General features: G+C 70.0%; 52 protein-coding genes (1 of these 52 only partly in view). 39 read left to right on the top strand and 13 right to left on the bottom strand.

The features are described 5' to 3' along the window. The 4 genes from ACH4TL_RS43290 to ACH4TL_RS43275 form a co-directional block, all read left to right on the top strand. Positions 1 to 196 (top strand): hypothetical protein (locus tag ACH4TL_RS43290; protein WP_398425474.1); only part of this gene is annotated, 196 nt, incomplete at its 5' end. Between the two features lie 19 nt (positions 197 to 215). Then, positions 216 to 734, top strand: a complete 519-nt coding sequence (locus tag ACH4TL_RS43285) for a hypothetical protein (RefSeq protein ID WP_398329868.1) — start codon at positions 216 to 218, stop codon at positions 732 to 734. 43 nt (positions 735 to 777) lie between these two features. Beyond that, positions 778 to 1,425 (top strand): restriction endonuclease, encoded by a 648-nt coding sequence (locus ACH4TL_RS43280; RefSeq protein WP_398329871.1) that lies wholly within the window; start codon positions 778 to 780, stop codon positions 1,423 to 1,425. 46 nt (positions 1,426 to 1,471) lie between these two features. Then, positions 1,472 to 1,819, top strand: coding sequence for a hypothetical protein (locus ACH4TL_RS43275; protein ID WP_398329874.1), 348 nt, complete (start codon positions 1,472 to 1,474; stop codon positions 1,817 to 1,819). Positions 1,820 to 2,195: 376 nt separating this feature from the next. Here the strand turns inward: ACH4TL_RS43275 and ACH4TL_RS43270 are convergent, their stop codons facing one another. Next, positions 2,196 to 2,627, bottom strand: coding sequence for a hypothetical protein (locus ACH4TL_RS43270; protein ID WP_398329877.1), 432 nt, complete (start codon positions 2,625 to 2,627; stop codon positions 2,196 to 2,198). 114 nt (positions 2,628 to 2,741) lie between these two features. Here ACH4TL_RS43270 and ACH4TL_RS43265 point away from each other — a divergent pair, with 114 nt between their 5' ends. The 29 genes from ACH4TL_RS43265 (at position 2,742) to ACH4TL_RS43125 (ending at position 32,396) form a co-directional block, all read left to right on the top strand. Next, positions 2,742 to 3,233 (top strand): hypothetical protein, encoded by a 492-nt coding sequence (locus tag ACH4TL_RS43265; RefSeq protein WP_398329880.1) that lies wholly within the window; start codon positions 2,742 to 2,744, stop codon positions 3,231 to 3,233. After that, the gene (locus ACH4TL_RS43260) at positions 3,214 to 4,779 is read left to right on the top strand and encodes a terminase large subunit domain-containing protein (RefSeq protein WP_398329882.1); all 1,566 of its coding nucleotides are present in this window, start codon (positions 3,214 to 3,216) and stop codon (positions 4,777 to 4,779) included. The genes ACH4TL_RS43265 and ACH4TL_RS43260 overlap by 20 nt, the downstream gene beginning before the upstream one ends. 328 nt (positions 4,780 to 5,107) lie before the next feature. Then, complete coding sequence (locus ACH4TL_RS43255; RefSeq protein WP_398329888.1) at positions 5,108 to 5,458, top strand: hypothetical protein; 351 nt, start codon at positions 5,108 to 5,110, stop codon at positions 5,456 to 5,458. A gap of 459 nt (positions 5,459 to 5,917) precedes the next feature. After that, positions 5,918 to 7,837 carry a hypothetical protein gene (locus ACH4TL_RS43250; RefSeq protein WP_398329891.1) on the top strand — a complete coding sequence of 640 codons (1,920 nt, stop codon included), beginning with the start codon at positions 5,918 to 5,920 and terminating at the stop codon, positions 7,835 to 7,837. A 65-nt stretch (positions 7,838 to 7,902) separates the two neighbouring features. After that, entirely contained in the window at positions 7,903 to 8,661 is a 759-nt protein-coding gene (locus ACH4TL_RS43245) for a hypothetical protein (protein ID WP_398329894.1), read from the top strand. 107 nt (positions 8,662 to 8,768) lie between these two features. Next, positions 8,769 to 9,506, top strand: coding sequence for a hypothetical protein (locus tag ACH4TL_RS43240; RefSeq protein ID WP_398329897.1), 738 nt, complete (start codon positions 8,769 to 8,771; stop codon positions 9,504 to 9,506). Between the two features lie 15 nt (positions 9,507 to 9,521). Further along, the gene (locus tag ACH4TL_RS43235) at positions 9,522 to 10,571 is read left to right on the top strand and encodes a major capsid protein (protein ID WP_398329900.1); all 1,050 of its coding nucleotides are present in this window, start codon (positions 9,522 to 9,524) and stop codon (positions 10,569 to 10,571) included. Beyond that, a complete protein-coding gene (locus tag ACH4TL_RS43230) occupies positions 10,571 to 10,870 on the top strand; it encodes a hypothetical protein (protein ID WP_398329903.1) in 300 nt (99 codons plus the stop codon). The genes ACH4TL_RS43235 and ACH4TL_RS43230 overlap by 1 nt, the downstream gene beginning before the upstream one ends. Before the next feature lie 89 nt (positions 10,871 to 10,959). Continuing rightward, positions 10,960 to 11,295: a hypothetical protein gene (locus tag ACH4TL_RS43225; RefSeq protein WP_398329906.1), complete on the top strand. Its 336-nt coding sequence runs from the start codon at positions 10,960 to 10,962 to the stop codon at positions 11,293 to 11,295. Then, the gene (locus tag ACH4TL_RS43220) at positions 11,292 to 12,134 is read left to right on the top strand and encodes a hypothetical protein (protein WP_398329909.1); all 843 of its coding nucleotides are present in this window, start codon (positions 11,292 to 11,294) and stop codon (positions 12,132 to 12,134) included. Before ACH4TL_RS43225 ends, ACH4TL_RS43220 begins: the two co-directional genes overlap by 4 nt. Before the next feature lie 15 nt (positions 12,135 to 12,149). After that, positions 12,150 to 12,428 (top strand): DUF6582 domain-containing protein, encoded by a 279-nt coding sequence (locus ACH4TL_RS43215; protein ID WP_398329912.1) that lies wholly within the window; start codon positions 12,150 to 12,152, stop codon positions 12,426 to 12,428. Continuing rightward, on the top strand, positions 12,425 to 12,808 hold the full coding sequence (locus tag ACH4TL_RS43210; protein ID WP_398329915.1) for a hypothetical protein: 384 nt from the start codon (positions 12,425 to 12,427) through the stop codon (positions 12,806 to 12,808). Before ACH4TL_RS43215 ends, ACH4TL_RS43210 begins: the two co-directional genes overlap by 4 nt. Next, positions 12,808 to 13,257, top strand: a complete 450-nt coding sequence (locus ACH4TL_RS43205) for a DUF6093 family protein (RefSeq protein WP_398329917.1) — start codon at positions 12,808 to 12,810, stop codon at positions 13,255 to 13,257. The genes ACH4TL_RS43210 and ACH4TL_RS43205 overlap by 1 nt, the downstream gene beginning before the upstream one ends. Then, positions 13,254 to 13,640 carry a hypothetical protein gene (locus tag ACH4TL_RS43200; protein WP_398329919.1) on the top strand — a complete coding sequence of 129 codons (387 nt, stop codon included), beginning with the start codon at positions 13,254 to 13,256 and terminating at the stop codon, positions 13,638 to 13,640. Before ACH4TL_RS43205 ends, ACH4TL_RS43200 begins: the two co-directional genes overlap by 4 nt. Then, on the top strand, positions 13,637 to 14,098 hold the full coding sequence (locus tag ACH4TL_RS43195) for a hypothetical protein (RefSeq protein ID WP_398329922.1): 462 nt from the start codon (positions 13,637 to 13,639) through the stop codon (positions 14,096 to 14,098). The genes ACH4TL_RS43200 and ACH4TL_RS43195 overlap by 4 nt, the downstream gene beginning before the upstream one ends. A gap of 105 nt (positions 14,099 to 14,203) precedes the next feature. Further along, the gene (locus ACH4TL_RS43190) at positions 14,204 to 14,677 is read left to right on the top strand and encodes a hypothetical protein (RefSeq protein WP_398329925.1); all 474 of its coding nucleotides are present in this window, start codon (positions 14,204 to 14,206) and stop codon (positions 14,675 to 14,677) included. 111 nt (positions 14,678 to 14,788) lie between these two features. After that, on the top strand, positions 14,789 to 15,334 hold the full coding sequence (locus ACH4TL_RS43185; protein WP_398329928.1) for a hypothetical protein: 546 nt from the start codon (positions 14,789 to 14,791) through the stop codon (positions 15,332 to 15,334). 420 nt (positions 15,335 to 15,754) lie between these two features. Further along, the gene (locus ACH4TL_RS43180) at positions 15,755 to 20,992 is read left to right on the top strand and encodes a phage tail tape measure protein (RefSeq protein WP_398329931.1); all 5,238 of its coding nucleotides are present in this window, start codon (positions 15,755 to 15,757) and stop codon (positions 20,990 to 20,992) included. Further along, positions 20,985 to 21,887 carry a phage distal tail protein gene (locus ACH4TL_RS43175; protein WP_398329934.1) on the top strand — a complete coding sequence of 301 codons (903 nt, stop codon included), beginning with the start codon at positions 20,985 to 20,987 and terminating at the stop codon, positions 21,885 to 21,887. The genes ACH4TL_RS43180 and ACH4TL_RS43175 overlap by 8 nt, the downstream gene beginning before the upstream one ends. A gap of 9 nt (positions 21,888 to 21,896) precedes the next feature. Continuing rightward, on the top strand, positions 21,897 to 22,835 hold the full coding sequence (locus tag ACH4TL_RS43170) for a hypothetical protein (protein ID WP_398329937.1): 939 nt from the start codon (positions 21,897 to 21,899) through the stop codon (positions 22,833 to 22,835). Beyond that, positions 22,835 to 23,932, top strand: a complete 1,098-nt coding sequence (locus tag ACH4TL_RS43165; RefSeq protein WP_398329940.1) for a hypothetical protein — start codon at positions 22,835 to 22,837, stop codon at positions 23,930 to 23,932. Before ACH4TL_RS43170 ends, ACH4TL_RS43165 begins: the two co-directional genes overlap by 1 nt. After that, positions 23,932 to 25,965, top strand: coding sequence for a hypothetical protein (locus tag ACH4TL_RS43160; protein ID WP_398329943.1), 2,034 nt, complete (start codon positions 23,932 to 23,934; stop codon positions 25,963 to 25,965). The genes ACH4TL_RS43165 and ACH4TL_RS43160 overlap by 1 nt, the downstream gene beginning before the upstream one ends. Next, a complete protein-coding gene (locus tag ACH4TL_RS43155) occupies positions 25,962 to 26,279 on the top strand; it encodes a hypothetical protein (protein ID WP_398329946.1) in 318 nt (105 codons plus the stop codon). The genes ACH4TL_RS43160 and ACH4TL_RS43155 overlap by 4 nt, the downstream gene beginning before the upstream one ends. A 145-nt stretch (positions 26,280 to 26,424) precedes the next feature. Then, complete coding sequence (locus tag ACH4TL_RS43150; protein ID WP_398329949.1) at positions 26,425 to 27,252, top strand: hypothetical protein; 828 nt, start codon at positions 26,425 to 26,427, stop codon at positions 27,250 to 27,252. Continuing rightward, positions 27,249 to 28,436 carry a peptidoglycan-binding protein gene (locus ACH4TL_RS43145; RefSeq protein ID WP_398329951.1) on the top strand — a complete coding sequence of 396 codons (1,188 nt, stop codon included), beginning with the start codon at positions 27,249 to 27,251 and terminating at the stop codon, positions 28,434 to 28,436. The genes ACH4TL_RS43150 and ACH4TL_RS43145 overlap by 4 nt, the downstream gene beginning before the upstream one ends. A gap of 951 nt (positions 28,437 to 29,387) precedes the next feature. Then, on the top strand, positions 29,388 to 29,759 hold the full coding sequence (locus ACH4TL_RS43140; RefSeq protein ID WP_398329954.1) for a hypothetical protein: 372 nt from the start codon (positions 29,388 to 29,390) through the stop codon (positions 29,757 to 29,759). 27 nt (positions 29,760 to 29,786) lie between these two features. Next, on the top strand, positions 29,787 to 30,101 hold the full coding sequence (locus ACH4TL_RS43135) for a hypothetical protein (protein ID WP_398329957.1): 315 nt from the start codon (positions 29,787 to 29,789) through the stop codon (positions 30,099 to 30,101). Beyond that, complete coding sequence (locus ACH4TL_RS43130) at positions 30,098 to 30,787, top strand: collagen-like protein (protein ID WP_398329960.1); 690 nt, start codon at positions 30,098 to 30,100, stop codon at positions 30,785 to 30,787. Before ACH4TL_RS43135 ends, ACH4TL_RS43130 begins: the two co-directional genes overlap by 4 nt. A gap of 10 nt (positions 30,788 to 30,797) precedes the next feature. Further along, entirely contained in the window at positions 30,798 to 32,396 is a 1,599-nt protein-coding gene (locus tag ACH4TL_RS43125; protein ID WP_398329963.1) for a hypothetical protein, read from the top strand. A 157-nt stretch (positions 32,397 to 32,553) separates the two neighbouring features. Here the strand turns inward: ACH4TL_RS43125 and ACH4TL_RS43120 are convergent, their stop codons facing one another. From ACH4TL_RS43120 to ACH4TL_RS43105, 4 genes are read right to left on the bottom strand one after another with little or no spacing between them, the layout of a single operon-like run. Then, a complete protein-coding gene (locus ACH4TL_RS43120; protein ID WP_398329966.1) occupies positions 32,554 to 33,051 on the bottom strand; it encodes a hypothetical protein in 498 nt (165 codons plus the stop codon). Positions 33,052 to 33,062: 11 nt separating this feature from the next. Next, positions 33,063 to 33,302, bottom strand: coding sequence for a hypothetical protein (locus ACH4TL_RS43115; RefSeq protein ID WP_398329969.1), 240 nt, complete (start codon positions 33,300 to 33,302; stop codon positions 33,063 to 33,065). A gap of 28 nt (positions 33,303 to 33,330) precedes the next feature. Next, a complete protein-coding gene (locus ACH4TL_RS43110) occupies positions 33,331 to 33,783 on the bottom strand; it encodes a type II toxin-antitoxin system prevent-host-death family antitoxin (RefSeq protein ID WP_398329972.1) in 453 nt (150 codons plus the stop codon). Then, a complete protein-coding gene (locus ACH4TL_RS43105; RefSeq protein WP_398329975.1) occupies positions 33,780 to 33,962 on the bottom strand; it encodes a type II toxin-antitoxin system Phd/YefM family antitoxin in 183 nt (60 codons plus the stop codon). Before ACH4TL_RS43105 ends, ACH4TL_RS43110 begins: the two co-directional genes overlap by 4 nt. Positions 33,963 to 34,244: 282 nt before the next feature. Between ACH4TL_RS43105 and ACH4TL_RS43100 the strand changes: the two genes are divergently transcribed. The 4 genes from ACH4TL_RS43100 (at position 34,245) to ACH4TL_RS43085 (ending at position 37,690) form a co-directional block, all read left to right on the top strand. Next, positions 34,245 to 34,730: a hypothetical protein gene (locus ACH4TL_RS43100; protein WP_398329978.1), complete on the top strand. Its 486-nt coding sequence runs from the start codon at positions 34,245 to 34,247 to the stop codon at positions 34,728 to 34,730. Positions 34,731 to 34,869: 139 nt separating this feature from the next. Further along, positions 34,870 to 35,232, top strand: coding sequence for an HIT family protein (locus ACH4TL_RS43095; RefSeq protein WP_398329981.1), 363 nt, complete (start codon positions 34,870 to 34,872; stop codon positions 35,230 to 35,232). Continuing rightward, positions 35,229 to 36,383: an integrase gene (locus ACH4TL_RS43090; RefSeq protein ID WP_398329984.1), complete on the top strand. Its 1,155-nt coding sequence runs from the start codon at positions 35,229 to 35,231 to the stop codon at positions 36,381 to 36,383. Before ACH4TL_RS43095 ends, ACH4TL_RS43090 begins: the two co-directional genes overlap by 4 nt. Further along, a complete protein-coding gene (locus ACH4TL_RS43085) occupies positions 36,380 to 37,690 on the top strand; it encodes a transposase (RefSeq protein WP_398329991.1) in 1,311 nt (436 codons plus the stop codon). The genes ACH4TL_RS43090 and ACH4TL_RS43085 overlap by 4 nt, the downstream gene beginning before the upstream one ends. A gap of 21 nt (positions 37,691 to 37,711) precedes the next feature. Here ACH4TL_RS43085 and ACH4TL_RS43080 read toward each other — a convergent pair whose 3' ends face one another. The 8 genes from ACH4TL_RS43080 to ACH4TL_RS43045 form a co-directional block, all read right to left on the bottom strand. Next, positions 37,712 to 37,996, bottom strand: a complete 285-nt coding sequence (locus ACH4TL_RS43080) for a hypothetical protein (protein ID WP_398329994.1) — start codon at positions 37,994 to 37,996, stop codon at positions 37,712 to 37,714. A gap of 9 nt (positions 37,997 to 38,005) precedes the next feature. Beyond that, a complete protein-coding gene (locus tag ACH4TL_RS43075; RefSeq protein ID WP_398425471.1) occupies positions 38,006 to 38,215 on the bottom strand; it encodes a DUF6011 domain-containing protein in 210 nt (69 codons plus the stop codon). Then, positions 38,212 to 38,484 carry a hypothetical protein gene (locus ACH4TL_RS43070; protein WP_398330000.1) on the bottom strand — a complete coding sequence of 91 codons (273 nt, stop codon included), beginning with the start codon at positions 38,482 to 38,484 and terminating at the stop codon, positions 38,212 to 38,214. The genes ACH4TL_RS43075 and ACH4TL_RS43070 overlap by 4 nt, the downstream gene beginning before the upstream one ends. A gap of 112 nt (positions 38,485 to 38,596) precedes the next feature. Then, entirely contained in the window at positions 38,597 to 39,052 is a 456-nt protein-coding gene (locus ACH4TL_RS43065; RefSeq protein WP_398330002.1) for a hypothetical protein, read from the bottom strand. A 12-nt stretch (positions 39,053 to 39,064) separates the two neighbouring features. Continuing rightward, entirely contained in the window at positions 39,065 to 39,367 is a 303-nt protein-coding gene (locus ACH4TL_RS43060) for a hypothetical protein (protein WP_398330005.1), read from the bottom strand. A 37-nt stretch (positions 39,368 to 39,404) separates the two neighbouring features. Then, on the bottom strand, positions 39,405 to 39,668 hold the full coding sequence (locus tag ACH4TL_RS43055; protein ID WP_398330008.1) for a hypothetical protein: 264 nt from the start codon (positions 39,666 to 39,668) through the stop codon (positions 39,405 to 39,407). 62 nt (positions 39,669 to 39,730) lie between these two features. Beyond that, entirely contained in the window at positions 39,731 to 40,144 is a 414-nt protein-coding gene (locus tag ACH4TL_RS43050) for a hypothetical protein (RefSeq protein ID WP_398330011.1), read from the bottom strand. Then, a complete protein-coding gene (locus ACH4TL_RS43045; RefSeq protein WP_398330013.1) occupies positions 40,141 to 40,440 on the bottom strand; it encodes a WYL domain-containing protein in 300 nt (99 codons plus the stop codon). Before ACH4TL_RS43045 ends, ACH4TL_RS43050 begins: the two co-directional genes overlap by 4 nt. 214 nt (positions 40,441 to 40,654) lie before the next feature. Between ACH4TL_RS43045 and ACH4TL_RS43040 the strand changes: the two genes are divergently transcribed. Together ACH4TL_RS43040 and ACH4TL_RS43035 are read left to right on the top strand one after the other, a co-directional pair. Next, a complete protein-coding gene (locus tag ACH4TL_RS43040) occupies positions 40,655 to 41,194 on the top strand; it encodes a hypothetical protein (protein WP_398330016.1) in 540 nt (179 codons plus the stop codon). An 85-nt stretch (positions 41,195 to 41,279) separates the two neighbouring features. Further along, on the top strand, positions 41,280 to 42,239 hold the 5' portion of the coding sequence (locus ACH4TL_RS43035; protein WP_398330019.1) for an ERF family protein. Its footprint extends 60 nt past the window's final position; 960 of the gene's 1,020 nt are visible here — the first part of the coding sequence; it begins with the start codon at positions 41,280 to 41,282; its stop codon lies beyond the right edge, outside the window.

Here is a 42,239-nt window from a genome sequence, read left to right as displayed (position 1 = left end):
CATCGTCGAATACCTCCAGGACCTCGGCAAGGCATCCACCCCCGCCCTCATCTCCAAGGCCCTCGGCCTTCCCAACCCGCAGATCCGCAAGGCCCTGAGCCGAATGAAGGACGACCCGGCCGTGCCCGTGGTCAACCTCGGATTCGGCTCTTACGCCCACACCGACCACGCCGGCAACTACGCCACCGCCGCCTGAACCCCCGGAGACCTCGCCCATGAACCGCCTGCCCGACCCCCAGCAGCCCACCGCCACCCCGGCCGGGCAGCCCACCATCGACGACCAGGCCGACCGGCTCATGGCCGCCGTCGACAAAGCCATCCTCGAAGGGCACCCCTACACCGGGCCCACCTCGTTCCGCGACCACACCCCGCTCCCCGCGGTCGGCCTCACCCCGCCCGTCGCCCAGCCCGGCCGGCCCCCCATGAGCCAGAAGGCTGCCGACATCAGCGGCGTCATGGTCGCCAGCAGCATCCCCACCTTCGCCCTCGGCGCGACCGCCACCGGCATCCTCTGGGCATCAGGGAAAGCCGACCCCGCTGTCATCGCCCTCATCTGCGCCGCCCCCACCACCTTCGTCTTCGCCCTCAGCCGCCTCATGAAGCACGTCAAGCAGACCGTCGAGGCCGCCCCGGCCGAGCACCACCACCACTACAACGCGCCCGTCCACCATCAGACGGTGAACACCCAGACCCGCGGCGTCTGGGCTACCACCCGCAACGAACTGCCCCGCTGACCAGCCCACCCACCACCCCAACCCACGACCACGGGGGGAACCCATGTCTCGCACCGCCCGGCGCCGCACCAGCCGCTTACACCTCAGCCTCACCGGCTGGGCACTCACCCTCTTCGCCCTCTACATCACCGCCCGCGCCTGGCCCGTCCAGACCGCCGTCATCGCCGCCGTGCTCGCCCTCACCGGTATCGCTGCTGCGGTCGGCCTCCGTCGCCTAGACCCCCGGGGCCGGCGTCGACTCCGCGTCACCCTGCCCCGCCCCCGCCGCGCCACCAGCCGCAGCCTGGCCGCCTACCGGGCCATGAGCCCCGACGACTTCGAGCACGCGATCGCGCGCCTCGCCCGCCGCGCCCCCGGGGTGCGCAGCGCCATCGCCCAAGGCGGATCCAACGACCGCGGCCTCGACGTCCTCGTCCACCTCCGCGACGGACGCCGCATCCTCATCCAGTGCAAGCGATACGGACCGCCGAAGAACGTCACCTCCGAGGACGTGCAGAAGACGAACGGCACCTACCGCGACATCCACCACTGCGCGCTCGCCGTCATCGTCACCACCAGCAGCTACACGCGCGACGCCGTGGAGACCAACGTCCTGCTCGCCCGGCCCCTCGTCCTGGTCGACGGCCCGGCCCTCGCCGACTGGGCCGCAGGCGGGCGCCCGCCGTGGGAGACCGTACGCGCGCCGCGCTGACCCGGTGCCGGTGCGGACCGCTCGGAACCGGTTACTCTGCGGTGCCATGACGACAGACCAAGGCCGCATGCTGACGGCGGACGAGCTAGGGAAGACGTACGGACCGGACGCCGCCGCGTGGCCTGCCCTTGGGCTGACGGTGAACCAGGAGCCGGACCCTGAGAACAAGGCGGTACCCACCGCGAAGGTACTCAAGGGCGGCGAACAGATCGGCTACATCATCGAGTCGGACAGCTTCCCCGGGCTGCCAGTGTTCTCCGTGCTGATCACCTCAGGGTGGCCCGTCGCCTTCCCCCACGGGTTCATTCCGCCCGACCCGTTGCGGGCGCGAGAAGGGGAGAGGCGCCGCTGGCTGCCGCCGCAGCACCCGGACCACCCCGACCGGACGAGCTGACCCTCGACGCCCGCGCGGCGCTGACCCGCAAAGACGACGGTGCCCCGGCTGCTTTCCTCAGCCGGGGCACCGTCCTGCGGTAGCTACTCACCTTCGGCGGCTTGCAGCATCAGGATGCCGTCGCCGTGCTCGTCGCAGGACGGTCCCCTTGCTACGAGGCTCAGTAACAGCCGCTGACCCGTGACGAGGGAACACCTCGGTGGACGCGGCCCCCTCCGTACCTGACGATCGACATGCACGGCCCGGACCGAGGACGGTGTCCCCGCGCCCACTCGGACCCCGGGCTGTGCCACCAGCCCCCGGCAACCCCCCAGGCGCCGGGAACCCGGCCCCGCGACCCGATCCCCCCTGGCTCGCGGGGCCGCGGTATGCCCGGCTACCGGTTCGTCGCCAGCCAGGCCACGGCCTGCTGCAACGGCGCGTTCACCGCAGCGAACCCGCCCCGCGACCCCAGGCCCTCCGGCCCGTAATGCTCCGCCAGCCGCTCAGCCTGCCGAACCAGCCGGATCGGCTCCGCGTACGCGGCCCGGTCCTCCGCCGCCAACGCGACCCGCAGATCCTTCGCCGCGCGCAGCTTCCCCTCCATCAACTCCTGGCAGCCCGGCGCATCCGTGCAGCCCCCGGCCGCGACCCCTTGGTACGCGTCCAGCGCCTCGTCCACGCTCATCGCCGACGCCGAGGCAGCAGGCTTCGACGCCGCGCCCTTCCCGCCCCCGCCCCCGCCCCCGTCGTCTCCGCCGCAGCCCGCGGCCCCCACCACGACCACCACAGCGGCCGCCCACATCCCCACCCTGCGCATGCTCCTCATGCCGCGCAGGATCCCACCCGTCCCCGGCCCGGGGGAACACACCGGCCGAAATGCCCGATCATGGCGGTAGGCGCGGGGCCTGACCAACAACCACATGCGGGAGCCCCGACCGCCATGACCCTCTCCAAAGCCGAACAAGCCGAAGTCGCCGAACGCCGCGTCAAGCTCATCAAGCTGCGCCGCCAGGGCATCAGCTTCGACGACGAACGCGTCCTCGCCCTCGGCTACTCCTCCCGTGGCGCAGCCTCCAAGGACTTCGTCCGCGCGCTCGCCCAGCGCCGCGACGAGCAGGCCGCCGAGATCTCCGTGTACCGGCAAGAGGAGAACGAACGCCTCGACGCCCTCCTCGAAGCGGTCTGGCCCGACGCGCTCACCGGCGACCCGCGCGCCATCGAAACCGCTCTCAAGATCTCCGACCGGCGCGCCAGGCTCAACGGCCTCGACGCCCCCGTCCGCACCGAACTCTCCGGACCCGACGGCGGCGCCGTCCCCCTCGGCAGCGGAGCACTCGACGAACTGAACAAGCTCATCGGCATCGCAGGACAGACCGGACCCGTCAACGAACTCACCGCCGAGGACGACCCGGGTGACCACAGCGACGGATGACCTCCTTGAGGACACCCTCCTCGCCCACTACCGCACCCTCCCCGTCGTCGAGCGGCGCCGTATCGCCCGCAGGGCCAGCCCCGAGATCCGCCTCCGTCTGGCCTGGGTCGAGCGGCAGATGGCCATGGACCGCTCCCCGGGCGCCCTGGCCGCGGTGCTGACCGAGGGCCGGGAGAAGCAGGCCCCGCACCTGGACATGATCGACGGGGTGTTCCAGCGGATCGCCGCAGGGGAACGCATGCAGGTGATGATCACCTGCCCTCCACGGCACGGGAAGAGCCAGCGCGCGTCTCGCTGGGGCCCACTGTGGTACCTGCGCCGGAATCCCACCCAGCGCGTCATGCTCGCCTCCTACGGCGCCGAACTCGCCGACGACCACGGCCGGTGGGTCCGCGACCAGCTCCGCGAACACGCCGACACCCTCGGCGTACGGCTCGACCCCGGCTCCCACGCCGCGAACCGCTTCGACCTCGAGGCCCCGCGCGGCGCCAGCGTCCGCGGCGGCATGGTCACCGCTGGCGTCGGGGGGAGCTTGACCGGTAAGGGCTTCTCGCTAGGCATCATCGACGACCCTTTCAAGGGATCTGACGACGCGAACAGCCCTGCTCAGCGGCAACGCGTCTGGGACTGGTACCAGTCGGTCTTCTACACCCGCCGCGCCCCCGGCGCCTCCATAGTCTTGATCAACACGCGTTGGCACGAAAACGACCTCTCCGGCCGAATCCTCGAAACCGAACCCGAGAACTGGACCCTCATCGACCTGCCCGCCCTCGCCCTCTCCGAAGACGACCCCCTCGGTCGCGCCCCCGGCCAAGCCCTCTGGCCAGAGCAGTACGACGAAGACGAACTCGCGCGCACCCACCGCGCCGTCGGCGAACGCGTCTGGTGGGCCCTCTACCAGCAACAGCCGAGACCCCTCGAAGGCGGCGTCTGGCAATGGGACTGGATCACCGCCAACCGCATCAGCCCCGTCGCCTTCCGGGCAGTCGACCTCACGCGCGTCGTCGTCGCCCTCGACCCCGCAGGCGGCGACACCCCCGGCCACGACGAATCCGGCATCGTCGCCGCCGGACGCAGCACCGACGGCCACTACTACGTCCTCGCCGACCGCACCGGAAAGCACTCCGCCGAGAACCGCGGCCGCGAGACCTGCCTCCTCGCCCTCGAACTGGACGCGGACGCGATCGTGGTGGAGACCAACTACGGCGGCGACATGGCCCGCCAGAACGTGATCCAGGCGTGGGCCGAACTCGCGCGGCAGGGCAAGACGGAGGGCCGGATGATGCCGCGCGTCGTGGACGTGACCGCGAAGAAGGGCAAGCGGCTGCGCGCCGAGCCGATCGCTCAGTTGTACGAAACCGGGCTTGTCCACCATTGCGCCGAGTTCCAGCAGCTCGAGACGCAGATGGTGACCTGGATCCCGGGGCTGGATTCCCCAGACCGGATGGACGCCGCGGTGCACGCGCTGACCGAGCTGGCCAACCCGGCCGCAGCGACCACCGGCAGCAAGCCGTACAGCGACAACCGGCTCTCCGGACGACGGTGAACCGCATGACGTTCTTCTCTTATGCGCTAAGAGTTGGGGCCCTCGGGCGGGAGTTTCGAGGGACTGGCTACGTACCGATGGAGCGCGGCCACGATGACGTCGGTGATCGTGCACCCCTCCCGCTTCGCCTTCTCTGTGGCCGCCTTCCAGAGCGGGTCGGGCACGCGGACATTGTGCTTGGGCGTCTCGCCGGTCTTCGGCCTTGCCACTGCGGCCACCTCCTTGAATCTGTAGGTACAGAAACTAGCATCCATCAGCCATGACGGCTTGACAAGGGATTCGGGCGGATGCATTCTGTAGGTACAGAAACCGTCGATGAGCTGGAGTGATGAAGATGTCGAAGCGGGTACAGGTAGGGGTCTTCTGGAACGTCTACGCCAGCCGGTTCGGCTACCGAGTCCCGTCGAACGTGGATCACATGCTGAGCAAGTGGACCCCGGAAGCGCGTGACGAGGCGATCCAGTGGACCAAGGGCAACATGGACCCACACAAGATCGAGGTTCATGAGGTCCGCGTCTACGACATCGACGGCAAGCGCACCGCCGAGAGCGAACTCACCACCGTCTTTGAGGTGACACCCACTGTTGCTCAGCCCGCCAAAAAGCCCCACGGTGCGGACCGGACGGTCGGCGGTCGAAAGGCGGAGCAGTTGGAGCTCGCCGAACCTGCTGCGGCCTGAAGGAGCGAGGACGCCATGGACGGCTGCCTCGAGTGCGGCGAGCCCCTCCTCTGGGGCGGTACGAGTTGGGTCCCGCACACCGATCGCCAACATGCCGCAACCCGCACACGGCTGGCGCGCGGCCTTGCCACCAAGTTGCGCGCTCGGACAGCAGCCCGCGCAGGCCACCACGTGACGATCAGGTTCACCGCTGACTGGACCTGGTTCGTGTGCGCCTGCGGAGAACATGGCCCGCTCCAGCGCGACTCGTACTACTCAAGCAGCGCCGCCTTCGGGCACCTTGTCGAAGCAGCCGGAAGCCACAGTGACTAGCACATCCCCCGTTCAGTCTGCCGGGCAGTCGATCGCGCTGCCCGGCTCGGATCTGTTTGAAGAAGTCCACCGACGATCCAGGGGAACCTGAGCCGCCCTCACCCGTACCCTGTGATCAGGCGCGGGGCCTGACTCGGAGGGACAACGGTGGGCCTGCGCAGCGTCGTCATCCATGCCTGGAGCTGGCTGAACTACAAGCCGATCTACTCGGACTCCCTCGGTATGCCCAACCGGCGCGCGTTCCCCGAGGCCCAGGCCATGTGGGTTCCGGCCGAGGACGAGAAGCGGTTGGCCGCGTACAAGCTCCTGGCCGCGTACGACCAGAATCAGGCCGCCGAGCTGGCCGAGGTCGGCGGCGACGTTCACGCGCGGGACCGGCGCGAGTTCGGTGACCCGTCGATGTTCGTGGACACCCTGATGTCGCACGTCCTCGGTCGGGAGCAGCACATCACCGTGCCGGGCGCCGAGGACGACACCGCCGACGACCGGCCCACCCCGGAGGCGGCGGCCGCGGCCCGCGTGCAAGAGCTGCTGGAGGGCTGGGCGGAGGCCGAGCAGCTGCCGATGCGCATGCAGCAGGCCGAACGCAAGGCAGTCACCCTCGGGGACGGGGTGTACCGGCTGGCGTGGGACCCGGGCAAGAAGCGGCCCACGCTCCGCGTCAGCGACCCGGGCTTCTACTTCCCGGTCATCGGCGAGGACGACGACGGCGGCGAGTACCCGAGCAGGGTCCACTTCGCGTGGGAGCTGCCCGAGGACCCGAAGCGCGGCCTCAAGGCCAGACTGCGGCGCATCACGTACGAGCTGGACTGGATCCGCCCGGCCACCGCCCCGGGCGTCGACAAGGCCGGGCGCGCCGTACGGGCCCCGCTCCCTGCTCCAGAGCCCGAGGACGGCGCCGCGGCCGCCGAACTACCGCCGCCCCCGCTCACCCCCGGCGACACCCTCAACCCTGAGTCCGGTGCGATCTCTCGGCAGTACGCGTGGAACGACGAGCCGTCGTACTTCACCTGCTACCTGACCGACGCCACGTGGGAGCTGGGCGACATCAAGGGACCCGCGGACATCGACTCCCTCCCGATGGACCGCGCCGTGTTCGCGACCCGCTCGGACGGCGAGGTGCTGGACCACCTCGACCTGCTGCTCGACTTCATCCCGGTCGTCCACGTCCCCAACACCGTGCCCCCGGCCGAGGAGCACTGGGGACAGAGCAGCCTCGCCAAGGTGCTCCAGGTCTTCGACGAGCTGGCCGGCGCCGACACCGACAGCAGCCGCGCCTCGGCCACCACCGGATCACCCATCATCGGCATCTCCGGCGTCCAGGCTGGCGGCCGGGACGGATCCCAGATGGACGTGGCCCCCGGCACCGCGTGGAACCTCGGCGAGAACGGCCGCCTCACCTCCATCGACACCGCGCCCCAGTTGGCCGGGTTGCGCGAGCACGTCCACGACCTCAAGGACCGCGCCGCGAACGTTGCCCGCCTGCCCGCCGTCGCCCTCGGCACGCTGGACCCGTCCAAGGTCCCATCCGGCTACGCCCTCCAGCTATCCCTCGGCCCGCTGGACTCCCTCGTCGGCGGCATGCGGCTCGCCCGCGACCACAAGTACGCCCTCCTCCTGCGATTCGTGCAGCGCCTCTACCTCGCCGGGCAACACCCCGACTGGGCCGGAGTCACCGTCCAGCCCGCGCGCATCACCTTCGGCCCCTACACCCCCACCGACAAGCAGTCCGTCCTCGAACAGGTCACCGCCGGGGTCGACAAGGTCTTCAGCCGCGAGACCGCCGTCCGCATGCTCGCCGAGGCCGGATTCCCCATCGACGACGTCACCGCCGAGATCGAGCGCATCGAGTCTCGGCAGTTCGAGCAGGCCAAGGCCCTCGCGGACGCCACCGGCGACACCAAAGCCGTGGGCGACTTCCTCGGTATCGACATCGCCGAGCCCGACACCCCGCCCGCCCTGCAACTGCCCCCGGCGCCCGTCCAGCAGGGCGACCAGCCCGGCGACGGCACCGATCCGACCAGCGAAAACACCCCGCCAGGGCAGACCGGGGGCAACACCCAGTGACAATCATGCGATCGTTGATCCAGGCGCGGGGCCGACGGACACTCCTATTGGAGGACACAGCCCTCATGCGCCGCCCCGCGCTGCACCACCCGCACACCGGCCCGGCCACGCCCGGCTGGTCGCACCCCTACGCCCCGCACCCGTTCAGCCCCGTGCTCTACGCCGACGGCGGCCAGGACGACCCGCCCACACCTCCCGCGGCCCCCGCCGCGGCCGAGCCGCCCCGCCCCGGCCCGCCGCCCGCCCGCACCTTCACCCAGGACGAAGTCACCTCCCTCGCCGCGAAGGAGAAGGCGCAGGGCGAGCGCGCCGGAGCCCGGGCCGCGCTGGAGAAGTTCGCCGCCGACCACGGCTTCAGCACCGTGGACGACGCGAAGGCGTTCATCGAGGAGGCCCGGAAAGCGCGCGAGGCGCAGCTGTCCGAGCAGGAGAAGCGCGAGCAGGCCCTGGCCAAGCGGGAACAGGAACTCGCCGACCGCGAGGCCGCCGCTGTTGCCCGCGAGCGAAACGCCAACCGGCGCGCCGTCCTCGTCGGCCTCGGCGCCACCGGCGACGACCTCGAGGACGCGGCCGCGCTGCTGCGCGTGGACGACGACGCGGACGACGCCACCGTGCAGGACGCCGCCGCCAAGCTCAAGGAGCGCCGCCCCGAACTGTTCGGCGTCGCCCCCGCCGTCCCGGCCGCGGCCACCCCGCCCCCGGCGCCTGGCGGTGCTCCGGCAGGCGGCCCGCCGCCGCGCACCCCCGCCACGAAGGACGACGTGAAGACGCAGGCCCGCAAGTTGGCCGAACAGATGGGCTTCCGCCGACCCGACGCCGCCTGACCCGCACCACCCATAGAGCCAGGGACCACGCCCTCCCCACGTGGACGCGACACCGCACCAGGTGAAGCCGAACACCAGCCGCGATCATCGCGAAAGGGGAGGACGGCGTGGACATCCAGCCGACCACCACCAGTGAGACCGTCACAGCGGACCGGCCCTGGCTGCTGTCCCTGCACGGCTCCGACACGAACAAGACCATCACCCTCGACCTGACCAAGTTCTCCGAGAACGTGCACTGGGTCGAGGGCACCGCCTACCAGCCGATGCGACGCCTCAAGAGCGGTCTGCCGCTCGGCAAGGTCACCGCGTCCGGCCTGTACGCGCCGTACGCCGGTGCCACCAACGAAGTCCAGACCGTCACCATCACCGGCAGCCCGACCGGCGGCACCTACACCCTGACCTGGTCCGGGCAGACCACCGCCGCCATCCCCTACAACGCGACCGCCGCGCAGGTTCGCACCGCGCTGGAGGCTCTGTCGAACATCGCGCCTGGCGATGTCACCGTCACCGGCGGTCCGCACCCTGGAACCGCCATGACCGTCACCTTCGGCGGCGCCTACCTCGGCGACGACGTTGCCCAGATGACCGCCTCGGGCGCCTCCCTGACCGGCGGCTCCAGCCCGGCCGTGTCCGTGGCCACCACCACCGCCGGTGGGGCCGCGGGCGCCTCCGACGGGACCCAGGTCTTCGCCGGGCTGCTGTTCACCGAGACCGCGTTCAACCCCGGCTCCACCAAGTGCGGCGCCGCCCTGATGGTCCACGGCGACGTTCGCATGGACAAGCTGCCCCTGCCGTTCGAGCGTCCGGCCTCCACCGGTCGTACCGACTCCATCAACTTCTCCTGAAAGGGGTGACCTCACATGCTTGACGCCCTGCTCAGGGACATCGACGCCACGATGATCAACGCGTTCGTCCGCGAGGTCCAGACACCCGCCGACTACGCCCTGACCCTGTCGGTCATGCCGGAACGCTCCATCAACAGCGTGAAGTTCCGCATCAAGCGGTCCAGCCGACGGGTCGCCGCGGCGAAGTACCGCGCGTGGGACGCGCAGACCGCCGTCGCCACCCGCGAGGCGCAGCGCATCGTCACCGAGGGCATGCTGCCCCCGCTCGGCCAGAAGTACCTTGTGGGTGAGCTGGAGCAGATCCTCCTCGACACCGCCCGCGGCGCCGACTCCTCCGAGCTGGTCGAACTGCTCTACCAGGACGTCGCCGCCCACGTGCAGTCCATCAAGTCCCGCCTCGAACTCGCCGTCGGTGACCTGCTGACGGACGGCAAGTTCACCCTCTCCGGCGAGAACGGGCTCACCGTCGAGTACGACGCCGGTGTCCCCGCGGCGAACATGCCGACCGCGGCCACCGCCTGGACCGACCCGACCGCGGACGCCATCGCGGATGAGCAGGCGTGGATCGAGACGCTGCGCGCCTCCGGTGCCCCGCTCCCGGCCCGCGTCCTCACCTCCTACAAGGCCCGCGCGCTCCTCATGGCGAACGATGCCTACCGGGCCGCCTACTACGGGTCGGTGAACCCCTCCAACACGCCCACCGCGACCCTCGCACCCAACGAGGTCGACGTCGTCCGCGCCCGCTACAACCTGCCCCCGATCCAGGTGTACGACGTGCAGATCCCCCTGGACGACGGCACCACCGCCCGCCCCATCCCCGACAACCGGTGGATCCTGCTCCCGCCGAACCCGCAGGAGTGGGCCGAGACCCAGTACGGCGTGACGGCTGAGTCCCTGGTCCTCTCCTCCGGTGGCAACCCGGCCATCGAGCGGTCCGAGGCGCCCGGCATCGTCGTCACCCACGGCTACAAGGACGACCCGGTCCAGGTGTGGACCAAGGGCGCCGCCGTCGCGATGCCGGTGATGTACGTCCCGGACATCCACGTCACCGCCTCGGTGTTCTGATGGGCGCCCGGCTCGCAGCGACGACCCACGTCCTGGATCCCGAGACGCACCAGATGACCGAACTCCCCGCCGGGTCGGAGCCGCCGCCGCACCTCGCGGCGCTGGTCACCAACCCGGCGTGCTGGGAGGACGGCAAGCTCCCCACCGCCGCGAAGAAGACCGCGGAGCAGCACTCCGAGCCCGACACCGCGCCCACCGAGGGCGACGGCGAGGGCACCAAGCAGGCCGCCACCAAGAAGGCGGCCGCCAGACCGGCCCGGGGCCGGAAGTCAGCAGCTGACGAGGGCAGCAGCAGCTGACACGACGGGGTGCGGGCCCGCGGCTGGGGCGCCACCGGACCCGCACCCCGCACCCCGCACCCCCCTTCCCACCGATCTGGAGGTGACAGGTGGACGCCACCGTCCGCGCATGGCTCATCGCGCAGCTCGGCACCACCACCGACCTCGCCGACCTCGACCAGCGCTACACCCGCCTCGGTACGGCCCGCGCGGTGGCTCTCGAGGTGCTGTACGAACGCAAGGCCGCGCTCGTCAACGACCAGCCCGCTGGCGTCAGCGTCAGCGCGGTCGTGTCCGTCACCTACACCGAGAACATCAAGGCCCTCGAACGGCAGATCGCGATGTTGGAGTCCGGCCAGCCCCCAGCACCTGACGACCCGACCACCGACGACACCAGCAGCACCGGCTTCAGCGTCATCCAGCTCCGCGAACGGCCCCGCCGATGACCACGCCCGTCCGCGACCAGCGCACCCAGGACGACCGGCAGGAACTCACCGGCCTCATCGCCGCGGCGGTCGCGCAGCTCACCCGCACGTGGTCGATCCTCCACACCAGCCAGACCACCCTCCTCCAGGCGCTGGAGCAGATCGAGGGCGGCCGCGCGGTCGGCCGCACGCGCCGTATCCGCGAGGCCCTGGCCGCGTTCAACTCCGCGGTCGCTGAGTACGACCGCCGGGCCCGCGCCCTCGCCGAACGGTGGGCAGCGCAGGATCTGCCCGTGGCCTACCGGGACGGCGCCGTACGGGCTCTCCGCGCCGCCGAGCAGGACGTGCAGCTGTTCGCGTGGAGCACCGAGCACCAGGCCGCCATCACCGCGCTCACCGCCCCGTTCTGGGCGGACCTGATCCGCCGCATCACCGAAGCCGTCCGCAGAGCCCAGGCGTTCGCCCGGGCCGCCCAGGACGCCGTACGGACCACCTCCGGCGTCGACACCGCGGCCCTGCTCGCCGAGCACCCGCTCGACACCATCATCTACGCCGACCGCGCCCGGCACCCCGTCCGCTCCTGGGCGCACTCCGCCCTGTCCTGGCAGGGCGTCGTCACCGCCAACGCGGGCGCGGTCAACACCGCGCGCCTCGAGCTGTCCGCCGAGTGGATGGAAGTCCGGGACGGACCCGAATGCGGATGGGTCAACCACCCGGACACCGACCACGCCGACGGCACCATCCGATCGCTTGAGGAGTGCGCTACCTACCCGTCCGCTCACCACGGGTGTGTGAGGGAGTTCTACCCGCGCCCCGACCTCACCGGCCGGACCGACATCGCATCAGGAGACCCCGCGTGACGGAAGGGACACGCCATGGCCAGGAAAGGCAGCCGAAAGTCCAGCCTCTCCAAGCGCGCCAACGCGCGCCGCAACACGAAGTCGGGCCGCAAGGCGATGAGCATCAAGCAGTTCGCCCTGCCGCGGCAGAAGAAGTATCGAATCGACGACCTGCCCCACGCCCGCAACGCCCTGGCCAGGGTGTCGCAGCATGGTTCACCGGCGCAGAAGAAGGCCGTCAGGAGTGCCGTCGTGCGTAAGTTCCCGAGCCTGAAGAAGGTCGGTCGCGGCCGGAGGAAGAAGAAGTCGTCATGACCGTTCCGGGGGAGCGGAAGCCGTCCGCGCACAACGTCGTGATCGACGCGCAGCCGGGCCACGCCAACATCAGCATCGACGATGCCGAGGTCGGCAACTACGTGCTCGGCTACACCCTCGAGCACGACATCGCGAACGCGCTGCCGATGCTCGTGCTTCACGTCCGCAGCCCGGCCGGGGCCTTCTTCGACGGGCTCGCGCGCGTCGCCGTCGCCGCCCCGCAGGAGCCCGGCGAGGCCATCGCCCAATTCCTGGCCAGCATCGAACCCGGCGCCCTCGAAACTGCGGCACTTAACCGGGACGACCTCGCCAACGAGCGCTACGACCTGACCCGGGCCATGCTCGCGCAGCTGGCCGACTGGGCGCGAGGGAGGCCCTGATGACCGGCCTCGACAACGTCCTCGCCGCCGTCGGCCGCTGGCTCGACACCAACGTCCTCGTCGACACCGTGCGGATCAGCCGCCCCGGCGGCGGCGACCCCGTCTACAACCCGGACACCGGGCAGAACGAATACCCGCCGGGGGAGACCGTCTACGAGGGCCCGGGCGCGGTACAGGGCGGCACCGCCCAGTCGGAGATGTCCGCCGTCCCCGACGCCGGGCAGATGTGGATCCAGGAGACCCGATCCCGCTACCGGCTCCTCACTCCGCTCACCGCGCCGCTGGCCGCGAAGGACGACATCGTCACCGTCATCGCGGTGCACAACCCGAAGGACACAGCGCTGATCGGCCGGTCATGGTTCGCGCAGGACCCCTCGCGGGCGGCGACGCTTGAGGCCGTCCGCATCACCCCCCTCGACCAACTCCAGGCCGACCGGGAGGCACCGTGACACCGGAACAGCTCGCCGAGCGCCTGGAGGCCGCCGCGCACCGTGTCGGCCCGGCGATCCACCGGCACATGGAGCACGTCGGCGAACTCGGCCGCGCCCAGATCCGCGGCCACGCCTCCGGCCGCCCGGGGCCGAATGTCGTCACCGGTGACTACCGGAACTCGTGGCAGGTGGTGAACCGGCGCCTTCCGTACGGGGCGCAGTGCACGATCGGTACGGACCGGCCGCAGGGGCGGCGTCTCGAGTTCGGGTTTGTCGGCGCCGACTCCCTGGGCCGGGTCTACAACCAGCCGCCGTTCCCGCACGTCCAGCCGTCTCTGCCCGCCATCACCGCGGCGCTGCGCTTCGGGATGCGGTCCGCTGTCGAGGAGATCCTGCGGTGATCGAGAAGCGGCTCGTCACCAGCGCGCTCGTCGCGCTCCTCGGCACCGTCACCGGGCTGCCGGTCGGCAGGGGGTCGATCCCGCGTACCGCGACCGGGTTCAAGGCGCCGCCGTACTACATCCTCGCCGTGGTCGACGTGGCCGCGGCGGGCGCGCCGTACGCGGACCAGAACGAGGACATGGAGATCGTCTACCAGGTCACGTCGGTATCCGGGCCGGTGCCGGGCCAGTCCGGCTCGTACGGCACCCTCGAGCAGGCCGAAGGCATGGCCGACAAGGCGCGCGCCGCGCTCCTCGGCCGCGACCCGGCGACCGGCCTGTGGCTCCACGACCTCGACATCCCCGCCGCCAGCGTCACCTGCCGGGAGCTGGAGACCGAACCCGGGGCAACGAATGACCCAGCAGATGGGATCATCAGCTACGTGCAGAGGTACAGGCTCGGCCTCACCCCCGCCTAACCCTCACGGGGTTGGGCTTCACCGCACCGCGGCGGGACCCCACGCGGACGCCACCCCTCGTAGTGGCCGCCACTGACACACCGCGTGAAAAAAGGGGCCCAATCCATGCCCAGGTTCAGCCGCAAGGGCGTCACGAAGATCCTCTTCACGGAGACGATCGCCGCCACCTCCTACCTTCCGACGTCCGCCGAGATGACCGGCGCGACGGACTACACCAAGAAGATCGCCGCAGTCGAGGGGTTCGCCCTGGAGAACCAGGAGATCGAGACCCCCGACATGGACTCCACGTTCGTGTCGAAGATCCCCGGCGACGACCAGGCCAGCGACAGTTCGCTGACGTTCTACGAGGACGACACGACCGACACGATCGAGACCGACCTCGCCAAGGGCACCATCGGCTTCGTCATCATCTGCCGCAAGGGCAAGGCGCCGTCCACCAAGGGCATGGACGTCTACCCGGTGCGGGTAGCCAGCACCTCGGCCGAGATCACGGCGGACAACGAGGCCGCGAAGCTGATGGTCAAGTTCTCCATCACGGACCGGCCGCTGCTGAACGCCACCGTGCCGACCGGGCCCTGATCCGCCGGACTGCCCCCTTCTCCCAGCTCCCGGCCGGGCCCGACGCGTGTCGGGAAGGGGCGCCCGTACGGCGCCCGGTCGGGTCCCCTTCCCTGACGGAGGACCACCCACATGACCACCACGATCGAGCCCCCGGCCGATGCCGTCGCCAAGGACCCGCACTGGGCCAGCACGCTGGAGCGGCTGCGGAACCGCAACCGGCCCACGCTCACCCTCACGATCTGCGACGACCAGGCCGCCAAGGACGCTCTGGCCACCGCCCAGTACGCCGAGCGACGCATCAAGGACACCGCCGAGGCCGACCCCGACAGCGCCGAGTCGAAGAAGGCCGTGCGGACAGCGGCCTCCGAGGTGAAGAAGGCTCAGGCCGCAGTCGACGAAGCCAGCATTGTGCTCACCTTCCGGGCGCTGGAGCGGACCGCGCTGACCGAGCTGAAGAAGGCCCATCCGGCGACCGAGGAGCAGGCGGAGGACGGCTTCGAGTTCAACGTCGACACGCTCGGCCCGGCGCTCGTCGCCGCATCCTCCGTGGACGGGCTCACCGAGGACGACGCCCGCTTGTTCCTGGACACCTGGTCCGATGCTGAAGCCGAGGCCCTGCTGGCCGCCGCGTTCAACGTCCAGCGCGAGACGCGCATGGACCTGGGAAAAGGCTGATCTCCGATGTCCGGCTACGCACCGAGCTTGAGCTGTGTGACCGGTGGGGCATCCCGCACTCCCAGTTTCGGGGCATCGGAGACGGCACCTGGACCGCGCGCGACCGCCAGAAGGCCCTCGCCTACCGCGAGTACCAGCGCACCGTCTGCCCCCAGTGCGGCACCCGCGACGCCGAATGGGACGAAGAGGCGGGCGGCGACGAAGACGCCTACGTCGCCGCGACCCACAAGTGCTCCGGCTGCGAGGTCATCGCCGACAAGCAAGCCGAACTGCCCACCGACGGGCAGGCCGCCCGCGGCATGAAGGTCTACCTGCTCCCGGCCGCCGTGCACGCCGCGCTCCAGGCGCAGCGGGAGCTGACCGGCCGCCGTAGGCAGACCGATGAGGACGACGACTAGCTGAGGAGAGGAGGGGCGGGCCGTGGCCAACTGGAACCTGTCCGTGGATCTGCGGGCGCAGGGCAACAGCCTCGCCCGCGTGCTGCGCGAATCGGCGCAGCATGCCCGCTCCCTCGACCACGCGGTGAAGTCCGCGAAGCGGGAGGTGCGTGAACTCGGCACCGCGTCCCGCACCGCGGCGAACGGCATCCGCACCCTCGGCCGGGAGGCGCGGCAGGCCGCCCGGCACCTGAACAGCCTCGGCGACAACGCCCGCACGAGTGCGCGGCAGCTCGGTCGGTACGGGGACGCCGCCCGCACCGCGAACCGCCACCTGAACAGCCTCGGCACCAACTCCCGCCAGGCGGGCGCGCACCTGCGCGGCATGAACGCCCAGATCAACGCCGCGATCCGCGACCTCACCCGCCTCGCCGCCGCCGCGCGCACCGCCTCCACCCACATGAACCGCGTCGGCGACACCCGCGGCCTGCGGCACATCGCCGACGAGTCCGGCCGGGCCCGCCGCGAGCTGGCCCGCATGGCCGCGCTGCTGTCCGGCGGCGGCCTCGTCATGGGCATGGGCGAGCTGGTCAAGAACGGCAACGAGTACCAGCAGGCCATGAACACGTTCGGCGCCGTGACCGGGGCGACGAAGCTCCAGATGCAGCGCGCCGCCGCCACCGCGGCACAGCTCGGCAACGACCTGTCCCTGCCGAACGCGTCCGCCACCGAGGCGGCCGACGCGATGGTCGAACTGGCCAAAGCCGGGTTCCGTACGGACCAGGCGATCTCCGCGACCCGCGCGTCGCTCACGCTCGCGTCGGCCGCCCAGGTGTCCGCCGCCGACTCCGCCAGGTACCTCGGCGACATGATGGACCAGTTCGGCATGGGCGCCGACCAGGCCGGGCGCGCGAGCGACATCCTCGCCTCCACCGCGAACGCGGCGTCCGGCGACATCATGGACATCTACTACGCCATGAAGTACGCGGGCCCGGTCGCTCACGGGCTCGGCGTCAACATGGAGGAGGCCGCTGCCGCGGTCGGCATGCTCGGCAAGGCGGGCATCCTCGGCCAGACCGCCGGTACGACGCTGCGCGGCATGATGGCGAACCTCGCCGCCCCCACCCCTCAGATGATCGAGGGCCTGAAGGCGATGGGGATCGAGGCGTGGACCGCGGACGGCAAGTTCAAGGGCCTCCGCACGGTCATCGAGGGCCTGTCCAAGGCGCAGCACAAGATGTCGCAGCAGGACTTCGCGGCCGCGGTGAAGAAGAGTATGGGCAAACCGGCGATGTCCGGGGCCATTGCCCTCGCGCACCAGGGCGTCGACTCCTTCGATGCGCTGATGCAGGCCGTCGGCCAGACCGGGTCCGCGGCCGAAATCGCCGCCGCCAAGGGCAAGGGCCTCGCCGGCGCCATGACCCAGCTCAAGACCCAGTCCAAGCAGACTGGCCTCGCGATCTACGACGGCATGGCGCCCGGCCTGGAATTCCTGACTCGCGGCATCACCTCGGCACTGTCCAGCGCCACCCCGAAGATCACGAAGTTCTTCAACTACCTCAACGCCGCAGGCACCCTGTTCGGCCCAGACCTCGCGGCCGCGGCCAAGCGGGAGTTCGGAGGGATCGCCGACGCCGCCCGCGACATGCTCACCCCGTTCAAAGGCGGAGCCGAGAAGGCCATCGCTGACGCCCTCCACCTCATCATCACCGTCGGGAAGCTCGCCGCCGACGTCCTGTCCAACCTCGCCTCCGGTGCGGCGCCCGTGGTGTCCGCGCTCGGCAGCGTCGCCGACGGCTCCTCCGGCGCCGCATCCACCCTCGACATGCTCGTCATGGTCCTCGACGGGGCCGCCGCCGCGGTGGGCGCCCTGTCCGGCGTCCTCATCCCGATCGGGCACATCGTCGGCGGCCTCGTCTCCGCGTTCGGAGCCCTCCCCGGGCCCGTACAGTCCGCCGCCCTCGCCATGCTGCTGTTCCGCCGCGTCCAGCCCGCCCTCACCGGACTGGCCACCACCGTCCGCGGCTCGCTCACCGGCGCCTTCCAGTCTTTCGGGCAGCAGATGGCCGTCCAGAGGTCCCTTGCCGCCGCGGCCGGACAGTCCCTGTCCCGGTACGGGGCCGCGTTCGCCGTCCTCCAGGCCCGCTCCGCGACCCTCGGCGCGATGGGCGCCTCGTTCCGTACCGCCTCGGCCGCGGGCACCGGCTTCGTGGGCACCCTCCGCGGCGTCACCGCCGCCGCGGGCACCGGTCTCTCGCGCGCCATGAGCGGCCTGACGAACGCCATGGGCGGGCCGTGGGGCCTGGCCATCGCCGGGGTGTCCCTCGGCCTCAGCTTCCTCGCGAAACGGCAGCAGGAAGCCGCGCAGGCCGCCGCCGAGCACCAGCAGCGCGTCACCAGCCTGTCCAACGCCCTGCGCGAGTCCGGCGGCGCCATCAACGACAACGTACGCGCCGTCGCCGCACAGACCCTCCTGGACACCAAGCTCAGCGACAGCAAGACCAAGCTTGTGGACGTCATGGAACAGTCCGGCGTCTCCATGCGGACCCTGACCGACGCCTACCTCGGCCAGGGCACCAGCATCACCGGGCTGGAGAAGAAGCTCCGCACCCTCGCCGACGCCAACCGCGAGTACAAGGACATCGCCGGCGGCAAGTCGAGCGAGCTGAAGTACACCGAGACCGGCGAGCGGTACAAGAAGGCCGCCGACGCACTGAAGTCGATGAGCGGCGAGATGAAGGAGAGCGTGAAGAACGCTCAGCGGCTCTCCGACGCGAACCCCGGCAAGGCGGTCAGCGCCTACGACAAGCTGAAGTCCGCCGTGGGCGAGCTGGCGGACAAGACGGGGGATGCCGACTCCCGTACCCGGGCGCTGCGCCAGTCCCTGGACCTGTTGTCCGGTGGCTCCATCAGCCTCCAGGCGGCCGAGGCCCGCGTGAATCAGGCGATCACGCAGGCCAACGAGGCGATGAAGGCGGGCATCAGCCACGCCGACGGCTGGGGCAAGGCACTGCTCCGGTCCAACGGGTCGCTGGACACGACCAGCAAGAACGGGCAGAGCCTGTTCAACACGCTCAACGACCTGACTGACGCCTCCGGGAACGCGGCCATCGCCGCCTACGATTTCGCCGAGTCCCAGGGGAAAGACCTTCCGGCCCGGCTGGCTGCGGCCCGCGGGGAGATGCAGAAGTCGCGGGACGCCGCAGTCGCCTTGGCCCAGAACTACGGGCTGACCAAGACGCAGGCCGAGGGCGTCGCGGACTCGCTCGGCCTGATCCCTGGCCAGGTGTCGATCCTCCTCCAGACCAAGGGCGTCGACTCGACGCTCGCCGAGTTGCTGGCCGTGAAGGCCCAGTTCGAACAGTTCCCGAACAAGAAGACCATCACGGTCGACGCGCTGGGTGCGGAGGCGAAGAAGAAGCTCGAGGACCTGGGCTACACGATCAAGCTGATCCCGGGCACCCGCCAGTACCGGATCACGGCGAACACGGCGCAGGCGAAGAAGGCGCTCGCGGACTACCTGGCTGAGCAGGCCAAGGTGAAGGGCAAGCGGGTCACGCTGTCCGCCGCGACGAAGGGCGCGATCCGGGACCTGGAGAACCTGAAGTCCGCGGTCCGCGGCGCCAAGGGCAAGACCATCACCATGCGCGTGCCGACGGCGGAGGGCCGTCGTCAGCTCCAGCTCCTCGGCTTCAAGATCAAGAGCACGCACGGGAAAACCGTCACCGTCCAGGTCCCCACCGGCACCCCACGATCCCAGGTCGCCGCGATCCAGGGCGCTATCGCCGCCCTGCGCGGCAAGTCCGTCACCATCACCACCCGGCATGTCGACGTTTTCGAGACCCGCGGGACCGCCAAGTCGGCGGCCGCCGGGATCCGCGCCCAGGCCCGGAACCTGAAGAAAGCCGACGGCGGACTGGTCGACTACTACGCAGACGGAGGCGTCCAGCGCGGCGGGGTACGCCGTTTCGCGGGCGGGGCCGAGGACCACGTCGCGCAGATCGCCCCCGCCGGGTCCTGGCGGGTGTGGGCCGAGCCCGAGACGCAGGGCGAGGGCTACGTCCCGTTCGCCCCGGCCAAGCGGCCCCGCTCCCGCCGCATCACCGAGGAGATCGTGCGGCGCCTCGGCGGCGACCCGCGCGGCATCCAGTGGAACGCCGACGGATCGGTCACCGACTGGCGGTACGACCCCCAGACGGGGTCCCTGTACTCCTCCTCCGACGCCGGGCAGGCCGGACACAAAACGCGGAAGGTCAAGACCAAGCACGGCACGAAGGAGGTCGATTACTTCTCGCTGAAGGCGGTCGAGCAGAAGCTCATGTCCACGGCGAAGGCCGCGCGCGCCTGGAACAAAGACCTGTCCACGGTCTCCGACCGCGTCGGCTCCGACGTCGCCGAAGCCCTGGCCAACATGGGCGCCGACGGTGTCGCGCTGACGAAAAAGATGGCGCACGGCAGCAAGCGCTACATCGAACTGATGGCCAAGCAGCTCCGGGACTTGGCCAAGACGGCGAAGGCCAGCCTCACGGACTACACGCGGCAGCTCGAGAAGGCCAACACCAGCAACAGCAAGTTCCAGGCCGACCTCGCCAAGCTGGCCTCGATGGGCTACGGGGATCTTGCCGCGCAGCTTGCCGCGCAGGGCGACCAGGCCGCGATCGACATCGCGTCCTCCGCGGTGAAGGACAAGAAGAAGGCCAAGAAGGCCAACGACGCCGCGAAGAAGGCCAACTCAGCGCTCAGCCAGGATCAGGTCGCGGAGATGGTGCAGATCATCGCCGCCGTCACCTCCAGCAAGGTCGGCATCCACGCCGTGGCGGAGAAAACGAAGCTCGGCGAGGACGAGATCATCGACGTCGCCACGAAGGCCAAGGGCCAGATGTCGAAGGCCCTCGGCTCTCGAGGGAAGCAGTTCTTCGCCGACCTCGCCCGCGCACAGAAAGGCATGTCGTACGCGGACGGCGGCATCCGGGCCGGCATGTACGCCACCCGCGGCGGCATCGTCCGTTTCGCGGAGCCGCAGACGCACGGCGAGGCGTACATCCCGCTCGGCGCGAACAAGCGCGGCGCCGCCACCAACGTCCTCAACGATGTGGCGCACCGGTTCGGCCTCGGCCTCACCGACGCTAGCGCCGGCCGGACCGTCATCATCCGGCAGGACGGGCCCACCCACGTCACCGTGCCTGTGACCAAGACCGACGCCTCGGCCTACGACATCGCCCACCAGGTGGGACGTCAGATACGGCGCGCCAAGCGCGGAGGGGTGGCCGCACGTGCCTGACATCGACCTCGAAGAAGGCCAGTGGGACCTGGGCGGCGTCCTCATGGGGGCGGGGACCCCGATCCGGTTCAAGGAGGTCACCGGCCTCGGCTGGCCCGGCACCCGGGACAGCAGTGTCGACCAGCCCAGCGCGGACGGTACGTTCCCCGGCCCGGACTACTACACCTCCCGCACGATCGAGTTCGACGGCGGCATCACCATCCCCGGCGACGGGCCGGCGTGCCAGGCTCTGCTCGGTCAGCTCCAGGCCGCCGCCGACGACCCCACGATCCGGCTGGTTGGCGGGGCCACGATGCCGCTGCGCGTACGGCGGCCGGGCGGTACTACCCGCCGCGTCAACGGACGGCTGCGCCGCCTGGCCGCGGAGATGGCGACCGCCGTCCACGGACGCATCGAACTCGACATGGCGTTCGAGGCCACCGACCCCATCTGGTACGGCGACCTCGAGCAGACCGTTGACATCCCCCTCGGTTGGATGACCGGCGGAGGCTTCACCGCCCCTGTCTTCGCGCCCATCTACGTCACCTCGGCGACCGCGGCCGCCGTACGGCCCGGCTGGGTCACCAACGCCGGCACCCGCGACACCTGGCCCGTGCTCCGCATCAACGGGCCCTGCACGAACATCACCATCACCCACGTGCCGTCCGGCCGCACCCTCACCCTGCCCACCCTGGTCCTCACCACTGGTCAATGGGTCGAGCTGGATACCCGCCCGGGACGCCTGTCGGTGGTGCGGGAGAACGGCGGCAACGCCGAAACCTACCTGTCCGCCGCTTCCCGTCTCGACCTGTTCTCCCTGCCACCCGGCCCATCAGAGATGCGGTGGACCGCCGTCGACCCGTCCAACACTGCCCGCCTCACCGTCACCTGGCGCGACGCCTACACCGCCCTCTAGGAGCACCCGATGGCCCTGTTCCAGGCCCCGATCCTCACTGACGGGGCGTACCACTCGGCACAGCAGTTCCGCATGTTGGTGCGGGACCTGGCCCGCGCCAACGAGGGCATCACCCAAGGCGACGACCTCAAAGTCACGGCCCTCTCGACGCCGGGCAGCCAGGTGCAGATCTCGGACGGGTCCGGCATCATCCGCGGCCGGGCCAACACTTTCCAGGGCTCGTACGCGGTGTGCAACGTGGGCACCGCCACCCTCGATATCGCCCCTACCGGCGGCACCGGCCGCTCCGACATGATCTGTGTGCGCGTGGAGGACCCCGAGTACGAGGGCACCCTCGACCCGGCGCTGCAGCAGATCGAGTACTTCCAGGTCATCTCCGGGGTGACCTCGACCGCGACCGCGATCCCCGACAGTCGCACCGCGATTCCACTGGCGCGGATCGACATCCCCGCCTCCACGTCCATCATCACCAACGCGATGATCACGGACCTGCGGAAGATAGCCAACCCGCGCCGCGACCGATCCCTGTGGCTCCAGTCCCCAGCAAGCCTCTCCACAGAGATCAGCGGCAGCTCCGGCAGCTTCTCCTACTTCACCACCGCCGCCGGATGGACCATCCCCATCCCCGCCTGGGCCGGAAGCGTCAAAATCAAAATCGACGTCGGCCAGCTCCGCTACTCCACCGGCACCGTCTACGGCTACCTGCGCGCCACCTTCGGCTCCTCCCTCACCGTCCAGCAAGTCGTCCTCGACGACAACCAGGGCTCCGTGGTCCGCCGCCAGACCGTCGTCCTCGGCGACACCCTCACCATCCCGGCCACCTACCGCGGCACCAACCAGCTCCTCCGCCTCCAGGCCGCCGGCGGCACCGGCAACGCCGGAAAGTTCTCCGTCGACTCCTCCACGACGCTCATCGCGGACGTCGAGTTCTTCGAGGCGCCGTACTGATGGCCGCCTCCTACCGGGTCCTGACCCAGCACGCCCTGACCGGCCAGTGGCTGTCCAAAGCCCTCCCCCTCACCGACCTCGAATACGGCTCCGAACTCAACGGGCCCGGCTCCCTGACCGGCACCCTCAAACCCCACCTCCTGGCGTCCAACACCACCCTCACCGACCCCGGCACCACCCTCATCTACGTCGAAGACGACGGCCTGCTGCGCTGGGGCGGCCTCGTATGGGACGCCCGCCCCAGAGGCTCCGAGTACGCCATCGAAGCCGCCGGATGGTCCTCCTACCTCCAGCACCGGCACGACATCGACGGCAACCTCGGCGGCCGCGGCCCCTACGTCTACGCCGACCCCTGCAAAGTCATCCGAGACATCTGGGCCTACGCCCAGTCCATCCCCGACGGAAACCTCGCCGTCACCGTCGACCCCACCACCAGCACCGCCACCGTCGGCACCCCTGCCGAACCGCTCGCCTTCTCCTGGTGGGAGAACCCCGTCCTCGGCGACGCAGCCGACGACCTCGTCTCCGGCGACGCCACCCCCGACTACACGTGCGACGTCTCCTGGAACAGCAGCCGCACCACACCCCAGCGCCGTATCCGCCTGGGCTGGCCCCGCCTCGGCGCCCGCCGCAAAGACATCAGCTTCTCCACCGGCGTCAACATCGTCGAAGACCCCGAGGTGCCGCAGGCAGGGGACGAGTACGCGCAGGTCGTCATCGCCTCCGGCGCCGGCGACGGCTCAGCGAAACGCCGCGCCATCAACGCCGTCCGCAACGGCCGCCTCCGCCTGGAGACCGTGCTTGACCTGCCGGACATCAAGGCCACCGACATCCTCGTCAAACGCGCGGCCGCCGAAGCGAAGTGGCGCCAGACCCTCGGCACCGTCGAGGAGATCACCGTGCGGGACCACGCCGCGGCGCCGATCGGATCGTGGCAGGTCGGTGACGACGTCCGCGTCCGCGTCAACAACGACTGGGTGTCGTTCGCGGGCTGGTGCCGCATCACCGCCTGGACCGTGAAACCTGACGCCCCCGGCGGCATGCAGGCCACCCTCCAGCTCAAGCCCGCCGACTCCTACGTGTACGGAGGTGTGTGATGGACCTCGGAGCCCGCCTGGTGGCGCTGGAGCAGCGCCTCGCGAAGGTGGAGCGGTCCTCGCGCCTGTCGTCGGCGTCACTGGACAACACCGCTCTCCAGGTGAAGGACGACACCGGCAGTCTGCGGGCGATCGTCGGCCAGCAGGCGGACGGCACCAGCGGCATCCAGGTCGTCAACGGCCCGCCCCCGCCCGCACCGTCCACGCCGATCGTCGCCTCCGTGCTCGGCGGCGTCACCGTCTCCTGGGACGGCCAGCTCGCCGACGGCGCGACCATCCCGCTGGACTGGTCCCGCATCGAGGTCCACGCCTCCACCACGCCCGTGTTCGACCCTCTGCCGTCCACGCTCCAGGGCACGATCGAGACCGCGCAGGGCGCCACCGTCGTCGTCCCCACGAACGTGCCCGTCTACGTGCGGCTCCTGGCCCGCAACACCTCCGGCGCCGCCTCACCCTCCTCGACCGAGGTGGGCCCGTACGGCCCGGCACCGGTCGTCGCGGACGCGCTCCTCGACGGCATCGTCACCACCACCAAACTCGCGGACGACGCGGTCACCGCGGCGAAGGTCGCCACCGGAGCGATCGACGCAGACGCTCTCGCTGCAGCCGCCGTCACCGCGGCCAAGCTTGCCGCCGACGCTGTCACCTCGGCAGCCATCGCTGATGGGGCGATCGGCTCCACCGAGATCAGCGACGGGGCCATCACCACTCCGAAGCTGACCGCGAACGCCGTGACGGCCAACGAGGTCGCCGCGAACGCAGTGACCGCGGCGAAGCTGGCCGCGAACGCGGTCATCGCCGGGAAGATCGACGCGGGCGCCGTCACCGCGGGCACCATCGCGGCCGCCGCAGTCCAGGCCGGGAACCTGGCCGCCGCCGCAGTACAGGCGGGGAACGTCGCAGCGGACGGCATCCAGGCCGGGAACATCGCCGCGAACGCGGTCACCGCGCGAGAACTGTCAGCCCTGTCGGTCACCGCAGGGAAGATCGCCGCGAACGCGATCACCACCAGCACCCTCGCCGCCGGATCGGTCGACGCCACCGCCCTGAAAGCGGACGCCATCACTGGCAAAACCATCACCGGCGGCACCATCACCGGCTCCCTATTCCAGACCGCGACCAGCGGCCAGCGCGTCACCGTCAACGAGTCCGGAGCCAACAAAGTGCTCGTCTACGACGCCACCGGCCGCGCGGTCGGGGAACTCTCTCCCCAGGGACTCCTCCTCGCGGGCAGCAGCGGCGCCATCATGCAGATGGACCCCAACAGCACCTATCCCAACCTGCGATTTACCAACGCCAGCGGCTCCAATCAGGCGTTCATAAACGTGGTCGAAGCCGTCACCGGGGACGCGGACCTCGGCCTGAACAGCGGCACGTTCACCGCCAGCGGCTACAGCGACATGATGTGGCGGACCTTCTTCGGCCGCGACTTCTGGGCTGCCGAACGAATCCGCAACACCTCCCAGTCCACCACCATCGGCGGCCGGATCTTCATGGATGGCGGGACCGTCACGATCGGATACGAAGACGCGACCGGGGCCACACAGCGCGGCGATCTGCTCTTCACCTCCGGCAATGCACAACTCCGGGCCAGGTTTTTCGGCCTCCCACCGGCCAGCAACCAAACCGCCCTCTACACAGAGACGGCGGCAGGCCACACCGGATACATGCTCAGGCTGTACAACAACGACGCGGGCACCTACCGGCTCTCCGTCGACCTCGCGGGCAACACCACCATCGGCGGCGTGCTGTCTGCGCCGAACATAGTCACCGGCACGGTGACCATCACCCCCGCAGCTGCGTACACGCCGACCAGCACCATCGTCAGCGGCCTCAACGTGGCGGGGACCACGTTCCGTGGATACGCCACGGCGAACACCACTGTGCCCGGTTACCGGGCATCCGCTACACCGGCCGGGGCCGGTGTCACCGGCGTCAGCGTCTCCAACGTCACCAGCACTGGCCTGACGGTGTGGGTGAACCGCGAAAACACGACCGCCACAACGATCAACTGGATGGTGATTGGATCATGACCGACATTGACGACACCACGACAGACGCCCCCATCGATTCCCCGACTGACCCGGAGCCGACCGACCCGACTCCGCAGCCCAGCACCGAACCCCCGCTCCGGCCCACCGAGCCGTTCTCCTTCCAGCCCTACCTCTGGTACTCGGGCACCTGGGCTTGCGCCACGAACACCTGCCGGAACTACAACCAGGTGAAGGAAGAGCCGCTGATCTGGTCCAACAACGGCACCAACGTGGTCATCTACTGCGGCGTGTGCAACAAGCGGTCCACGATCCTGTCCGCGACCCTGCTCTCCCCGCAGCCGCCGGAGGAGTGACCGAGGGCAACACCGGCCTGGCCGGGCCGTAACCTGACATCACCGGGCGACCCTCCGCCCCACAGCACCCCCTGAGGGACCGCACCCGTCGTGGCGCGCAGACACCTGACAGAATCTTGGGCGCGGGGAGATCCAGGAGCGGGCGTTGCCCGACATCACGGTGCGCGAATACCCGGTGCAACCGGGCCTCGGCCGCCATCAGGCGCTGGACCCGCGCAGCCTCGCCTACAGCCGCCCCTACAGCGGCGAGCCCATCCGGGCCACCGCGTGGGAGCCCCGCATCCCCGTGTTGGACCAGCAGCGCCTGCTTGAGCAGGGCATCCGCACCAGCGCCCTGTTCGAGGGTGTCGAGGACGTGGACGCTCTCGGCTCCTGTACTGGCAACGCTGGGACCGCCGCGCTCTCCGTCCTCCTCGACCGGGCGCAGGCCGCCGAGGCGGGACTCGACACGGCCGACGCGCGCGCGGCCGAGGAGTTCGCGATCGGCCTCTACGCGGACGCCACTACCGCCGACCAGTGGAAGGACGCCACCTGGCCTGTCCAGGACTGCGGCTCGTCCGGTCTCGGCGTCGCCAAGGCGCTCCGGCGCCGGGGTCTGATCCACCAGTACGGGCACGCCACCACCGCTCACGAACTCGCGCGCGACCTCCAGGCCGGGCCCGTCCTCATGGGTCTCCCGTGGCTGAACGCGTTCTTCGAGCCCGGCAAGAGCGGCTTCATCGACCACGACCCCGGCTGGGCCGACTCGGGTACCGCGGGCGGCCACGAAGTGTGCATCGTCGCCCTCGAGGACGTCGCCCTCGACGAACACGGCCGCCTGATCCCCGAGCACACCGTGCTCCGCTTCAGAAATTCCTGGGGCTCGGACTGGGGGGACAGCGGCGACGGGCGGCTCTACCTCACCACCTACCTCGCGCTGCGCCCCGAGGTCGACCTCTGCCAGCCCCGCCTCGAAAGGGCGACCCGCACATGACCACCTTCCACGCTGCCATCGTGCACGCCGACCAGACCGTCACCTACTGCGGCACGGTCGACCAAGAGCACGTCGATGAAGCCCGGCGGCACGCCGAGCTGGACGATACGCCGCGGGTCGCGCTCACGCACCCGCGCTGCCCAGACTCGCTGTTCATCCCCCGCGAGGACGGCGACCTCGACCACTACGAGCCGGTAGACCAGCCGTTCACCGTGCGTCAGCCGGACCCGAACCCGCTCCCGGACCTGGACGTAGCCGACGACGGGGAGGCGGACGAGCCGCGCGGCGCCAGCAGCGGCACCGTGTGGATCAGCGGCGCCATCCGTATCGGCTCCGGGACCATCGGCGGCGCCATGGACTACCCGAACTACCCGCCGCGCGCGGTCGAGCACACCACCGAGTCCCCGGCGGGCGGAAAGTACCTCGAGTCGATCAGCTCCTACCTGATCCGTGTCGGCTCCGAGCCGCAGCTCGTGTACTGCCCCGTCACGGACCGAGTCGCCCAGCTCGGCCCGCTCAACCAGTCCGCCCGGGCCCTGCGCAACGACGGGTCCCGTCGCACGAACCGCGAGGGCAAGGTCTGCATCCAGACCGAGGTGCTGGGCTACGCCAGCAAGCCGTGGACCAAGGGGTTCGACCCGGCCGAGAAGCCCGTGTTCCGGAAGATGCAGGCCGCGAAGCGGTCTTGGGGCATCCCGGACGTGTGGCCCGCGGGGAAGCCGCCGGCCACCGCGGCGGCCGCGGCGAAGGGCCCGCGGTCGAGGAAGACGTGGGAGACGAAGGGCGGTGTGTACGCGCACGGCCAGACTCCTGGTCAGAATCACTGGGATCCGGGGGCGATCGACACGAGCATCGTCCCGGGCAAGCCGTCCAGCAGCGACAGCGACGGGAGCAAGCCCGCACCGAAGCCGACCGCCCACTACGAGCCGTTCCCGGGCGCCGCGTTCTTCCACGGCGGCCGCCATTCGGCGATCGTCACCGCAATGGGCAAGCGGCTCGTCGCCGAGGGCTGCGGCGCCTACCGCAACGGGCCCGGCCCGGACTGGACGAACGCCGACCGCGAGAGCTACCGCCGCTGGCAGGTGAAGTACTCGAAGGCGCACAACAAGGGCTGGACCGGCGATGCGCTGGACGGCATCCCAGGGAAGGAGTCCTGGGATGCCCTCCGGGTGCCGAGGGTCTGAGAACCTAGCGTTTCTGGCGAGCCCGCCAAGCGGCCTTGGCGGCGCGAGCGCATGCCTTGCACAAGCGGGCGCCGCTTGGCTTCCGCCCAGTGTTCTCAGGGGTGTATTCGTGCCCGTTGGGGCAATGGGTCACTGGCGGAAGCGGGTTCGCCATTCGCTGGGCTTGCCTTTTGACTTGGGCTCGGATCCGTTCGCACGTCCGGCAGCCGCGCTTGCCGTTCGTCATGCGAGTGTTCTCGATCGTGTACTCGTGCCCCTGCGGACAGTGGGTTATCACTTTGATCGGGTTCTCGGCTCGATAGGCAGAATGGCGCTCAGCGGATCGCTTCCGCTCGCAGGAACGGCAGCATCGTCGGCCAGCCTTGTCTCGTCGCGTGTTCTCTTCGGTGAACTCATGGCCAAGAACACAGTGCGTCTTCCGCGAGTTCCAATGGGAAGCGCGGCCGCGGCCGGTGTTCTCGGAGTTCGGCTTGAGACCTATATGTGCAGGATTCACGCAGGCGCGATGCTGGCAGGCGTTTCCTCCGCCACAGGTCTCGGGCCGATGGCACTCGTGATCGGCAACCAGGCCGTCCGGTATCGCCCCGACCAGAGTGCGGTACGCCACGAGGTGCGCATGGACCGACTTGCCGTCCCATCCAACCTTTCCGTAGCCAAGACTCTTGGCTCCGGTCCAGCGCCAGCATCCGTCGAGTTCGACACGGACCTTGTCCCAGAAGCGCTCAGGGAGGCGGTTGTCGCCGAATCTGGGCGTGGTGGTACCGTCGGGCATGTTCGACTCCTTCATAGTCGGACCGCGCCCCGGGAGTGTTGGCCCACTCGCCGGGGTTTGTCATGCCATTTTACCGAATTCCCGTCAAATGCGTGCGGCGAATTCCCTCTTCTTTCCGGCGCCGGACATCACGCGGCCGGAATGCAGATCAGCAATTCCGTCTCCTCGAAGGAAGCGCCATGAAGTCCACCCTGATATTCGGCCGGGAGCCGTCCGTCATCCTCGGCCTCGTCGCCGTGGTCGTGCAGTTCTTCTCGGCCTTCGTCATGGAGGTCAAGCCGGACACGCAGACCGCGGTGAACGCCGTGGCGGCAACCGCGGTCGGCCTCCTGGTCGCCTGGAAGGTCGGTGACGGCGTCCTCGCCGCTCTCACCGGTCTGGCCCAGGCCGGGCTCGCGCTCGGCATGAACCTCGGGCTCGACTGGTCCACCGCGAAGCAGGCCGCATACATGGCCCTGATCACCATCGTGGCCCAGGCGTTCGTCCGCACGCAGGTGTCCGCTCCCGTTCCGGCGACGGCCGTGAAGCGGGCTGTCCGCTCGGTGTCCTGAGCGTCTTATCCACCCTCGGAGCACGACATGGCCGATGAGCCGTCTCTCGGCGAGCTGGGGCGGCTCATCGAGCTTATGCGCGGCGACATCCGCGATGACTTGGCCGGGCTTAACGCCCGTCTGGATCGCATGGTGTCGCAGGACGTGTACGGGGTCGAGAAGGCCGGGACCGCCCGGCAGCTCGCCGACATAGCGAAGTCCGTCGAAGCGCTACAGGCGCAGCGGCAGCAGGACGCGGACCGGGTGACACAGACCCGCAGGTGGCTGATCGCCTCGGTCATCATCCCGATCGTCGGGATCGTCCTACCGCTGATCGTGGTGATGAAAGGAGCTGGAGCATGACCCGGGCGGAGGCCCACAAGCGGCGGCGCCGCGGCGACTATCTGGCGGCCGCGGGCGCGCTGCTGTTCGCCGCGCTGCTCGCTGCTGGGTTGACCGCCTTCCTCATGCAGTCCAAAGATCTGGCGGACGCCAACCGGGCGCGGGATCAGTTGGCGCGGCAGGTGCAGGGGCTGGGGGCGTCTCCGGTGGCTGGACCGCCGGGGTCGCGGGGTACGCCGGGTGATGTGGGCCCGTCTGGTCCGCCGGGTTCGCCTGGCCCGACGGGGCGGCCGGGTGAGGACGGGAAGAACGGTCGGGACGGCGCGTCTGGGAAGCCGGGTGGCCCGGGCCCGTCGGGTTCTCCTGGCCGTCCCGGCGGCAACGGTGCCAGCGGCGCCGACGGGGCGAACGGGGCGGATGGCAGCAACGGATCGGACGGTGCCGCCGGGCCCGCGGGCCCGGCCGGGCCGGAAGGTCCCCAGGGCGCGCAGGGGCCGCAGGGTGAGAAGGGGGACAAGGGAGAGACAGGTGAGACGGGCGACCGCGGCCCGGCCGGACCGGGCTGCCCGGACGGCTACAGCCTCCAGACGCCCTCGTACGACCCCGACGCCCTGGTCTGTCGTCGCGACGGCGCGCCCGACCCGCAGCCGTCCGACACGAGCGGCACGGGGCTGCTCGGCATGCCCATCGACCGGCGCCGCTACTGAGGAGATCGCCATGACCATCGTGAAGGGCAAGCTCATCGGCCCGGCCGACCCGTCCCGGGTGGAGGTGACAGCCGAGCTGGTGGACGTGACCGGTGCTCGCACGGTGGGCTATGTGGCCTCCGCTGAGGGCGAGGTCGTGCGGCCGGTGCGCATCACCCCGGAGAGCGACGGGACATGGTCAGCGGATCTCCTGCCGAACGCGGGGATCGAGTCGGTCGCGGGGGACACGCTGTGGGCGGTCATGGAGGGCCGCGCGCTGGACGGCACACCGGTGGTAACGCACATCGTGGTGCCGGATACGGGCGGCCCGTACTGGCTGGGTGACCTGCGCGCAGATCTGTCCAGCACGCTCTCGGGCAGCGGCACGGTGGTGTACGTGCCGGGCCCGGCCGGTCCGACGGGGCCCGAAGGCCCTGCTGGGTCCGCCGGGGCGACCGGACCGGCCGGGGCTGAAGGTGCACCGGGCCCAGAAGGGCCTGCGGGGCCGAAGGGCGATCAGGGCGAGACCGGTCCGGCCGGGCCGCAGGGTGCTACTGGCGTTACGGGGCCGGAAGGACCAGCTGGCCCTCCGGGCGCAGACGGCGCGCCGGGAGCCACAGGGCCGAAGGGCGATCAGGGCGCCACCGGGCCCCAGCCGCCCCTCGGCGCCGCTGGTGACGGGCCCACCGTGGCACTGCGGTCGGACGACCCAACGACGACGAACGCGCGCACACCGCTGCCGCACGCCTCAACGCATGCCGCGGCCGGGTCCGATCCGCTGACGCCGGGGATGGTGGGGGCGGATCCGGCTGGTGCGGCGTCGAACGCGCAGTCTGCGGCGATCTCGGCGGCCGCCGCGGACGCGGCCACCAAGGTCACCGCGCACACGGGGGCCACAGACCCGCACGGGGACCGCGCCTACTCGGACGGCGTCACCGGGCCGATCGCCAGCAGAGTGACCGCCGTCGAGACCGGCTTCACCACAGTCAACACGTACATCACGGATGCCCAGAATCGGGTGCTGGCGCTCGAGAACGGCGTCCTCTATAAGACGGGCGGCACTATCGGCGGCAGCCTGGCCGTCACGGGCAACGCACTGGGGATGGACACACCGGCCGCGCACGGGGTCGCCGCCTGGTGCTACGACCCGGCGCTGGCGGTCAACTCCACGCAGCTCACCGCGGGCACGCTGTACCTGGTCCGCGTCAACGTCGCCGCGAACGTGAATGTCACGAAGGTCTACTGGTGGGTGGCGAACACGGGGTCTTCTGCTGTCGCTGGGCAGAACTTGGTGGGCTTGTATGACGCTGGTGGCACGTTGCTGGCGTCGGCGAACGTGGATGCGGCGTTCGCCTCGGCCACGTTGAAGACCACCACCATCGCGTCCACGGCCCTGAGCGCGGGCCAGTTCTATTGGGTGGCGTTGCTGTTCAACGCGTCGGTCACGCCGACGCTGACCCGCGGTTCCGGCTGGACTGGCGTCGATGCGGCCGCGAACCTCGGCCTGACGGCGGCAACGTACCGGTTCGCGAAGAACGGGACTGGCCGCACGTCGCTGCCTTCGTCGATCACCCCAGGGTCGAATGTGGGGTCGGATATTGCTGGGCCGTGGGTGGCGGTGGGCTCGTGACGGATGTCCGGTACTTTTGGGCGGAAAATAATGGAGTCCAGTCCTCCGTTTCATCAGCCCCAACCGCCCCACCAGCACCAGCCGGACAGGGCGCGGCTACGCTGACATAGCGAGGTCCCGCCTGCTTTCCTCAGGCGGGACCTCGCTATGATGCTGGTCAGACGCTGTGCAGGATGTCCTGCATCCTCTGCGCGTGAGCGGGCAGGTCGTTCAGCCATCCCTCGCCATGCTCGTCGCAGTACTTGCTGTCTTCCTCCGATCCCGGGGCGAGGTAGCAGTCGGAGCGGGGGCACGTACCGCATGTTGCCTCGCAGCACGGTTCTCCGGGGTTGCAGTCCTCGCACCGCAGCCCCATGCAGTACGGGACGGGGCGCTTCTGCACGCCGCCTCGGGGCCCGAAGCTGAGCAGCGCGTAGGGCTCTGCCGAGTCGGGGGTCTCGTACAGGAAGATCGCGGACAGGTCGCGTGTGCCGTAGAACTGGGCGTCGGCCCTGATGGTTCCGTCGACCAGTTGCTGACGGTGGGTGTTGGTCTCGCCAGGGCGGCTGATCCGCTCCCGCAGAGCGTCCTTCGCGGCGTCCAGGGACGGCCACATCTCCCTGCTGTTGGTGATGGTCTCGTAGGAGACGGGCTCCCACACGCCGTACACGGGCATGGTCGGCGTCCTCACTTCTCGGTGGTGCGGTCGGTGGTGGGTTGTCCCGCTTGTTCCTTCAGCTTGATGTCGATGTGGGTCCAGCCGAGCCGGTCCCGATGCGACCGCTCGGCGAGTTCGTTGCGGACCGCTTCGGCTTGCTCGCGCGCCGGAGGCTTCCCGTCGTCGTCGCGAACTGTCTTCCGATAGTCGGGGCGTTTCAGGTGGAAGTTGCGGGTCCCTCGGTAGGCGATCACTTCGTAGGCGGCCATACGTCCCCCATCCAGAGTGTCGGTGCGCTCACTGTTCGGTGGTGCGGTCGGTGGTCTCGTCGCCGGTCACGGGGACGAGCTTGGCGATGGGCTTTCCGTGTCGGGTGATGAGGATCTGTTCGCCCTGGAAGCCGACCCGGTTCAGTAGGTCGGCGAACTTCCGGCGGGCATCCTCGGCTGTCGGTCCCAGAGCCGGGGCTACGGTGCCAGGCCGCGCCGGACTCCCCAACGGAGGCGGGTTGTCGGAGCCGCGCACGTTGTACAGCGGCTTCTCCTTGGTGATCGCCTCACTCTCGTCCGTTTCCGCTTCCGTTCGGGTGTCGTGCCAGACGACTTCCTTGCGGGCGACTTGCGGCCACCATGACTTCTTCCGAGAGTGTGTGTCCCAGCGGACCGACAGGTCGGCGGTGATGCCTACGTAGAGCAGTGCGTCGGTGTCGTCGTAGAGGCGGTAGACGGCGGTGCGTCCGGCGAAGGTCATTGGTCGTCGTCCTCCGTCAGGCGCGTGGCCTGCTCCCACCAGGTGTACGGCACCAGAACCGCGCGGGCCTCGTCGCTCTTGGTCAAGATCACATGCTGTCCGGTGAAGTGCGCCTGGTCGACCAGACGGCCAAGTTGGGTGCGTGCATCACGCGAGCCCATACGGGCAGGTTCGTTCATGTACACAGTGTACACCCTGTACCCGGAAGGTGGAATCTCGGAGAGGCCGCCTATCGGCCCTCGTCGCAAGGAGGTCAATCCAGCGCGATCGCGCCTGCCGCTTAGGATCGTTCCTGACGAAAAATCGCACAGACATTCATGTTGCCCTCGGCGTGTCGGTCGCACCGGGGGCAACATGCGTTATAGCTCTTTGTAATGTTCCTGATCTCGGCCGATCGCCGGCTGGGGGAACATCCCGCCTAGACTACGGAATCATGGAACTCCACCTATAGAGGAGTTCGTATGCCCCAGCCCCGCCGCTTCCACCTCCAGCGCGACACCGACATCACCGGGGTGTCCGGCACCGGCCGCGTCGCCGAAGGCGTCATGTGGTCCGACGGCACTGTGTCCGTTCGCTGGCTCGGCGAACGACCCAGCACAGTGTTCTGGGACAACGGTCTGGCCGACGCCGAGCACGTCCATGGACACGGCGGTCACACCCGCATCGTCTGGGACGACCCCGAGCCTGCACTCGCCGGGGACTGCCCGCACTGCCCCGACGGGCACACCCCCGCCGACCAAGGTTCCCAGCCCTGGCACGCCCACGTCGGCCCCGAGCGTGACGGCGATGGCCAGCCGATGGAAATCATCGTGGCCCGTTCCGCTGGTGCGCACGTCGCGGAGTCCGATGCTGAGTGGATCCGCCTCCGCCTCAACGGTCCGGACGACAACCGCCCGGCGCCGCCTATGCGGCCGACCACCTTCTCGCGGCTTGGGCGCGGCGCGTAAGGACGCCCGGCAGGATCGCTCTCTCAGCAGCGCATAACGTGTGTTTAGAGCCTGTCGGGGCACCAGGTGATCATGTCCCCCGTATAATTTCCCTTATGCGAGGCTGCTTACGTGAGCGGCCCGGAGAGGGAACAAGGCCATGAGTGAGCTGCCGCAGATCGACGTCCCGCCGTGCGTGTTCTGCGACATCGTCGCCGGGCGTGCGCCCGCAGACATCTTCCACGAGTGGGACGACGCCCTCGCGTTCACGCCGCTCAACCCCGTCACCGAAGGCCACCTCCTCGTCATCCCAAAGGTGCACGTCGCCGATGTGGGGCACGACCCGTACGTCAGTGCCGCCACCATGCAGCGAGCCGCCCAACTCGCAGCCATCCAGTGGTGCAACGTCATCACCTCGCGCGGACGGGTGGCAACGCAGAGCGTCTTCCACCTCCACTTCCACATCGTCCCCCGCCGGGAGAACGACGGACTGGCACTCCCCTGGACCGAGACCCACGCATGACCGAGCACAAAGACCTGGAGGTGGTCGACGCCGAGCTGGTGGACGACGATCACCTCCCCACGCTGCGCCCCGACACCCAACCGGCCTGCCCCACGATCGACCGGCACACCATCCTGCGCCCCGGTGAGCTGCCGACCACCAAGCGCCCGACGTACACCGCCCGGGACTTCTACGTCTCCGAGGAGACCTCCCGCCGCATCGACGATGCGTCGGCGCCGAAGAACACCGACCGGAACTACCGCTCCCAGCGCGGCATGTTCGAGCGCTGGTGCGACGACATGGGGCGTGTCGCCAACCCGTGCACCACCGCCACGTACATCGAGTACATCGCTTCCCTGATCGCCCAGGACAGGTACAGCCCGAACAGCCTGAAGACCCACAAGAGCGCGATCCGCTCCATGCAGCCCGAGGACGCCAAGCCCGGCACCCGGGTCGTCAACGGCATGATCAACGAGTACGCGAAGCAGTGGGGCAAGCGGAACCGGGTGAAGAAGGCGCCCGCGATCACCGATGCCATGTTCCGGGCCATGGTCGCCACCTGCGACCAGCGGCACCCCATCGGCATCCGGGACCGGTGCGCGCTCGTCCTCGGCCGCGGTGCCCTGAACCGGCGCATCGAACTGGCCGACCTGCTCATCCCGGACGTTGACGTCGACGACGACTTCGTCACCCTCGACATTCGGTTCGACAAGACGCACCAGGACGGCGACGGCGAGCCCACCCACATCCCGGCCGCGCCCGATGACCTCCTCATCTGCCCAGTCGACGCTGCCCGCGCGTGGTTCAACATGCTCCACCGGCTCGGCGTCCGCGACGGCGCATTCCTCCGCGCGCTCACCTCCGCCGGGACGCTACAGAACCGCTCCACCGCCACCACCCGAGGCGACCACGTCTCCGGGGACGCCGTGAACGACTGGGTCCGCGGCCGGGCGTACGCGGCGGGGCTGAAGAACTGGCAGGAGATCACCGCGCACGGGCTGCGCCGTGGCGGCGCCCAGGAGATCGCGGACGCAGGCGGCGACCCGACGAAGCAGGGCCGGTGGCAGGCGGGCTCGACGGTGGTGAAGAAGGAGTACCTGGACCGGGCGCAGTCCCGGGCGGAGAATCCGTGGCTGAAGGTCCAGGCGAAGAAGCGGGGAGGCCAAGGGTGAACGGAACGGTGCCGCCCGCGGTGCGGGAGCTGTGGGCGGTCGTGGACCGGCTGGCGCCGCGGGACGAGGCAGCGTGGGAGGCGCGGCCGGCGCTGCGCCGTGGCCGTCTGGTGTCGCGCGCGCGGGCGGCACAGCTGCGCACCACGCTGGCCCACTTGGAGCGGGCCGTGGGGCGGCCGGAGATGCCGGAGGGCGCTGCGGGCTCGGTGCGGATACTGCTCGGCCCGGAGGGTGCGGACGCGTTCCTGGAGCTGGCGGCGGCCGGGGAGCTGCGGGCGCCGGGCACGGGCCGGTCGGGGGAGTTGTCGTGGTCGTCTGTGGCCGCGTTGCGGGACTGTCTGGCGATCCTCGGGGAGGAGACGGGGGTGGAGATGCTGCTGCCGCAGGTATGGCGGCCGCAGGCGAAGCCCCCGGTGACACCAGCGCAGGCGGCGGCGCTGTATCGGCGGATGGCGGACATGGCCGCCTCGGCGCCGCTGGATGCGCTACTGGCGCGCACGTTGGCGGTGGTGGGGGTGGCGCTGGACTCTGGGATGCCGTCCGGGGACATGGTGGCGCGCCGCCTGGAGCACGTGGACCTGGATGCGGGGCTGCTGCGGGCGGAGTGGCACCGGCAGAACGCCTCGCACCTGCCGGTGGTGGAGGACACGGTGCGGCTGCGCGAGGGCACGGTGGTGGCGCTGGAACGCTGGCTGACCTTCCGGCGGGAGCTGGTCGACCGGCTGGAGGGGGCGGACCCGGGCGCCCTGTGGGTGACGACGCGGCCAGCGTCGCGGGACTTCGCCGATGGCCGGTCGGAGCTGTATCCGGCGGGGCTGCCGTTGCGGCAGTGGGGGTTCGGGGCGGCGTACCGGTCGGGGGTGGGCCGGTTGAATGAGGCGATGGCCAGCCGGTGGGACGGGGATGGGCCGTGGGAGCCGCTGCCGCTGAAGTTCGAGCAGTTGGTGCGGGCGGTGGAGGCGGAGCGGGTTCGGGCGTGGGTGCCGGTGTCGGATGCGGTGTGGGCGCGGGTGGAGCCGCTGTTTCCGGACCGGTCGGTGCGTGGGCAGGGGGGCCGGGCGTGGCGGGATCATCGGCAGGTGCTGGATGCGATCGGGTGGCGGTATCAGACGCGGGGGGCGTGGGCCCGGTTGCCGAAGGGGTTGGGGGAGCCGTCGGCGGCGGCCGCGCGGTTGCGGCGGTGGGTGGAGGACGGCACGTGGGCCAGGGTGTGCGTCGTGCTGCGGGAGGAGCTGGGCGCCGGGGGTGCGGGGTGGGCGGAGTTGGCCGCGCGGTCGGTGGGCCCGGAGCCGTCGCCGAGCGGATGACGGCCAGACGTCGAGCGGCGGCTACCGCTCGTCATCCTCAAGGTGGGAGCGCCCTGCGGCGGTGAGGTGCCAGATGTAACCGATGCGGCGGTCGTGGGTGCCTTCGTAGGCCCAGCCGAACTCGGCGAGGAGGCGGACAGCAGTGTCCACCTTGCGGCCGAGGCCGCCGCCCGCGCCCTTGCTGCGCTCCGTGGTGATCCGGATTGCCCAGCCTGCGCGGGCGTGGTGGACGCGGGCCACCTTCCCGTGGGCGATGTGGTCCAGAAGGGCACGCTGTGCGGTGGTGGGTCGGTGGGACGCGTTCAAGGTGGTCTCCTACGTGCCGGGGAGCGGGTCTTGGTCGACGTCGTGTCGCGCGGTGGGCCCGGGGTGGTTTTCGGGATCGCAGTCCTTGCCGTAGCCGTTGCGCCTTGACTCGGGGTCGGTCAATTCGCGACGGCATTGGGGGTTGCGGCAGTAGACGGGGCGGCGCCCCTGCTCGGGGAGGCCGAGGAGGGGCGCCTGCCGCGCGGGCCGGGAGGTCACGGCGCGGGCTGGTCGGCCATGCGGCGCACCAGCTCGGCGGCCTCGTGCCACTCCTGTGCGCGCTCCTCCAGGGCGCGGCTCATCTTCTCTTCGGCCAGCTCGGACAGTTCTCCGGCGCGCTCGCGGAGCTTCGTCACGGCCTGGCGCAGCACCTCGGCGTCACGAGCGGCGATCAGCTTGCTCACGTGGTTCTGCACGATCTCGGGCGCGCCCGTCTCCTTGAAGGGGGCCGTCGCGTAGTCGTACAGCTCGTCGCGGGCGTTGGTCACGATCTTCTCCTTGTGGGGTGGCGCGGGGTTCGGTTACGCTGTCCGCGTTGTAAGCGGCGTGTGATCTGAGGCCACCACCCAACTGGGGCGGTGGCCTTCGTCATGTCCGGGGTCAGCGTGAGGCGAGCAGATACGGCTTGCGGGAGTCCGGTCCTCGCCGCTCCACCGTGTACCCAGCCGCTTCCAGGGTCTTGGCGTAGGCGTTGACCATGCGGTGCCGTGCGGCGGCCAGCTCATCATCGCTGGGGCGCTCGGGGTCGAGCAGGTCGGGATCCGGGGTGGTGTGCGAGATCCGCGCGCTTCCTTCGAGCCCGCCGGTGACGGAGAACCCGGCGACGATGGGGGACCCGTAGTCGTTGCGTGTCACCTCCCGATGGCTGGCGGAGAGGATCTGCGCGGCTTCATTGACGCGGGTCTGCTGCTGGTGCGCGGGGTGCCAGTGCTTGGGGTCGTTTCCGGTGCCGAGGCAGGCCGGGCAGTTCCCGGTCGTCGGGTCGCAGTCGGCACAGCCGGTGCCGTTGCACTCGGGGTGCGCTCCGTCTCCTTTGCAGGTGGGGCAGTCGTTCATGGTGTCCTTTCGTCAGGCGGTGCAGGTGAGGGAGCGGCAGGCGCCGGCCCGGTAGAAGAGGTAGTTGCCGCACGTGCCGCAGTGCTCGACCTCGCACAGCGGCCCGTAGGCGGCTTCGACGCTGGATCGGGTGGCGGTACACGGGTCGTTCACGTCGCCGTCGAGGATCAGCATGACCTGCTCGCCGTTGTAGCGGTACGGGGTGGCGGCCCAGTGGGCTGCGTGACGGTCCCCGTACCAGGTCCACGCGTTGCGCCGCTTGTCGGCCCAGATCTCGCAGGCCAGTTCGTTGGGGACTTCGACCAGTCCGGTCATGGCGCGCTCCTCAGGGTGTGGGCTGCTTGCTCTCGGATCAGGTCGTCGGGCGGTGCTGCTCCACCAGGTCGCGCAGCCAGGGCTCCCACATGCCGTAGTACTCGGGCTCGGTACGAACGGCGATGAACTCGCACTCGTCGTCGACCAGGATCGTGAGGGTGGTGACCTCGCTGTCCTTGTAGGTGATGCGGGCCCCGGTGACGGTGAAGTACTCGAAGTCGGCCTTGACCGGCCGCACGCTGGAGACGGCGAAGGTGAGAGTCCGGACGTTCGTCTCGGCGGTAACCGTGATGCTGGCCATTGCCATCTGCTCCTCGGGTCGTGGGTTCATGGTGTCGCGGGCCGGGCGGGGTGTTGCCCGGGTCAGGCAGGCCCGATGGTGGCCCAGGTGACCGGGATGGCGCCGGGCTGGCCGGGGGCCGCGGGGTGGGGGTGTCGGTGCTCGTAGCCGGGCCCGGCGTCGAAGCTGGGAGCGGCGGAGCAGGAGCAGAGGGTCGGGTCGAAGTCGTCGGCGTCGTCGGCCGGGGCTTCGGTCGCCAGGTAGCAGGTGTCCTCGTGGACGGTGAACAGGTGCCACTCGTGCCGGATGCTGCTGGCGTCGACCGCGTGCGGGTACCGGATGCGGTGCTCGGGGAAGGTCGCGTAGTACCGGTCGGCGACCAGATCCGCGCCGAGGTGGCCACGGAAGAAGAACTCGGTGCCGTCGCGGCCGTCGTTGGTGCGGAAACTGAGGCCGTCGAAGACCTGCTCGACGGTGAGGGGTGCCTGGGTGGTCACGGGGTCTCCAGGGTGGTGATGCGGTCGAGGCGGAAGGATCGGCTGGCGTCGCGGAGGTGGTCGTGGGCGCGGACGTACCAGTCGCCCGCCTTGCTGCGCCGTACGTCCTGCGGGTCGATGTCGCGGACCGTGGCGGCTGCGTCTTCGGCGACGTACTGGATGCGCACGGTGCGGCCGTGCTGGGCGGCGCGGGTGAGGGTGTAGCGGATGAGGTGGAGGTGGGAGAGGGCGGCGTGGGCGATGGCCTGGGTGGTGTGGAGTGCGGTGCGGATGGCGTGGCGGGTGTGGTGCCTCACGGTGTCCCCCTCGGTGTGGTGTGGGTTCACCGTAGCAGAGTTTTAGTTGCGTGTGTACCTAAAAACAGAGTAGGGTTGGAGCCGCACCACCCACCACGCGACGGTTTCAGTTGCGTACGTACCTACAGATTGGAGGAGACTAGGCGTGCCCACACAACACCGCAGGCGCCCGCCCGGCCGACGGGACACGCGCCCGCGACCGGAAGGACACGCCGTGCCCCGAAGCAAGCGAGAACGGCTGCTTGCCGCCATTCCCGACGTCAATCGCGCCATCGACTACCTGCGCGAGCAGGACAGGGTCAGGTGGGCCAACGCCGTGGAGACCGTCACCGCTTACGCCGCCGACGCCGCCGACGCTAAGGACCGGGAGGCGGAATCGGACAAGAAGGTCGCCACGAAGAAGGTCAGCGTCAACCTCGGCGAGCCCTTCCGCGACCACGTGTACGCCACGGCAGAAGCAGAAGGCATCGACCTGCTCAAGTTCGTCAAGAGAATGCTGACCGCGTTCCGCGACGGCGAATGGGCACCAGCTCAACCCCCGCGTGAGCCCTCCGGACAGGCTCCGCCCCTGGCGTTCTGGAACGGCCGGATTCCCGTTGATCTGTGGGATGAGGTCGCGGAGCTGGCGACGGACAAGAAGCGGTGGGCACTCGACCCTGATGAGCGCGTGTACAAGCTCACCGGCCTCAAGGTGATCCTCGCCGCGTTCCAAGAGCGGTTCCCGATGTCGGAGGACGAGCCCGCCGAGCGGTAGCCCGGCCCCGCGGTGGTGGGGTCTGGACGCCGACACCGGCCCCCACCGCCGCCGTACCACCCATAACCCCATACCTGGAGATCTCATGGCTGACGCCATCCAGGCCCCCGCGAACGCGGAGGGCCCCACCTCGCACACCCAAAACCAGAACCAGCCCACCATCTACCAGCTGATGTCCCTGGTGATGAAGGACGTCGGTGCCGTCGGGAAGGGCGGCTACAACAAGGCCCAGAACTACAGCTTCCGTGGAGTCGACGACGCCATTGCCGCCCTCGCTCAGCCGCTGCGCGACCACGGCGTCTTCATGACTCCCGAGATCCTGGACTGCGAAGCCGAGTCCCGCGGCAAGATGAACGCGGTCCGCATGCGGGTGGCCTTCCACTTCTACGGACCGGGCGGCGACTCGGTGCGCACGGTGACGATGGGCGAGGCGTCCGATGTGGCGGACAAGGCGTCGAACAAGGCCATGTCTGCGGCGTTGAAGTACGCCCTGATCCACACGTTCATGATCCCGGTCGATGCGAGGTCGCTGGATGACGGTGATCGCGACCACCCGGTGGGGCACCGTTCCCCCGCGGACGCGTACGTGGAGCGGCTGCGGAAGCCCGCGGTGTGGAACAACGTCGGTGCGCTGGCGGCGATGCACGCCGAGGTCAAGGCTGACGGCCTGCTGAGCGCCGAGGTGCCCGGTCCGAACGGTGACACCAAGCTGGGTGATCTGATCGTGGCGCGCGGCACCGAGCTGAAGGCGGAGGCGGCCGAACGTGAGGCCCGGCAGGCGCAGGAGGCGCCGAAGGCGGCCGCGCAGGTCGCAGCCGAGCACGGCGTGACCGCCCCGGGGCAGGCCGAGCCGGACCACGCGAAGCCGACCGAGGAGCCGCCGCCCGGCGACCCGGTCCAGGACGCTCTGCTGGACAAGCTGATGGCGCAGGTCTTCGACCACCGGAACGACCGGGACGTGCTGACGCAGGTCCGTGGCAACGCGGAGGCGAAGGGCCTGCTGGACCGCGAGGTTCAGGGCCCGGGCCGCCAGTGGATGCCGTTC

Origin of the sequence: Streptomyces sp. NPDC021115 (genome assembly GCF_044333065.1) — a bacterium.
GTDB lineage: Bacteria > Actinomycetota > Actinomycetes > Streptomycetales > Streptomycetaceae > Streptomyces.
Note: the sequence above shows the minus strand (reverse complement) of the source record. Positions and strands in the feature narration are given on the sequence as shown.

Coding starts and splice junctions, on each gene's coding strand:
- ACH4TL_RS43135 (WP_398329957.1), top strand. CDS start 29,787: ATGGCCGATGAGCCGTCTCTCGGCGAGCTGGGGCGGCTCATCGAGCTT.
- ACH4TL_RS43235 (WP_398329900.1), top strand. CDS start 9,522: ATGCTTGACGCCCTGCTCAGGGACATCGACGCCACGATGATCAACGCG.
- ACH4TL_RS43270 (WP_398329877.1), bottom strand. CDS start 2,627: ATGAGGAGCATGCGCAGGGTGGGGATGTGGGCGGCCGCTGTGGTGGTC.
- ACH4TL_RS43105 (WP_398329975.1), bottom strand. CDS start 33,962: ATGAACGAACCTGCCCGTATGGGCTCGCGTGATGCACGCACCCAACTT.
- ACH4TL_RS43190 (WP_398329925.1), top strand. CDS start 14,204: ATGCCCAGGTTCAGCCGCAAGGGCGTCACGAAGATCCTCTTCACGGAG.
- ACH4TL_RS43185 (WP_398329928.1), top strand. CDS start 14,789: ATGACCACCACGATCGAGCCCCCGGCCGATGCCGTCGCCAAGGACCCG.
- ACH4TL_RS43100 (WP_398329978.1), top strand. CDS start 34,245: ATGCCCCAGCCCCGCCGCTTCCACCTCCAGCGCGACACCGACATCACC.
- ACH4TL_RS43255 (WP_398329888.1), top strand. CDS start 5,108: ATGAAGATGTCGAAGCGGGTACAGGTAGGGGTCTTCTGGAACGTCTAC.
- ACH4TL_RS43165 (WP_398329940.1), top strand. CDS start 22,835: ATGGCCGCCTCCTACCGGGTCCTGACCCAGCACGCCCTGACCGGCCAG.
- ACH4TL_RS43055 (WP_398330008.1), bottom strand. CDS start 39,668: ATGGCCAGCATCACGGTTACCGCCGAGACGAACGTCCGGACTCTCACC.
- ACH4TL_RS43210 (WP_398329915.1), top strand. CDS start 12,425: ATGACCGTTCCGGGGGAGCGGAAGCCGTCCGCGCACAACGTCGTGATC.
- ACH4TL_RS43220 (WP_398329909.1), top strand. CDS start 11,292: ATGACCACGCCCGTCCGCGACCAGCGCACCCAGGACGACCGGCAGGAA.
- ACH4TL_RS43060 (WP_398330005.1), bottom strand. CDS start 39,367: ATGACCGGACTGGTCGAAGTCCCCAACGAACTGGCCTGCGAGATCTGG.
- ACH4TL_RS43130 (WP_398329960.1), top strand. CDS start 30,098: ATGACCCGGGCGGAGGCCCACAAGCGGCGGCGCCGCGGCGACTATCTG.
- ACH4TL_RS43155 (WP_398329946.1), top strand. CDS start 25,962: ATGACCGACATTGACGACACCACGACAGACGCCCCCATCGATTCCCCG.
- ACH4TL_RS43205 (WP_398329917.1), top strand. CDS start 12,808: ATGACCGGCCTCGACAACGTCCTCGCCGCCGTCGGCCGCTGGCTCGAC.
- ACH4TL_RS43280 (WP_398329871.1), top strand. CDS start 778: ATGTCTCGCACCGCCCGGCGCCGCACCAGCCGCTTACACCTCAGCCTC.
- ACH4TL_RS43265 (WP_398329880.1), top strand. CDS start 2,742: ATGACCCTCTCCAAAGCCGAACAAGCCGAAGTCGCCGAACGCCGCGTC.
- ACH4TL_RS43110 (WP_398329972.1), bottom strand. CDS start 33,783: ATGACCTTCGCCGGACGCACCGCCGTCTACCGCCTCTACGACGACACC.
- ACH4TL_RS43120 (WP_398329966.1), bottom strand. CDS start 33,051: ATGCCCGTGTACGGCGTGTGGGAGCCCGTCTCCTACGAGACCATCACC.
- ACH4TL_RS43275 (WP_398329874.1), top strand. CDS start 1,472: ATGACGACAGACCAAGGCCGCATGCTGACGGCGGACGAGCTAGGGAAG.
- ACH4TL_RS43125 (WP_398329963.1), top strand. CDS start 30,798: ATGACCATCGTGAAGGGCAAGCTCATCGGCCCGGCCGACCCGTCCCGG.
- ACH4TL_RS43145 (WP_398329951.1), top strand. CDS start 27,249: ATGACCACCTTCCACGCTGCCATCGTGCACGCCGACCAGACCGTCACC.
- ACH4TL_RS43090 (WP_398329984.1), top strand. CDS start 35,229: ATGACCGAGCACAAAGACCTGGAGGTGGTCGACGCCGAGCTGGTGGAC.
- ACH4TL_RS43095 (WP_398329981.1), top strand. CDS start 34,870: ATGAGTGAGCTGCCGCAGATCGACGTCCCGCCGTGCGTGTTCTGCGAC.
- ACH4TL_RS43115 (WP_398329969.1), bottom strand. CDS start 33,302: ATGGCCGCCTACGAAGTGATCGCCTACCGAGGGACCCGCAACTTCCAC.
- ACH4TL_RS43140 (WP_398329954.1), top strand. CDS start 29,388: ATGAAGTCCACCCTGATATTCGGCCGGGAGCCGTCCGTCATCCTCGGC.
- ACH4TL_RS43160 (WP_398329943.1), top strand. CDS start 23,932: ATGGACCTCGGAGCCCGCCTGGTGGCGCTGGAGCAGCGCCTCGCGAAG.
- ACH4TL_RS43245 (WP_398329894.1), top strand. CDS start 7,903: ATGCGCCGCCCCGCGCTGCACCACCCGCACACCGGCCCGGCCACGCCC.
- ACH4TL_RS43170 (WP_398329937.1), top strand. CDS start 21,897: ATGGCCCTGTTCCAGGCCCCGATCCTCACTGACGGGGCGTACCACTCG.
- ACH4TL_RS43285 (WP_398329868.1), top strand. CDS start 216: ATGAACCGCCTGCCCGACCCCCAGCAGCCCACCGCCACCCCGGCCGGG.
- ACH4TL_RS43215 (WP_398329912.1), top strand. CDS start 12,150: ATGGCCAGGAAAGGCAGCCGAAAGTCCAGCCTCTCCAAGCGCGCCAAC.
- ACH4TL_RS43230 (WP_398329903.1), top strand. CDS start 10,571: ATGGGCGCCCGGCTCGCAGCGACGACCCACGTCCTGGATCCCGAGACG.
- ACH4TL_RS43065 (WP_398330002.1), bottom strand. CDS start 39,052: ATGAACGACTGCCCCACCTGCAAAGGAGACGGAGCGCACCCCGAGTGC.